This window comes from Kitasatospora sp. NPDC089913 (assembly GCF_044748625.1).
In the GTDB taxonomy this organism is placed as follows: Bacteria; Actinomycetota; Actinomycetes; order Streptomycetales; family Streptomycetaceae; genus Kitasatospora.
The window spans coordinates 13,717-70,234 of the sequence record NZ_JBIVGI010000029.1 but is presented as its reverse complement, the minus strand read 5'-3'; the positions used below and the strand labels follow the sequence as shown (position 1 = coordinate 70,234).

General features: G+C 74.3%; 47 protein-coding genes, 3 tRNA genes and 1 pseudogene. 27 read left to right on the top strand and 24 right to left on the bottom strand.

Annotated features, from left to right (window positions below):
• Positions 1-168: 168 nt before the first annotated feature.
• Positions 169-1,752 (bottom strand): Na+/H+ antiporter, encoded by a 1,584-nt coding sequence (locus ACIPYS_RS32745; RefSeq protein WP_400753052.1) that lies wholly within the window; start codon positions 1,750-1,752, stop codon positions 169-171.
• Between the two features lie 211 nt (positions 1,753-1,963).
• On the opposite strand from ACIPYS_RS32745, the gene ACIPYS_RS32740 reads away from it, so the two are divergent.
• A complete protein-coding gene (locus ACIPYS_RS32740; RefSeq protein WP_400753049.1) occupies positions 1,964-2,872 on the top strand; it encodes an NADP-dependent oxidoreductase in 909 nt (302 codons plus the stop codon).
• Between the two features lie 160 nt (positions 2,873-3,032).
• Positions 3,033-3,106 (top strand) — tRNA-Lys (locus ACIPYS_RS32735).
• A gap of 94 nt (positions 3,107-3,200) precedes the next feature.
• Here ACIPYS_RS32735 and hemC read toward each other — a convergent pair.
• Both hemC and ACIPYS_RS32725 read right to left on the bottom strand, forming a co-directional pair.
• Positions 3,201-4,136, bottom strand: a complete 936-nt coding sequence (gene hemC / locus ACIPYS_RS32730; protein ID WP_093862011.1) for a hydroxymethylbilane synthase — start codon at positions 4,134-4,136, stop codon at positions 3,201-3,203.
• A 42-nt stretch (positions 4,137-4,178) separates the two neighbouring features.
• Positions 4,179-4,967, bottom strand: a complete 789-nt coding sequence (locus ACIPYS_RS32725) for a DUF2306 domain-containing protein (protein ID WP_400753045.1) — start codon at positions 4,965-4,967, stop codon at positions 4,179-4,181.
• 238 nt (positions 4,968-5,205) lie between these two features.
• Between ACIPYS_RS32725 and ACIPYS_RS32720 the strand changes: the two genes are divergently transcribed.
• Together ACIPYS_RS32720 and ACIPYS_RS32715 are read left to right on the top strand one after the other, a co-directional pair.
• Positions 5,206-6,600 carry a histidine kinase gene (locus tag ACIPYS_RS32720; protein ID WP_400753042.1) on the top strand — a complete coding sequence of 465 codons (1,395 nt, stop codon included), beginning with the start codon at positions 5,206-5,208 and terminating at the stop codon, positions 6,598-6,600.
• The gene (locus tag ACIPYS_RS32715) at positions 6,597-7,325 is read left to right on the top strand and encodes a response regulator (RefSeq protein WP_400753039.1); all 729 of its coding nucleotides are present in this window, start codon (positions 6,597-6,599) and stop codon (positions 7,323-7,325) included. Before ACIPYS_RS32720 ends, ACIPYS_RS32715 begins: the two co-directional genes overlap by 4 nt.
• A 42-nt stretch (positions 7,326-7,367) precedes the next feature.
• Here ACIPYS_RS32715 and ACIPYS_RS32710 read toward each other — a convergent pair whose 3' ends face one another.
• Positions 7,368-8,615: an MFS transporter gene (locus tag ACIPYS_RS32710; protein WP_400753036.1), complete on the bottom strand. Its 1,248-nt coding sequence runs from the start codon at positions 8,613-8,615 to the stop codon at positions 7,368-7,370.
• 65 nt (positions 8,616-8,680) lie between these two features.
• Here ACIPYS_RS32710 and ACIPYS_RS32705 point away from each other — a divergent pair, with 65 nt between their 5' ends.
• Positions 8,681-9,043 (top strand): MerR family transcriptional regulator, encoded by a 363-nt coding sequence (locus ACIPYS_RS32705; RefSeq protein ID WP_400753033.1) that lies wholly within the window; start codon positions 8,681-8,683, stop codon positions 9,041-9,043.
• A 104-nt stretch (positions 9,044-9,147) separates the two neighbouring features.
• On the opposite strand, the gene ACIPYS_RS32700 is transcribed toward ACIPYS_RS32705, so the two are convergent.
• Entirely contained in the window at positions 9,148-10,833 is a 1,686-nt protein-coding gene (locus tag ACIPYS_RS32700) for a chitinase (RefSeq protein WP_093862006.1), read from the bottom strand.
• A 328-nt stretch (positions 10,834-11,161) separates the two neighbouring features.
• On the opposite strand from ACIPYS_RS32700, the gene ACIPYS_RS32695 reads away from it, so the two are divergent.
• Positions 11,162-14,401 (top strand): S41 family peptidase, encoded by a 3,240-nt coding sequence (locus tag ACIPYS_RS32695; protein WP_400753029.1) that lies wholly within the window; start codon positions 11,162-11,164, stop codon positions 14,399-14,401.
• A 24-nt stretch (positions 14,402-14,425) separates the two neighbouring features.
• On the opposite strand, the gene ACIPYS_RS32690 is transcribed toward ACIPYS_RS32695, so the two are convergent.
• Positions 14,426-14,692, bottom strand: coding sequence for a hypothetical protein (locus ACIPYS_RS32690; protein ID WP_093862004.1), 267 nt, complete (start codon positions 14,690-14,692; stop codon positions 14,426-14,428).
• Between the two features lie 180 nt (positions 14,693-14,872).
• On the opposite strand from ACIPYS_RS32690, the gene ACIPYS_RS32685 reads away from it, so the two are divergent.
• Positions 14,873-15,670: a phosphoribosyl-dephospho-CoA transferase MdcG domain-containing protein gene (locus ACIPYS_RS32685; protein ID WP_400753025.1), complete on the top strand. Its 798-nt coding sequence runs from the start codon at positions 14,873-14,875 to the stop codon at positions 15,668-15,670.
• Positions 15,671-15,859: 189 nt separating this feature from the next.
• Here the strand turns inward: ACIPYS_RS32685 and ACIPYS_RS32680 are convergent, their stop codons facing one another.
• Both ACIPYS_RS32680 and ACIPYS_RS32675 read right to left on the bottom strand, forming a co-directional pair.
• A complete protein-coding gene (locus tag ACIPYS_RS32680) occupies positions 15,860-16,039 on the bottom strand; it encodes a hypothetical protein (RefSeq protein ID WP_400753022.1) in 180 nt (59 codons plus the stop codon).
• Positions 16,036-16,296 (bottom strand): hypothetical protein, encoded by a 261-nt coding sequence (locus tag ACIPYS_RS32675; protein WP_400753019.1) that lies wholly within the window; start codon positions 16,294-16,296, stop codon positions 16,036-16,038. The genes ACIPYS_RS32680 and ACIPYS_RS32675 overlap by 4 nt, the downstream gene beginning before the upstream one ends.
• Before the next feature lie 109 nt (positions 16,297-16,405).
• Here ACIPYS_RS32675 and ACIPYS_RS32670 point away from each other — a divergent pair, with 109 nt between their 5' ends.
• Together ACIPYS_RS32670 and ACIPYS_RS32665 are read left to right on the top strand one after the other, a co-directional pair.
• Entirely contained in the window at positions 16,406-17,239 is an 834-nt protein-coding gene (locus ACIPYS_RS32670) for a Scr1 family TA system antitoxin-like transcriptional regulator (protein WP_400753016.1), read from the top strand.
• Positions 17,232-17,435, top strand: coding sequence for a DUF397 domain-containing protein (locus ACIPYS_RS32665; protein ID WP_400753013.1), 204 nt, complete (start codon positions 17,232-17,234; stop codon positions 17,433-17,435). Before ACIPYS_RS32670 ends, ACIPYS_RS32665 begins: the two co-directional genes overlap by 8 nt.
• Positions 17,436-17,485: 50 nt before the next feature.
• On the opposite strand, the gene ACIPYS_RS32660 is transcribed toward ACIPYS_RS32665, so the two are convergent.
• Positions 17,486-19,585 (bottom strand): phosphocholine-specific phospholipase C, encoded by a 2,100-nt coding sequence (locus ACIPYS_RS32660; protein ID WP_400753010.1) that lies wholly within the window; start codon positions 19,583-19,585, stop codon positions 17,486-17,488.
• 249 nt (positions 19,586-19,834) lie between these two features.
• Here ACIPYS_RS32660 and ACIPYS_RS32655 point away from each other — a divergent pair, with 249 nt between their 5' ends.
• Positions 19,835-20,602 carry a hypothetical protein gene (locus ACIPYS_RS32655; RefSeq protein WP_400753007.1) on the top strand — a complete coding sequence of 256 codons (768 nt, stop codon included), beginning with the start codon at positions 19,835-19,837 and terminating at the stop codon, positions 20,600-20,602.
• A 30-nt stretch (positions 20,603-20,632) separates the two neighbouring features.
• Here the strand turns inward: ACIPYS_RS32655 and ACIPYS_RS32650 are convergent, their stop codons facing one another.
• The 3 genes from ACIPYS_RS32650 to snpA (ACIPYS_RS32640) all read right to left on the bottom strand — a co-directional run bounded on the left by ACIPYS_RS32650 (position 20,633) and on the right by snpA (ACIPYS_RS32640) (position 23,102).
• Positions 20,633-21,304, bottom strand: coding sequence for a pentapeptide repeat-containing protein (locus tag ACIPYS_RS32650; RefSeq protein ID WP_400753004.1), 672 nt, complete (start codon positions 21,302-21,304; stop codon positions 20,633-20,635).
• A gap of 244 nt (positions 21,305-21,548) precedes the next feature.
• Positions 21,549-22,181 (bottom strand): snapalysin, encoded by a 633-nt coding sequence (snpA, locus tag ACIPYS_RS32645; RefSeq protein WP_093861998.1) that lies wholly within the window; start codon positions 22,179-22,181, stop codon positions 21,549-21,551.
• A gap of 273 nt (positions 22,182-22,454) precedes the next feature.
• Entirely contained in the window at positions 22,455-23,102 is a 648-nt protein-coding gene (gene snpA / locus ACIPYS_RS32640) for a snapalysin (protein WP_093861997.1), read from the bottom strand.
• A 353-nt stretch (positions 23,103-23,455) separates the two neighbouring features.
• Between snpA (ACIPYS_RS32640) and ACIPYS_RS32635 the strand changes: the two are divergent.
• Positions 23,456-24,394, top strand: a pseudogene (locus ACIPYS_RS32635) (LysR family transcriptional regulator); the annotation flags it as partial.
• A gap of 233 nt (positions 24,395-24,627) precedes the next feature.
• Here ACIPYS_RS32635 and ACIPYS_RS32630 read toward each other — a convergent pair.
• Both ACIPYS_RS32630 and ACIPYS_RS32625 read right to left on the bottom strand, forming a co-directional pair.
• On the bottom strand, positions 24,628-25,836 hold the full coding sequence (locus ACIPYS_RS32630; RefSeq protein ID WP_400752999.1) for a low temperature requirement protein A: 1,209 nt from the start codon (positions 25,834-25,836) through the stop codon (positions 24,628-24,630).
• Positions 25,837-26,330: 494 nt separating this feature from the next.
• Positions 26,331-28,022: an ABC transporter family substrate-binding protein gene (locus ACIPYS_RS32625; protein ID WP_231977772.1), complete on the bottom strand. Its 1,692-nt coding sequence runs from the start codon at positions 28,020-28,022 to the stop codon at positions 26,331-26,333.
• Between the two features lie 405 nt (positions 28,023-28,427).
• Between ACIPYS_RS32625 and ACIPYS_RS32620 the strand changes: the two genes are divergently transcribed.
• From ACIPYS_RS32620 to ACIPYS_RS32600, 5 genes are all read left to right on the top strand, one after another.
• Positions 28,428-29,411: an ABC transporter permease gene (locus ACIPYS_RS32620; protein WP_093861994.1), complete on the top strand. Its 984-nt coding sequence runs from the start codon at positions 28,428-28,430 to the stop codon at positions 29,409-29,411.
• A gap of 16 nt (positions 29,412-29,427) precedes the next feature.
• Entirely contained in the window at positions 29,428-30,426 is a 999-nt protein-coding gene (locus ACIPYS_RS32615) for an ABC transporter permease (protein WP_400752994.1), read from the top strand.
• Positions 30,423-32,588, top strand: a complete 2,166-nt coding sequence (locus ACIPYS_RS32610; protein ID WP_400752991.1) for a dipeptide ABC transporter ATP-binding protein — start codon at positions 30,423-30,425, stop codon at positions 32,586-32,588. The genes ACIPYS_RS32615 and ACIPYS_RS32610 overlap by 4 nt, the downstream gene beginning before the upstream one ends.
• A 225-nt stretch (positions 32,589-32,813) precedes the next feature.
• Positions 32,814-32,887 (top strand) — tRNA-Lys (locus ACIPYS_RS32605).
• Positions 32,888-33,042: 155 nt separating this feature from the next.
• Entirely contained in the window at positions 33,043-33,735 is a 693-nt protein-coding gene (locus ACIPYS_RS32600) for a GPP34 family phosphoprotein (protein ID WP_400752988.1), read from the top strand.
• A gap of 33 nt (positions 33,736-33,768) precedes the next feature.
• On the opposite strand, the gene ACIPYS_RS32595 is transcribed toward ACIPYS_RS32600, so the two are convergent.
• Both ACIPYS_RS32595 and ACIPYS_RS32590 read right to left on the bottom strand, forming a co-directional pair.
• On the bottom strand, positions 33,769-34,773 hold the full coding sequence (locus ACIPYS_RS32595) for an alpha/beta fold hydrolase (protein WP_400752986.1): 1,005 nt from the start codon (positions 34,771-34,773) through the stop codon (positions 33,769-33,771).
• Positions 34,770-35,519 (bottom strand): DUF998 domain-containing protein, encoded by a 750-nt coding sequence (locus ACIPYS_RS32590; protein WP_093865108.1) that lies wholly within the window; start codon positions 35,517-35,519, stop codon positions 34,770-34,772. Before ACIPYS_RS32590 ends, ACIPYS_RS32595 begins: the two co-directional genes overlap by 4 nt.
• Positions 35,520-35,764: 245 nt before the next feature.
• Here ACIPYS_RS32590 and ACIPYS_RS32585 point away from each other — a divergent pair.
• From ACIPYS_RS32585 to ACIPYS_RS32575, 3 genes are all read left to right on the top strand, one after another.
• Positions 35,765-35,838: transfer RNA gene (locus ACIPYS_RS32585), tRNA-Lys, on the top strand.
• A 261-nt stretch (positions 35,839-36,099) separates the two neighbouring features.
• Positions 36,100-38,535 carry a transglycosylase domain-containing protein gene (locus tag ACIPYS_RS32580; RefSeq protein WP_093861990.1) on the top strand — a complete coding sequence of 812 codons (2,436 nt, stop codon included), beginning with the start codon at positions 36,100-36,102 and terminating at the stop codon, positions 38,533-38,535.
• Positions 38,536-38,707: 172 nt separating this feature from the next.
• Positions 38,708-39,787 (top strand): DMT family transporter, encoded by a 1,080-nt coding sequence (locus ACIPYS_RS32575; protein ID WP_093861989.1) that lies wholly within the window; start codon positions 38,708-38,710, stop codon positions 39,785-39,787.
• Between the two features lie 55 nt (positions 39,788-39,842).
• Here ACIPYS_RS32575 and lepB read toward each other — a convergent pair whose 3' ends face one another.
• Complete coding sequence (gene lepB / locus ACIPYS_RS32570; protein ID WP_400752981.1) at positions 39,843-40,640, bottom strand: signal peptidase I; 798 nt, start codon at positions 40,638-40,640, stop codon at positions 39,843-39,845.
• A gap of 247 nt (positions 40,641-40,887) precedes the next feature.
• The gene (locus ACIPYS_RS32565; protein WP_093861987.1) at positions 40,888-41,250 is read right to left on the bottom strand and encodes a chorismate mutase; all 363 of its coding nucleotides are present in this window, start codon (positions 41,248-41,250) and stop codon (positions 40,888-40,890) included.
• Positions 41,251-41,586: 336 nt separating this feature from the next.
• On the opposite strand from ACIPYS_RS32565, the gene ACIPYS_RS32560 reads away from it, so the two are divergent.
• Together ACIPYS_RS32560 and ACIPYS_RS32555 are read left to right on the top strand one after the other, a co-directional pair.
• Complete coding sequence (locus ACIPYS_RS32560; RefSeq protein WP_093861986.1) at positions 41,587-42,015, top strand: OsmC family protein; 429 nt, start codon at positions 41,587-41,589, stop codon at positions 42,013-42,015.
• Between the two features lie 393 nt (positions 42,016-42,408).
• The gene (locus ACIPYS_RS32555) at positions 42,409-44,682 is read left to right on the top strand and encodes a putative bifunctional diguanylate cyclase/phosphodiesterase (RefSeq protein WP_400752976.1); all 2,274 of its coding nucleotides are present in this window, start codon (positions 42,409-42,411) and stop codon (positions 44,680-44,682) included.
• Between the two features lie 6 nt (positions 44,683-44,688).
• On the opposite strand, the gene ACIPYS_RS32550 is transcribed toward ACIPYS_RS32555, so the two are convergent.
• Positions 44,689-45,804 carry an LLM class flavin-dependent oxidoreductase gene (locus ACIPYS_RS32550; protein ID WP_400752973.1) on the bottom strand — a complete coding sequence of 372 codons (1,116 nt, stop codon included), beginning with the start codon at positions 45,802-45,804 and terminating at the stop codon, positions 44,689-44,691.
• 650 nt (positions 45,805-46,454) lie between these two features.
• Between ACIPYS_RS32550 and ACIPYS_RS32545 the strand changes: the two genes are divergently transcribed.
• On the top strand, positions 46,455-47,051 hold the full coding sequence (locus tag ACIPYS_RS32545; protein WP_400752970.1) for a DedA family protein: 597 nt from the start codon (positions 46,455-46,457) through the stop codon (positions 47,049-47,051).
• Between the two features lie 238 nt (positions 47,052-47,289).
• Positions 47,290-48,576, top strand: coding sequence for a hypothetical protein (locus ACIPYS_RS32540; RefSeq protein WP_400752967.1), 1,287 nt, complete (start codon positions 47,290-47,292; stop codon positions 48,574-48,576).
• Between the two features lie 43 nt (positions 48,577-48,619).
• Here ACIPYS_RS32540 and ACIPYS_RS32535 read toward each other — a convergent pair whose 3' ends face one another.
• The 3 genes from ACIPYS_RS32535 to ACIPYS_RS32525 form a co-directional block, all read right to left on the bottom strand.
• On the bottom strand, positions 48,620-49,573 hold the full coding sequence (locus tag ACIPYS_RS32535; protein WP_400752964.1) for a glycoside hydrolase family 6 protein: 954 nt from the start codon (positions 49,571-49,573) through the stop codon (positions 48,620-48,622).
• A 289-nt stretch (positions 49,574-49,862) separates the two neighbouring features.
• Entirely contained in the window at positions 49,863-50,591 is a 729-nt protein-coding gene (locus tag ACIPYS_RS32530) for a uracil-DNA glycosylase (protein WP_231977769.1), read from the bottom strand.
• Between the two features lie 102 nt (positions 50,592-50,693).
• Entirely contained in the window at positions 50,694-52,067 is a 1,374-nt protein-coding gene (locus ACIPYS_RS32525; RefSeq protein ID WP_400752960.1) for a low temperature requirement protein A, read from the bottom strand.
• Between the two features lie 254 nt (positions 52,068-52,321).
• Between ACIPYS_RS32525 and ACIPYS_RS32520 the strand changes: the two genes are divergently transcribed.
• The gene (locus ACIPYS_RS32520; RefSeq protein WP_030394186.1) at positions 52,322-53,101 is read left to right on the top strand and encodes an HAD-IIA family hydrolase; all 780 of its coding nucleotides are present in this window, start codon (positions 52,322-52,324) and stop codon (positions 53,099-53,101) included.
• 391 nt (positions 53,102-53,492) lie between these two features.
• Positions 53,493-54,608 carry a Gfo/Idh/MocA family oxidoreductase gene (locus tag ACIPYS_RS32515; protein WP_093861980.1) on the top strand — a complete coding sequence of 372 codons (1,116 nt, stop codon included), beginning with the start codon at positions 53,493-53,495 and terminating at the stop codon, positions 54,606-54,608.
• An 81-nt stretch (positions 54,609-54,689) separates the two neighbouring features.
• On the opposite strand, the gene ACIPYS_RS32510 is transcribed toward ACIPYS_RS32515, so the two are convergent.
• Together ACIPYS_RS32510 and ACIPYS_RS32505 are read right to left on the bottom strand one after the other, a co-directional pair.
• Entirely contained in the window at positions 54,690-55,112 is a 423-nt protein-coding gene (locus ACIPYS_RS32510; RefSeq protein ID WP_037779991.1) for a type II toxin-antitoxin system VapC family toxin, read from the bottom strand.
• The gene (locus tag ACIPYS_RS32505) at positions 55,105-55,389 is read right to left on the bottom strand and encodes a type II toxin-antitoxin system Phd/YefM family antitoxin (RefSeq protein WP_030394189.1); all 285 of its coding nucleotides are present in this window, start codon (positions 55,387-55,389) and stop codon (positions 55,105-55,107) included. The genes ACIPYS_RS32510 and ACIPYS_RS32505 overlap by 8 nt, the downstream gene beginning before the upstream one ends.
• A gap of 130 nt (positions 55,390-55,519) precedes the next feature.
• On the opposite strand from ACIPYS_RS32505, the gene ACIPYS_RS32500 reads away from it, so the two are divergent.
• Positions 55,520-55,939 carry a hypothetical protein gene (locus ACIPYS_RS32500; RefSeq protein ID WP_400752954.1) on the top strand — a complete coding sequence of 140 codons (420 nt, stop codon included), beginning with the start codon at positions 55,520-55,522 and terminating at the stop codon, positions 55,937-55,939.
• A gap of 10 nt (positions 55,940-55,949) precedes the next feature.
• Positions 55,950-56,518, top strand: a 569-nt coding sequence (locus tag ACIPYS_RS32495; RefSeq protein WP_400752951.1) for a hypothetical protein, incomplete at its 3' end; no start/stop codon positions are given.

Genomic DNA, 56,518 nt, shown 5'->3' with positions numbered 1-56,518 from the left:
GGGGTGTCCGTCCGGCCGTCACGGTCCGTCCGTCCGACCCGCCGTGGGGTCGCCCGGACGGACGGCTCGTGAGGACGCCCGGACGGACGGCTCGTGAGGCCACGCGGACGGACGGGCCGTGAAGACGCGCGGACAGATCCGCCGCGGGCCTCCCGTACGGACGGGTCGTCACTTCCGTTCGGACCGCAGGTCGAGGCCGCGCAGCACCCGGTCGACGAGTTCCGGGTCGGCGCCGGGCTCGGCGCGGGCGACCAGCATCTCGCGCCGGGAGGCGGCGATCATCTCCTGTTCGACGCTGTGCGCCGCGCGCCACTGGGCGAGCCGCAGCTTGGCCTCGCTGGCCTCCTCCTCGGCGTAGTTCTCGGGGCAGAGCCGGGCCAGCCGGTCGTGCTGACGGTCCCGCAGGCGGTCGGCGACCTCGGCGGGCAGCTTGTCGGCCTCCTCCAGTTCGCCGAGCCGGCGCAGTCCGGCCTTGGCCGCCCGCCACCACAGCAGCCGGACCTCCTGCTCGTGCCGGTCGTGGTCGATGTCGAGGTGCAGCCGTTTGGCCATCCAGGGCAGGGTGAGGCCCTGGACCAGCAGGGTGAAGAGCACCACGCTGAAGGCGATGAAGACCAGTCGGCCGCGTTCCGGGAAGGGCTCGCCGGTGTCGACGGTGAGCGGGATCGCGAGGGCCAGCGCGACGGTGGCGACCCCGCGCATCCCGGACCACCAGAGCACCACGCTCTCCTGCCAGCTGATCGGGGTGTCCTCCTCGGAGTCGGCCCGCAGCCGCCGGGAGAGCCAGCCGGCCGGGAGCAGCCAGAGCAGCCGGACCACCACCACGACGGCGATCACCACGGCGGCGTCGCCGAGCATGCCGGTCCAGCCGGATCCGGCCTCCTTGAGCACGGTGGCGAGTTCGAGGCCGATCAGGCCGAAGGCGAAGCCGGTGATGAGGATCTCGACGATCTCCCAGAAGGCGTTGCCGACCAGCCGGTAGGCGACGGCGTCGGCGTCGGCGGCCCGTTCGGCGAGGTAGAGGCCGCAGACGACGACGGCGAGCACGCCGGAGCCGTGAATCTCCTCGGCCAGGCTGTAGGCGGCGAAGGGCACCAGCAGGTTCAGCGCGACCTGCTGGGTGGGGTCCTCCAGGTAGGAGGCGAGCTTGGTGTTGGCCCAGCCGAGGGCGACACCGATGACGATCGCGAGCACGGCCGAGAGCACGAAGCGCAGCACGGCGTCCCCGCCGGAGAAGTCGCCGCCGACCACGGCGTCGATGGCGAGCGAGTAGACGACGATCGCGGTGACGTCGTTGAACAGGCCCTCGCTCTCCAGGATGGCGACCAGCCGGCGGGGCAGTCCGACGCTGCCGGCCACCGCGACGGCGGCGACCGGGTCGGGCGGGGAGACCAGGGCGCCGACCGCGATCGCGGCGGCGATCGGCAGGCCGGGCAGCAGCCAGTGCACGGTGCCGGCGACGACCACGGTGGTGACCACGACCAGGGCGACGGCGAGCAGCAGGATGGAGCGGATGTTGGCCTTGAAGTAGCGGACCGAGGAGCGCCGGGCGACGGCGAAGATCAGCGGCGGCAGGACCAGCGGCAGGATCAGCTCGGGTTCGATCGCGATGTCCGGGATCTGCGGGATCAGCGCCATGGCGATGCCGAGCAGGGTCATCAGGACCGGCTGCGGCACCCCGGTCCGGCGGGCCAGCGGCATGGTCACCACGGAGGCGAGCAGCACCAGGAAGAGCAGGGGCAGCTGGCCCACGGGGAGGTCCTCTCGACGGCGGGCGGGTGGTCGGACGCGGATGCGGACGGGGATGCGGGGGTGCGGGCCCGGGTATGGCCCGGGCCGCCGTCGAGGATAAATCTGACAATGATCTCAACTCGGACGACACGCCGGAGAGGGCTTGACCTCAAGCGCGCTTCAGATTCGAGGATCGGACCGCACCCGACAGCCCGTGACAGGAGCGCCCGGCATGAAGGCAGTGACCGTCCCCCGGTTCGGCGGCCCCGAGGAACTGCGGGTGACCGCCGTGCCCGACCCCACCCCCGGCCCGGGCCAGGTCCGGGTCCGGGTCTACGCCGCCGGGGTACAGCCGGTGGACCTCGCGATCCGGGAGGGCCGGGCGCCGTACGGCGTCGACCTCGTCCCCGGGCTGATCCCGGGCAACGAGTTCGCCGGGGTGGTCGACGCGCTCGGCCCGGACGTCGATGCCTGGACGGTCGGTGACGAGGTGCTGGGCTTCCGGATGCTCGGCTGCGCCGCCGAGCTGGTCCTCGCCGACGCGGAGCGGCTGGTGCGCAAGCCGGCCGGGATGCCGTGGGAGCACGCCGGGGCGCTGTCCGCCTCCGGGCAGACCGCGCACGTCGCCCTCGAGGTGCTGAAGGTCGGCGCGGGCGACACCCTGCTCGTCCACGCCGCCGCGGGTGGGGTCGGCACGGTCGCCGTCCAGCTGGCCGCGGCCCGGGGCGCCACCGTGGTCGGCACCGCGAGCGAGCGCAACCACGAGCATCTGCGGGCGCTCGGCGCGATCCCGGTCGGCTACGGCGAGGGGCTGGTCGAGCGGGTCAGGGCGGCGGCGCCGCAGGGGGTGGACGCGGCCTTCGACGCGGCCGGGCGCGGGGCGCTGGAGGCCTCGGTGGAGCTGGTCGGCGACCGGTCCAGGATCGGCACCGTGGTCGACTACCAGGCGGCCGCGCGGCTGGGCGCCGTCGGCATCAGGGGCGAGCGGACGGCGGCGCGGCTGGCCGAGCTGGTCGGACTCTGGGAGACGGGCGGGCTGCGGCTGGAGATCGCCGAGACCTTCCCGCTGGAGCGCGCGGCCGACGCCCACCGGCTGGTGGGCACCGGTCACGTCCGGGGGAAGGTCGTCCTCGTCCCCTGAGGGAGCACCGGGCCGGGGTCGGCCCCCGCGCCCCGGCCGGGCACCGGGCCGCCGCGGGGCCGCGGGCGCCCGGGGCACGACGGTCCGGACCGCGGAGGGGGCGGTCCGGGCCGATTGTGTGTTTCCGCCGCTGACCAGGTAATGTCTTCCGGGTCAGCAGGCGCCGCTAGCTCAGTTGGTTAGAGCAGCTGACTCTTAATCAGCGGGTCCGGGGTTCGAGTCCCTGGCGGCGCACCGACGGTCGAAGGCCCCCTCGCAGCAGCGAGGGGGCCTTCGGCGTTCCGCCCCCGGCCCCCGATCCGATCGGGGGCCGGGCTCCGGGATCCGGTCAGTGCGGGATCGCGGCGATCAGCTCGGAGGCGCCCTGCCGCTTGAGGGCCAGGGCGGTCGCGGTGCCGAGGTCCTCCGGGCTCAGCGAGCCCGCCCACTCGTGGGCGTCCAGGACCTGCTTGCCGTCCGGGGTGAAGACCCGCCCCCGCAGTGAGAGCCGCCCGTCCTCCTCGGCCTTGGCCCAGCCGGCGATCGGCGAGTTGCAGTGCCCCTGGAGCACGTGCAGGAACATCCGCTCGGCGCTCGCCTCGCGCCAGGTCGCGTGGTCGCCGAGGCCGGACACGGCGTCGATGGTGGCGGTGTCGTCGGCGCGGCACTGCAGGGCGAGGATCCCGGCGCCGATCGGCGGGCACATCACCTCGACCGGCAGCACCTCGCTGATCCGCGCCGTCTCGCCGATCCGCTCCAGCCCGGACAGCGCGAGCAGCAGGGCGTCCGCCTCCCCGGCCGCCAGCTTCGCCAGCCGGCTGTTGGCGTTGCCGCGGATCGGCACGTACTCCAGGTGCGGGTGGGAGGCCGAGAGCTGGGCCTGCCGGCGGACCGAGGAGGTGCCGATCCGGGTGCCGGGCGGCAGCTCGTCCAGGGTCAGTCCGCCGGGGTGGACCAGCGCGTCCCGGATGTCGTCGCGGCGCAGGTGGGCCGCGAACACGGTGCCGGCCGGCAGCGGGCGGTCGGCCGGCACGTCCTTGAGGCAGTGGACGGCGAGGTCGGCCTCACCGGCGAGCAGCGCCGCGTCCACCTCCTTGGTGAAGGCGCCCTTGCCGCCGAGCGCGGCCAGGTCGCCCGTCCAGCGGTCGCCGGAGGTGGTCACCGGGACCACCTCGGTGCGCACCCCCGGATGCAGGGCGGCGAGCTCGGCCCTGACCCGCTCGACCTGGGCGAGCGCCATCGGCGAGGAGCGGGAGACGATCCGGATCAACTCTGCGGTGGTCATTGCTGGATGATAGGTCGTCAGCGCGCCGTACCCGGAATCGGGTCACCCGGCCGGCGGTGCCGCCGGAACCCGGCCGGTGCGGGCGGGCGCGGGCAGTGCCGGCAGCCGGGCGATCAGGTGCTCGGCCACCACCAGGTTGATCAGCCAGCAGGTCCAGGCGGCGGTCGCGTACGCCTGCTCGAACGGGACGCCCGCGAGGTCCATCACCGGCAGCCAGACCCGCAGGGTCGCGGCGGCCATGATCAGCGCGAAGGAACGGATCGCCCAGGCGGCGTGCCGGCGGGTGTCGCGCCGCCGGGCGGCCCGCCAGGCCAGGGCCGAGGAGATCAGCAGCAGGAGGGCCAGCCCGGTGAAGCCGATCGGCGCGACCGGGCCGACCAGTCCTCTCGGCGCCATCAGCAGGCCGCCGACACCGGCGGCCAGGACGGCGAGCAGGTAGAGCCGGCCGGTCAGCCGGTGCAGCCCCGGGCGGCGGGTGCGCAGCCGGGGCAGGAACTGCCAGGGGCCCAGCAGGATCGCCACGACGCCGCCGCCCACGTGCAGCACGAGCGAGCCCCGGTGGGCCAGGTAGACGGCGCGCTGCTGGTCGAGGAAGACCTCCGGATCGAGGGTCAGGTAGCGGGCGGTGAACAGGGCGGTGAGGAAGGCGAAGAAGGTGACCGTCCACCAGCCCGCCCGGGCCCGGCCGGGGCGGGCCGCCCGGGGGGCGGCGGCGGAAGCGCCGGTCGTGCTGGGGTGCGGGGCGGTCGTGGTCGCCGTGGGGTGCGGGGCGGTCGTGGTCGCGGTGGAGTGCGGGGCGGCGGTCGGGACGCGGGGATCCGGAACGTTCATGGCCCGGACGCTACGGAGCGGGGCCGGTCGGCCGCGTCCGCCCGCCGGGGTCCGGCGGGCTGCTCCCGACGGACGGTCCGGCACCCCCGGAGGGGGCTGCGGGCCGGGGTTCACCCCCGGTCGGGCGGGGTCCGGAATACCCCACTGGAGCGATGCGCCGGGCGGGCGGCCGCCGCTACCGTACGGCCCGGCGCCCGCACCACCGCGCGGCGGCCACTCCCCCCGAACCGGAGCCGCCATGAGCCCGCCGCCGCACCCCCGGGCGATCCGGACCGCACCGGTCCCCCGGGCCGTCCCGGCCCCTTCCGCCACCGACGTCCCCGGCGCGCCCGGCATGTTCGACGTACCCGGTGCAGCCGCCGTCCCCGGCGTACCCGGCGTACCCGCCGTACCCCGGCCCCGGGCGGCCGGAGCCGCCGCGGCCCGGTTCCTCCGCGCGGTCCGGGCGGTGCCGGCCGGGCACTGGGACCTCGCGCTGGCCGGCGGGTTCCTGCTGCTGATGGCCGTCGAACGGACCGGCTCCGCGGACCGCCTGCACGGCGGCCTGCCGCTGGCACTGGCCCTGAGCACGGCGGTGGCCGCCCCGCTGGCGGTCCGGCGGACCAGGCCGCTGGCCGGCTACCTGGTCGGCGCGGCCGCGCTCTCGCTGGAGGCGCTGTTCGTGCTGCCCGGCACCGTCTCCCCGTACGCGGACCTGGTCGGCCTCTACTCGCTCGGCCTGTACGCGCCCCGGCGGCGGGCCTGGTTCGGGCCGTTCGCCGCCCTGCTCGGCATGGCCGCCTACTTCGCCGACCTCGGGCACGACTACCCGGTCATCCCGGCCGGGGTGCTCTTCCTCTGGCTGCTCGGCTGGGCGGTCGGCTACGGCACCGCGCGGCGGGCCGAGGAACGGGAGGCCGCCCGGTGGCGGCTGCGCCGGGAGGTGGTCGCCGAGGAGCGCGCCCGGCTGGCCCGCGAGCTGCACGACTCCGTCGGCCACACCCTGAACGTGGTGCTGGTCCAGGCCGGGGCCGCCCGCCGGCTGCTCGACCGCGATCCCGAACGCACCCGGGAACTGCTCTCCGGGATGGAGCACACCGGGCGGGACGCGCTCGACGACCTCGACCGGGTGCTCGGCCTGCTGCGGCGCGGCGGCGACGGCGAGTACGGCGACGACGGCGAGGGGGCGGCCCCGCAGCCGGGCCTCGCCGACCTGGAGCGGCTGGCCGGGCGGCTCGGCCAGGCCGGACCGAGGGTGCGGGTGCGGATCGACCCGGCGGCCCGGCGGGTGCCGCGCAGCCTGGACGTGTCGGCCTACCGGATCGTCCAGGAGGCGCTCACCAACACCGTCAAGCACGCCGGTGCCCGGACCGTCGAGGTCACCGTCCGCTGCGCCGGCGGGCGGCTCGCCGTCGAGGTGCGCGACGACGGCCGGGGCGCCCCGGCCGGGTACACGCCCGGCCGGGGGCTGCTGGGCGTGGCCGAGCGGGTGTCGATGCTCGGCGGCCGGGTCGAGCACGGGCCGATCGGCGCCGAGGGCCCGGGCGGACCCGCCGGATCCGACGGTCCCGACGGTCCCGACGGACCGGGCGGACCCGGGGGGCCCGGCGGCCCCGGCGGGTTCCGGCTGCGCGCCGAACTGCCGCTCCCGTGAGCGCCGCCGACGGGCCGGGCGGGCCCTGGGAGCCCGGCGGCCCCAAGGTGCGGGTCGTGGTCGCGGACGACGACGCGCTGCTGCGGGCCGGGGTCTCGCTGGTGCTGGAGACGGACGACCGGATCGAGGTGGTCGGCCAGGCCGCCGACGGGCTGGCCGCCGTCGCCCTCTGCCGGACGCTGCTGCCGGACGTGGTGCTGATGGACGTCCGGATGCCCGGGGTCGACGGGGTGGAGGCGACCCGCCGGATCGTCGCCGCCGGCCTCCCCACCCGGGTGCTGGTGCTGACCACCTTCCACCACGACGACTACGTGTGGGGCGCGCTGCGCGCCGGGGCGGCCGGCTTCCTGCTGAAGCGGGCCTCGGCCGAGCGGCTCGTCGACGCGGTGCACACACTGGCCGCGGGCGAGTCCGTGCTCGACCCGGCGGTCACCCGGGACCTGGTCGCCCAGGTGGTCGGCTCCGGTGGCGGCCGGCCGCCGCCGGAGCCGGAGGACACCCGGCTCGCCCAGCTGACGGCGCGGGAGCGGGAGGTCCTGCGGCTGGCCGCCGAGGGGCGTTCGAACCAGGAGATCGCGGCGCTGCTGGTGCTCGCCGAGTCGACGGTGAAGACCCATATGAAGCGGATCCTGGCGAAGATCGACGCCCGGGACCGCGCGCAGGCGGTGGCCATCTCCTACCGCGGCGGCCTGATGCCGCACCGGGGCCCGGCGGACGGCTTCTAGCGGCTGTCCGGCCGAAGGGCGACAGGGGCCGGGCGGCGCCGGTCAGGCCGCGGGCCCCGGACGGCGGGCCGGGAAGCCGTGGGTGCGGGCGGCGAGCACGATCGCGAGCACAGCCAGCAGCAGGAGCAGCACCGCCCACGGGAGGGAGCCCGCGCCGAGCCGGTCCAGCAGCAGGCCGCCGGCCACACCCCCGCCGGCCATCGCCGCGTTCCACAGGGTGACCAGCATCGTCTGCGCGGCGTCCGCCTGCTCGCCGCCCGCGTCGCCGACGGCGGTCTGCAGCAGGGTGGGCAGACCGCCCCAGCCGAGTCCCCACAGCGCGGCGGCCGCGTACACGGCGAAGGTGCTGCCGGCGGCCGGGCCGAGCACGGCGGCCGCGGCGGCGATCAGCAGCGCGCCGCCGACGGTGAGCGCGCGCAGCCGGCGCTGGATGTGCGCGCCGGTGAACCAGATGCTCAGCAGCGAGGCCGCGCCGAAGGCGAGCAGCACCGCGTCGGTGGCGCCGCCCATGCCGCGCCGGTCGAGGAAGGGCGCGATGTAGGTGTAGAGGACGGTGTGGGCGAGGACGAGGACGACGGTCACGGCGAGCACCGGGCCCACCCCGGGGACGGCGAGGGAGCGCAGCACCGGGGTCCGTTCGCCGCGGGCCCGGCCGGGCGCCTCGGGGACGGCCGCGGCGATCCAGCCGGTCACCCCGACCGCGACCGCGGTCATCAGCAGGAACGGCACCCACCAGCCGAGCGCGTCGCCGAGGAAGGTCCCGGCGGGCACACCCAGCGACAGGGCGACCGGCAGCCCGGCCATCGCGACGGCGATCGCCCGGCCCTGGAGCGCGGGCGGTGCGAGCAGGCGGGCGTACCCGGCGAGCAGGGCCCAGGCGAGACCGGCGGCGACCCCGGCGAGGAAGCGGGCGGCCATGGTGAGCGGGTAGCTGCCGGACAGCGCGGTGACGGTGTTGGCGGCGGCGAAGCCGACCATGGCGGTGAGCAGCAGGCGTCGGCGGCCCCAGCCGGCGGTGGCCGCGGTGAGCGGGACGGCGGTGAGGGCGGTGCCGACGGCGTAGACGGTGACGGCCTGGCCCATGGCGGACTCGCCGACGCCGAGGTCGGCGCTCATCGCGGGCAGCACGCCGGCCGGCAGGGTCTCGGTGAGGGCGGTGACGAAGACGGCGGTGGCGAGGGCCAGCAGGGCGGGCAGGGGCAGCGTCGCCGGGGCCGGGGCGGTGGGTGCGGTGGCGGGCGGGGTGGTGGCTGGGGCGGTCCGGACGGTCGTCCGTGGCGTGGTCGGCATGCCGGTTATGCTCGAACCCTCACATTGATGTGAGGGTCAACGCGACCGGCTGTGAGGTGGGGCACATGCGGATCGGCGAGCTGTCCGAGCGGACCGGGGCGTCCCGGCGGCTGCTGCGGTACTACGAGGAGCAGGGGCTGATCGTGGCCGGGCGCTGCGCCAACGGCTACCGCTCCTACGACGAGCCGACGGTGGACCGGGTGCTGCAGGTCCGGGGGCTGCTGGACGCGGGGCTGCCGACCCGGATCATCAAACAGATCCTGCCCTGTCTCGACAAGCCCCGCACCATCCACTTCGAGCACGCCACCCCGGAGATGATCGCCACCCTGGAGCGGGAGCTGGCCGGGATGAGCGAGCGGATCTCCTGCCTGACCCGCAACCGGGACGCGATCGCGGAGTACCTGGAGGCGGTCCGGGTGGACCGCTGAGCGGCGGGTGCGTCCGACCCACCGCCGCCCAGCGGTCGTTCCGGTGCGGCCCCGGCGGGCCGCGGTCGGTCAGCCGTCAGCTGACGGCCGTTGACTGTCGGCCGTCAGCGGCGGAAGTAGGAGTCGAAGTTCTTCGAGAACTCCCGGCCGCCGAACTGGTCCCAGTTGATGGACCAGGTCATCAGACCGCGCAGGCCGGGCTGGGCGCCCGCCCTGGGTACGTAGCTCCCGCAGTTGGCGAGCTTGGTGAGGCAGTCCAGCGCCTTGTTGACCTCGGCCGGGGCGACGTAGCCGTTGCCCGCGTTGGTGGTGGCCGGCATGCCGATGGCGACCTTGGAGGCGGGCAGCGGCGGGAACACGTTGTTGGTGTTGCCCGCCACCGGGAAGCCCTTGAGCAGCAGGTCGGTCATCGCGACGTGGAAGTCGGCGCCGCCCATCGAGTGGTACTGGTTGTCCAGGCCCATGATGGAGCCGGAGTTGTAGTCCTGGACGTGCAGCAGGGTCAGGTCGTCGCGCAGCGCGTGGATGACCGGCAGGTAGGCGCCGGCCCGCGGGTCCTGGCCGCCCCAGGGGCCGGAACCGTAGTACTGGTAGCCGAGTTGGACGAAGAAGGTCTCCGGCGCCATGGTCAGCACGAAGTTCGGGCCGTACTTGGCCTTGAGCGTGCGGATCGCCGAGATCAGGTTGACGATCACCGGGCTGGTCGGGTTCTTGAAGTCGGTGTCGCCGGTCTGGAGCGACAGCGAGTGGCCCTCGAAGTCGATGTCCAGGCCGTCCAGGCCCCACTTGTCGATGATCGCCGAGACCGAGCTGACGAACGCGTCGCGGGCGGCGGTGGTGGTGAGCTGCACCTGGCCGTTCTGGCCGCCGATCGAGATCAGCACCTTCTTGCCCTTGGCGCGCTTGGCCGCGATGGCGGCCTTGAAGTCGGCGTCGGACTCGACGGTCGGGCACTCGGTGGCCGGGCAGCGGTTGAACCTGATGTCGCCCGAGGTGACGGAGGTCGGCTCGCCGAAGGAGAGGTTGATGAAGTCCCACGAGTCCGGGACGTCGGCCACCCGGGTGTAACCGGCACCGTTGGCGAAGCTCGCGTGCAGGTAGCCGACCAGGGCCTTGGAGCCGGGCGGCGGGGAGGTCGGGGTGCCGGTGGGCGTGACGGTCGGGGTCACCGTGGGGGTGACCGTCGGCGTCACGGTCGGCGTCACCGTGGGGGTGACGGTCGGGGTGACGGTGGGCGTCGCGGTCGGGCTGGGGGCGCCGGGGCCGTCCAGCGAGACGTCGTCCGCGTAGTAGGTGCCCTGGCCGTACCAGCCGTGGGTGTAGACGGTGGCGCTGGTCTGGGTGGCGCCGGTGGTGAAGGCGACACTCAGCTTCTGGTACGCGCCGCCGGTGCCGGGCGTCCAGGTCGAGGTGCCGCCGTCCACGCCGAGGTAGACGTACGAGCCCTTGACGTAGGCGCTGAGCGTGTAGGCGGTGTTCGGCGCGACGGTGACGGTCTGCGCGCAGCGGGCGCTGTCGCCCGCCGAGGCGGCCCCGGCGAGGGCGTAACTCCCGCCGTGGGACTGGCCGGTGACGACGCTGCCGGTGCCACCGGAGCAGCTCCAGGGACCGAGGGCACCGCTCTCGAAGCCGCCGTTGACCAGGAACTCCCCGGCCGAGGCGCTGGGCGCGAGGCCCAGGGTGAGGCCGACCATGGTGGCGGCGGCGACGGCCGAGGCGGTGCCGGCGGCCAGCAGGGCGCGCGGCCGACGGCGGCCGGACGCGGGCAGGGTGACGGTTGATCTGCGCATGTGGGGGACTCCTCGCGGAGGCGCGGGTGTGGGGGTGTCCGGGGCATGCCCGAGCGCGCACCGGTGGTGGGGGAACGGTGCGGCCGGGCAGGAGAGTTGGACTAGACCACTGAAGTGGATCCGGCCGTACGGTGTCAATGGTCCAGACCGGTTCGGACCCCGGGAGCGGCAGGTCGGGGGCGGTCCCGGGGACGGTCCCGAGGTCGGCCCCCGGGGGCGGTCCCGGGGGCGGTCCCGGGGCGGGGAGCGGCAGGCCGGGAAGGGTTTCGAAAATCCGGAATACCTTGCTCCGGTTGCCGGGCGTGATCTCCGGCCGAAGCATGGAAGGGTGACGTCGCCCGGCTACCTCCGCCACCCCCACCTGCGCGGGGGCCTGCTGGCGTTCACCGCCGAGGACGACGTCTGGATCGCCCCGCTCGACCCCGGCGCCGACGGCACCGTCACCGGCACCGGCCGGGCCTGGCGGATCAGCTGCGACCGCACCCGGGTCAGCCACCCCAGGCTCTCCCCCGACGGCCGCACCCTCGCCTGGACCGGCTGGCTGAGCCTCGCCCCCGAGGTGTGGACCGCCCCCGTCGACGGCGGCGAGGCCCGCCGGCTCAGCCACTGGGGCAGCCAGGACACCCGGCTGCGCGGCTGGCTGCCCGACGGCGAACTGCTCGCCGTCACCTCCTACCACGAGCCCTTCGGCCACTACACCTGGGCGCACGCCCTTCCCCCCGACGGCGGCCCCGCCCGGCGGATGCCCTGGGGACCGGTCGGCGACGCCCAGGTCGGCCCCGCCCACACCGTCCTGCTCACCGGCGCCGCCCCGCACGAACCCGCCGCCTGGAAGCGCTACCGGGGCGGCGCCACCGGCCGGCTCTGGGTCGACGGCGAGCGGATCCTCGCCGACCTCCCCGGCCACCTCGCCTGCCCGATGCCGGTCACCGCCGCCGACGGCGACCGGATCGCCTTCCTCTCCGACCACGAGGGCATCGGCAACCTCTACTCCTGCCGCCCCGACGGCAGCGGACTGCGCCGGCACACCGACCACGCCTCCTACTACGCCCGCGAGGCCGCCACCGACGGCACCCGGATCGTCTACCAGCACGCCGGCGACCTCTGGCTGCTGGACGGCCTCGACGCTCCCGCCCCGCGCCGGCTGCGGATCCCGCTCGGCGGCGCCCGGGCCGGTCGCCGCCCCTACCGGGTCACCGCCGCCTCCCACGTCAAGGACCTCGCCTGCGACCGCACCGGCCGGGCCGGCGTGATCACCGTCCGCGGCAGCCAGTACTGGCTCACCCACCGTGAGGGACCGGCCCGGGCGCTCGCCGACACCCCCGGCGTCCGCACCCGGCTGCCGGTCGTGCTCGCCGGCACCGGCGAGGCCGCCTGGATCACCGACGCCGAGGGCGAGGACGCCGTCGAGATCGTGCCGCTGCCCGGCCACGAACAGGCGCCCTCCCAGCACGGCCACCGGGTGCTCGCCGCCGGGCGGCTCGGCCGCGTCCTGGAACTCACCGCCGCCCCCGACGGCGCCCTGCTCGCCGCCACCTCCTCCGACGGGCGGCTGCTGCTGGTCACCGCCCTGGACGGCACCGTCCGGGAACTCGCCGCCTCCGGCCACGGCCCGGTCACCAGCGCCCGCTTCTCCCCCGACTCGCGGTGGATCGCCTGGTCCCAGCCGGCCGCCGGCCGCTCACTGCGCCGGATCCGGCTCACCCGCACCGACACCCCGGCGCCGGTCGTCGACGTCACCGACGGCCGGTTCGAGGACGAGCAGCCGGCCTTCACCCGCGACGGCCGCTACCTGGCCTTCCTCTCCTGGCGCGGCTTCGACCCCGTGCACGACGTGCACACCGGCGACCTCTCCTTCCCGCTCGGCTGCCGCCCCTACCTCGTCCCGCTCGCCGCCGGCACCCCGTCCCCGTTCGCCGCGCCCGACGAGGACCCCGCCCCGCACGGCGACGGCGGGGGCGACGGCACCGTGCACGTCGACCCCGAGGGCATCGGCGGACGGCTGATCCAGTTCCCCGTCCTGGCCGGCAAGTACTCCGCCACCGACTCCGTCCGGGGCGGCCTGGTCTGGCTGCGCTGGCCGATCTCCGGCACCCTCGGCCAGACCTTCACCAACCCCGACGACACCTCCGGCCGCCCCTCCCTCGAGTACTACGACCTGGCCCGCGGCAGCCGCTCCACCCTCGCCGACCGGCTCGACGGCTTCGCCGTCTCCGGCGACGGCGGCTCGGTCGCCGTCTACTCGGCCGGAACCCTGCGGATCGTCCCGGTCGCCGCGCCCTCCGGAGCCACCACCGTCGACCTGCGGCGGATCACCCACACCGTGCACCCGGCCGAGGAGTGGCGGCAGTCCTACGCCGAGGCCGCGCGGATCGTCCGGGACCAATTCTGGGACGAGGGGATGTGCGGACTGGACTGGCCCGCCCTGGTCGCCCAGTACGAACCGCTGCTGGAACGGATCGCCGGCCCGGACGACTTCGCCGACCTGCTGCGCGAACTCCTCGGCGAGCTCGGCACCTCGCACGCCTACGTCACCCCGTCCCGGCGCGGCGAGGGCCCCTCCCTCGCCCAGCAGCCGGTGGGCCTGCTCGGCGCCAACGCCCGCCGCTCCCCCGACGGGCACTGGCTGGTCGACCGGATCCTGCCCGGCGAGTCCTCCGACCCCCGCGCCCGCGCCCCGCTCGCCACCCACGGGGTGCACGACGGCGACGAACTGCTCGCCGTCGCCGGGCGGCCCGTCGACCCGGTGCGCGGACCGCTGCCGCTGCTCGCCGGCACCGGCGGGACCAGCGTCGAACTCACCCTGCGCCGGGGCGGCCCCAACGGCACCCGGCGCCGGATCACCGTCACCCCGCTCACCGACGAACGGCCGATCCGCTACCAGGACTGGGTGGTCAAACGGCGCGCCCTGGTACGGGAGTTCAGCGACGGCCGGTGCGGCTACCTGCACATCCCGGACCTCGGCGGCTCCGGCTGGGCCCAGTTCAACCGGGACGTGCGGCGGGAGATGGACAAGCCCGCGCTCGTCCTGGACGTGCGCGGCAACGCCGGCGGCAACGTCTCCGAACTCGTCCTGGAGAAACTCACCCGCCGTGTGCTGGCCTGGGACTTCAGCCGCGGCCGGGAACCCGTCCGGTGGCCGCGCGACGCGCCGCGCGGGCCGGTGGTGGCACTCGCCGACGAGGCCACCAGCTCGGACGGGGACGTCGTCATCGCCGCGATCCGGCTGCTCGGACTCGGACCGGTGGTCGGCAACCGCACCTGGGGCGGCGTGGTCGGCATGACCGGACGCCACCTGCTCGGCGACGGGACGCAGATCTCGGTGCCGAAGAACGCCTCGTGGTTCACCGGCGGGCTCGGCTGGTCGATCGAGAACCGGGGCGTCGAACCGGACGTGCACGTGATCCGCGCGCCCAGGGACTGGGCCGCCGGGCGGTACCCGGAGCTCGTCACGGCGGTGCGGCTGGCACTGGAACTGCTGGAGGACGCCCCGGCCGCGGTGCCGCCGCCGGGAGACACACCGCGGCCGGACCTGCGGCGGCCGCCGCTGCCGCCCCGGGAGCGGTGAGCGGCGGCCGGGCGAACCCGAGTGTCAGCCCCAGGGGTCGCCCTCGGCGGTCATGTCCTGGCGGGCCCGCTCCTCCGCCTCCCGCTCGCCGATCGCGGCCGACTCCCGGGCCTCGCGCGCCTTCTCCGTCTCGGAGCCGAACGCGTCGGCCGCCTCGTCGTGCGCGAGCGCGGCCCGCTGGGCGGCGTCGTTCATCGCGGTGCCGTCCTGCTCGGCGCCCCCGCCGAGCGAGGACCTGGCCTCCTCGGCGGAGTGCTGCGCCTTGTGGCGGAACCTGTCGAAGATGCCCATGACTCCTCCTCCGGGCGAATTCCGGTTTGCCCCCACTCTCACACCGCAGTGCCGGGCCCGCACCCGCTGGCATTGAGCCCTTGGTCCCTGGTGGTGGGCGCCGAAAGGCCGTGGCCGGGGAGGCGCGGCGAGCGCAGGGTGGGAGGCGTCAGCCGGTCCCGCCCACCCCAGGAGCCCGCCGTGACCGTCGCCGCTCACCCCCGTGTCCCCCGTCCGAGTGAGGACCCGCACGGCGGGCCGCGCCGGCTGGTCGGTTCCCTGGCCGCGCTCGGCGGGCGGCATCCCGGCGCCCACGACCTGCTGCTGATGCAGTGCACCGGCTCGCTGCGGCCCATCGGCGGCGGCGAACTCCCCGCCTGGGCCCGCTGGGTCCTGCGCGCGCACCCCTGGGTGACGGTCGCCCGGGCCCCCTCCGCGGCGGGATCGCCCGCGGACACGCCTTATCCCGTGCGCTGCACCCGGGACGCCTCGGCCGGCGCCGAGACCTGGATCCCGGTCACGGTGCGCGGCCCGGACCGCGGGCAGCGGCTGGACGCCCTGGCCCCCTGGGCGGCGGTCGCCCGCACCCTGCGCCCGGAGCAGCTGCCGGAGCGGCTCGGTCTGCTGCCCCCGGAGCGGGTCCGCGCGATCCCGGCGCTGGCCGTACTGCCCGCCGCCGGCAAGCTGGTCGCGGACCACCGGCTGGTCTGGGGCCCGATCGGTGCGATCGGCTACGAGCTGGCCACCGGCGAACCGGTCGCCGGGCCGCTCAGCCCGCTGCGGCTGGTGCTGCGCGCCCCGCAGCCGGTCAGCCGCCGCGACGCCCTGCAGTTGCGCAGGGCGCTGAGCCGCCTGCGGGTCCCGCTCCAGGCCGAACTGGAGACCCGCCACGGCGCGGTGCAGCTGGCCGAGTACGCGGCCTCGCCGCTCACGGTGACCCTGCTCACCCCGCACGGCCCCCGGGAGGTCCACGACCCTTGGTTTCCCCGGGAGTTGTAGGACCCGGGCCCGGTCGCCGGACCCGGCGGCCGAGAACGACCAGCGGCTCCTCGAACGGCTGGTCGGCCAGATAGGCCTCCGACCAGGCGACACCCCACCGCGCGCACGCGGGGCAGTTCCACGTCCGCCCCGAGGCGTTGGCGTCGTCCAGCAGATCGACCGCGGTGCGGCAGTCCGGCGCTGGGCAGGTCACCGCGAGCCGACACGGCGCAGGAGGACGAAGGCGAGCGGCGCCAGGAACACCACGAGGGCGGCGAACCTGAACGGGTCGGGCAGAGGCCGCGTGACGGCGGCGACCAGCCAGCCGCCCAACAGCCCGACGGCTCCGGCCGGGGCGAGCGCCCGGACTCTCAAGGGTTCACGGTTCATGCGGCGCCCTCCCCGGCCCCGAGGCGGCCACGGGGCACGCCGGGAACGATGCGGACGGCGATGGTGGGTCCACCCGGGAGCGGTCCGATCGCGGCGGGGTCGAGCGCCCGCTCGACCCCGCCGCCCACCGGTCTGACATAGGCGAGTCCGCCCTGCCAGTCCATGAAGACGACGTCGTGGCCGGTGGTGAGGTCCTTCACCAGCTCGCCGACCCGGGGGCGACAGGGGGGATCGGTGGGGTTCTTCTTGCGCGTCACAGCAGCAACTCCACTCCGTAGCACGATGACTACCCAGGGCTGCCTACTGTGGTTTAAGGTCGGCAATGTCTTCAACCTTTCACGACGGAAGGAATAGGCACCAAGGACCATGAACCGCAAGGAGCTTGACCCCGGATCCTCGCCAGCCGCCAGATTCGGCGCACAGATTCGCGAGCTGAGGGAGCGGCGAGGCTGGACACAGGACCACCTGGCGACGCTCACCGGCTACTCGGCCGTCCATGTGTCTGCCGTCGAAACTGGCCGGAAACCTCCAACCGAGCGATTCGCAAGAAGACTTGATCTTGCATTCGAGACACCGGAACGCTTCGAACGGGAATGGCGCAGCGCGGGTCGACGGGTGTTGTTCGAAGGATTCGGCGACTACCTGCGCAGTGAAGCCGATGCAGTGGCGCTGCGGCTGTTCGAGATCAACATCGTTCCCAGCCTGCTCCAGACTCCGGCCTACGCAAGGGCCTACCAGGAAGCGCGAGTCCGCCGGGGCCGAGCGACCCAGCAGCAGGCCGAGGAGCGGCTGACGATGCTGTTCCATCGCCAGCAACGGATCCACCAGCACCCGGCACCCAGGGTCCACGCGGTCATAGACGAAGGCTGTCTGCATCGGACGATCGGGGGCCGCGATGTCCTGGTGGAGCAGCTCCTGCACCTGGAGGAACTGACCGTCCATCCGCAATTCGTCATCCAGGTCAGCCCGTTCTCCCTGGGCGAGGACCGGCCGTTCGCGCATCCCATCACCTTGCTGACCATGCCCAACCGCGCTCACTTGGGATATGGCGAGATTCAAGGACGGGGCTTTCTCCAGCGCGACCCGGAGCCCCTGTCCGAGTGGGCCGGCGAGTACGATCAACTACAGGTCGAGGCGCTGTCCCGGGCCGCGAGTCGAGAGTTCATCCGGCGAGTGCGGAGGAGTTTTGAGCATGATTGACCTGGCGCACGTCACGTGGCGCAAGAGCAGCTACAGCGCACAGGAGGGGCAGTGCCTGGAGGTGGCGGACGGGATCCCCGACCTGGTCCCGGTGCGTGACAGCAAGGACATCGAGGGGCCCGCATTGGAATTCCCGGCCGAGGCCTGGCAGTGCTTCGTCTCCGCCGTCCGGGCCGGGGAGTTCGGGACGGGCTGACGTTGGGGCCCGCCACCCGAAGCGTCGGGTGGCGGGCCTCCGTTCGCGCCTCAGCCGCTGACGCTGTTGGCGCCGGTCTCCAGGTGGCCGGTGAAGCGCTGGGACCAGGTGGAGTCCACGTTCACGGTCACGGTGAAGTCGTACCAGCCGTTCGTGTAGGCGACGGTGTTGAAGAAGTCCGTCACGCTGCCACCGGCCGGGACCTGGTACGTCCAGGGGCCGTCGGTGCGGTAGTTGGTCGAGGTGATGGTGAAGGTCATCGCCGTCGTACCCGTGTTGGCGAGCTTGAAGTACACCGCGGGCTTCCCCGTCCCCGGCTCGACCGCGTACGAGCACGTCACGGCAGCGTTCTTGCCCGCCTTGTTGGCATCGCCCTTGAAGCGGCGCAGGAAGCGGTTGGGGCCGACCACGCTCAGGTCGTAGGGGCCGCCGCCGAAGCCGGTGCCGCAGTTGAAGAAGTCGCTCTGGTTGCCGCCGGGGTCGACGGTGTACTGCCAGGGGCCGCCGCTGCGGTAGGCGTTGGCGTACGCGGAGAAGTGGGCGGACTTCGTCGCCACCGCGCCCTCGTTGACCATCTTCAGCCAGACCTTGATCGCACCCGCCGAGCCGTACTCCAGGCGGTCCAGGTTGGCGTTCGGCTGGACCGGCACCGCACGGGCCTGCCGGGTGCCGGACTCCTGGGTGGGGAGCTTGTTGTCGATCGGGGCCGGGTTGGGCAGCGGGCCGCAGCTGGACATGCCGACCACGGCGCCGGCCGTGTCGGGCAGCCCGGGCAGCCCGTAGACCGGGTTGGCGAAGTCGAACAGGCCGGTCAGGTCGCCGCAGACCCGGCGGCGCCAGTCGCTGATGTTGACGCAGTTGGCGGGCTTGCCGATGGCGGCGGTCCACTTCTCCAGGAAGCGCAGCACCGAGGTGTGGTCGAACACCTCGGAGGAGACCCAGCCGCCGCGGGTCCACGGGGAGATCGCGATCATCGGGACCCGGAAACCGAGGCCGATGTTGGTGCCGCCGTAGAACTCGCCCGGGGTGCCGGCCGGGGCGGCGGGCGGCGGGACGTGGTCGAAGAACCCGTCGTTCTCGTCGTAGTTGAGGAAGAGAACGCTGGAGTTGAAGACGTCCGCGTTGGCGTTGAGCGCGTCGATCACCCGGTGGACGAAGTGCGCGCCGTCGGCCGGGGTGGCGTAGGGGTGCTCGGAGACCTCCTGGTTGGGGACGATCCAGGAGACCTGCGGGAGGGTGCCGGCCTGCACGTCGGCCTTGATCGCGGCGACGATGTCGTCCGGGGTCTTCCCGGTGACCTTGGGGACGGAGCCCATGCCCTTGACGGCGAGCGGGCTGCCGGCCGGCGCGTTGGCGAACTGGGTGAAGTAGGCGAGGGCGTTGTCGCCGTAGTTGTCGGCGGCGTTCTGGTAGACCTTCCAGCTGACGCCGGCGTTCTCCAGCGCCTCGGCGTAGGTCTGCCAGCGCAGCCCCTTCTCGTCGCCGCCGTCGTAGGCCGGGCCGCCCGCCGCGCCGGTCGGGTCGATCTGGCCGGACCAGTGGTAGGTGCGGTTGGGGCCGGTGGCGCTCAGCGTCGAGCAGAAGTAGGCGTCGCAGACGGTCCAGTTCTCGGCGAGCGCGTAGTGGAACGGGATGTCCTGGCGGGTGAGGAAGCCGAGCGGGCGGTTGTTGCCCTTGGCCGCCACCCAGGAGTCCATCTTGCCGCCGTTCCAGGCCCGGTGCTGGTCGCCCCAGCCGTGGGCGAGGTCGCCGTTGCACTGGGCGAGGCGCTCCGGGTCGGCGCCGCCGGCCGGCTTGGTGAGGCTGAACTGCCACGGGTACTGGCGGCCCAGGCCGTTGGGCTGGTTGAAGACGGAGTAGCCGCCGGCGATCTGGATGGCGGAGCGGTCGGCGAAGCCGCGGACGCCGCGCAGCATGCCGAAGTAGTGGTCGAAGCTGCGGTTCTCCTGCATCAGGATCACGATGTGCTTCGCGTCGGCGAGGGTGCCGGTCTGCGACAGCGCGGCCGACGGGGCAGCGGCGGGCACCTCCCCCGGCGTCCCGGCGGCGGGGGCGGCCCCGGCGCCGGTAGTGCCGGCACCGGCCGCGGCGAGGCCCGCGGCGGCGGCACCGGACAGGGTTACGAACTTCCTACGACTCAACTCGGACATCAGTCCGGCCCGTCCCTTCACTGGCGAGGTTGTGCACACAACTCGGGCCCACTCGATCGCGCAGCATCTTCCACCCGCCCGGAACGGCCCGGCCAGAGGTCGGAAGCAGGTTTGTCGGACTGTTCCCCCGGCCGTCACCGAACGACCGGGAGCTGAACGCCGATGCGGACCCACCCACACCCCATCATCATTTGAACATGTTCAAATGGCGTGCCACACTGGCCCGACCATCAACCGTGGGGGGATTCCATGCAGATGACACGCCTGGCGGCCGGGGCCGCGTCCCTCGTGCTGGCCGTCGCCGCGCTGACCGCCTGCGCCGCCCGGCCCGGCGACGGCGCGGACCCGGCCGCCGCGCCGGAACCCGCCGCCACCGGCGCGGCCGGAGAACTCGCGGCAACGGCCGAGGTGATGGGCAGGGCCGGCAACAGCCGGATCCGGTTCCACGTGGCGGCCGAGGGCCTGTCGACCACCGGGACCGGGTACGCGCAGTGGAACGGGCGCCCCGCCCTCCAGTACTTCGACGGCAAGCAGGGAACCACCCGCATCGTCGGCGGCGACCTCTACTACTCGTTCACGGCCGACGCGGCCGGGCAGTGGAGCGTCCTGCCCCGGGAGGAGGGGAGCCCGCCCCCGATGCACCTCTCCACCCTCGCGATGGAGCACGTCGCCGATCCGGTGGCGGAGCTGCGTCGCGCCGCCCGCCGGGCAGACGTCACCGACCGCGGCACCGAGAGCGTGGCCGGCGCCCCCGCACAGCACTTCCGCAGTTCCTCGCCGCTCCTCCCCCGGAGCGGCGGGGCCGGACACGGCCTCTTCGACGGGTTCGCCGACTACCGGCCGCCGCTCGGCGCGACCTGCACGGCGGACTTCTGGATCAACGAGCGGCACGAACTCGTCCGGCTCACCCTCACCCTCTCCGCCGACGCGAAGAGGCAGGAGATCGAGGCCGACTACAGCGAGCCGGGCAGCGCCCCGGAGATCGCCGCGCCGGCCTCTGCCACCCCGATGCTCTGAGCGGCCGACCGGTCCGGCTCTGCCTGCGGCTCAGTCGTCCTTGACCGTGATGCCCAGGGCCTGGGCGAACTGCGGTGCCAGTTCGAGGAGCTGGGTGGAGCCGATCAGAGCGCCGCGCAGCCCCAGATGGCCGTCGGGGAGGTCGAGCGAGACCGCCCCGCGCAGGTCGACGCCGCTCAGGGTGGCGCCGCGCAGCCGGACCTCCTCCAGGGTGGAGCCGGGGAAGGACACCCCGGTGAGCTTGGCGTCGCCGAAGTCGACGTCGCGCAGCAGGCAGTCCTCGAACACGACGTCGCGCAGGACGGCGGCACGCAGGTTGACCGCCTCCAGCTTGCAGCCGCGCAGCACCACCCGGCGCAGCGCGGCCCCGTGGGCGGCGATGCCGGCCAGGACACCGCCGGTGACGGCGCTGTCCTGCCACTCGCTGTCGACGAGGTCGCACGCCACCCAGCGGCCGGCCTGCGACCAGACCTCGTTGAACCGGGCCTGGCGAAGCTTGACGCCGCTGAGCGCGACGCCGGTCAGGGCGCACTCCAGGAAGGTCGCGCCGGCGGCCGACTGGTCGGTGTACTCGCCGCCGTCGAAGTGGACGGTGTCGTAGCGGTCGTCGCCGCGCAGCGGCCCGCGGTGCGGGACCAGGTGGTCCGCGTACGGCAGGTCCTCCAGGCGGTCGGGGACGTGCTGGGGCTTGGACGGCGGCATGGCGGCGGCACCTCGTGGTCGGCGGCGGACTGGTCCTCGTCCGCATGCTCGCACGGGGCACCGACAGTGCCGGGGTGCACGGCCGTCCCGGGAGCGGGCGGCGCGAGCGGGCACGGCGGTGGCACGGTGGGGCGCCCACCGCCGGCCCTGCTCAGGTGCGCCTCGAGGGGCGGGAACGCACGTGGGGCGGCCCGGTCGCCGGGGTTCCGGCGACCGGGCCGTCCACTGCCGTGCGGGAGGAGGATCAGCCGGCCAGGCCGTTCCGCCACAGGGTGTTGACCCGGCTGCGCTCGGCGCTGTTCGGGTTCGGGTTGGTGCAGGAGGTGCCGGGGCCGCCACCGGACATCAGCTCGCTGCACGGGCCCGAGTAGTGGTCCGGCAGGCCGAGCACGTGGCCGGTCTCGTGCGCGACGACGCGCAGCGAGCTGTACTGGCGGTTCTGCGCGTAGTCGAGGAAGACGTAGCCGCGGCCGTGGCCGTCGGTGCTCGCGTAGGAGCCCCGCGAGTCGTTGCCCTCGTAGTAGCGGAAGTCGGCGGCCGAGCCGGAACGCAGCTGGACGTTGGTGACCGAGCTGTTCCAGATCTGCGCGCTCTGGGCTATCTGGTTGCGGAAGGTGGGCGCGCTGCTGGCGTCGTAGGTCACGGTGACGGCGAGCAGGAACGGGTTGGCGGCCTGCTTGGCCCGGGCGGACGCCATGACGGCCTCGAAGAACGCCTTGTTGTTGGCGTCCTCGGTGGGCGAGCCGGCGTAGGCGGAGCCGGAGGCGGTGTAGCCCTGGGTCGGCGCGGCGGCGGCGGTGGTGGTCGGCAGGACGGCCAGACCGGCGGCGAGCGCCAGTCCGACGGCGGCGGAAAACGTGCGCGTGACACGGTTCATGTGGGGGCTCCCGTTCAAGGACCGAGGGATTTGGGGGTACTGCGGGGTACTGCTGGTTACTTCGGGTGGGGGTACCGCGGTGGTGCGGGCGCGCCGGACCGGCCGGAGGGGCGGCCGGGCGGCGTGCGTCGGGGGGCCGCCCGCCGGACGGGCGGGCCGCGAGTGGTCGACCGGCGGGCCCGCGGCCGGCGGGCACCGGCAGGTCAGCGGGTCGGCAGGTCAGCAGGTCAGCAGGTCAGCGGGTCAGGAAGCCAGCGGGTCAGCAGACCGGCGTCAGCCCGCCAGGCCGTTGCGCCAGAGGGAGTTGACCCGGCTGCGCTCGGCGCTGTTCGGGTACGCGTTGGTGCAGGACGGGCCGGGGCCGCCGCCGGACATCAGCTCGCTGCACGGGCCCGAGTAGTGGTCCGGCAGGCCCAGCACGTGGCCGGTCTCGTGCGCGACCACCCGCACCGAGGAGTACTCCTCGTTCTGGGCGTAGTCGAGGAAGATGTAGCCCCGGCCGTGGCCGTCGGTGCTCGCGTACGAGCCGTTGTCCGGGTCGTCGCCCTCGTAGTAGGCGAAGTCGGCGCCGGAGCCCTGCTGGAGCCGGACGTTGGTGACCGAGCCGTTCCAGATCTGCGCGCTGCGGGCTATCTCCGACGCGAAGGAGGGCGCGCTGCTCGCGTCGTACGTCACCGTGACGGTCCGCAGGTACGGGGTGGCGGCCTGCTTGGCCCGCGCGGACTTCATGACGGCCTCGTAGAACGCCCGGTCGTCCGCCTTGCCGCTGCTCTTCGCGGCGGCGCCCGGGGTGTACCCGTGGGCGGCGGCCGGACCGGGAGCGGTCACCGGGGCGGCGGTGGCGGCGGCGGGCAGGGCGGCCGTTCCGAGGGCGAGGGCGATTCCGAGCGCGAGGGAGAGCGTTCGCGGCACGCGGTTCATGTGGGGGCTCCGATTCGCGAGTGCGCCGCGGACGGTGGGGGCCGGACCGCGGGCATCGGATGAATGCTTGCTGCCCACAGAGCTTCGGCCAGGCCGGCGGCCCGGCGGATGATGTCAACCGGCGATAGCCCGAACCAATCACCCGCGCCCGCCGGGCACCGCTTCGGGAGATCGCCGGAAGATCGCCCGGGAGATCGCCCGGGAGTCGGCCGGGTGTCGCCCGGGGGTCGTCCAGGAGTCGTCCGGGAACCGCCCGCGCGGTCCGGCGCCCGCGCCCCTGCCGACCCGACAGCCTGTCATGTCCCTGGCGTCATCCCGTTTTGGCCGTTACGCTCCCCTGTGTGGAGCTCGACGTGAGACATCTACGGGTGCTGTGCGCGATCGCCGACACCGGAAGCCTCCGCAAGGCCGCGCTGCAGCTCGGGATGACCCAGCCGTCGCTCACCACCCAGCTGCACCGCATCGAACGGGCTGTCGGCGGAACGCTGTTCACCCGGGAGCAGACCGGCAGCCGGCCGACCGCGCTCGGCCACTCCGTGCTGTCCAGAGCCAGACCGGTGATCGCCGAGATGGCCGCGCTGGTCGCCGCCGCACGCCAGGAGGCCAGGGAGGCCGCCGGCGGCGAGCGGGCCCGCCGGCTGCGCATCGGCAGCGTCGGCAGCCGGGCCGTGGCCGCGTGGCTGCGCCGGGTGCACGAGCGGCTGCCGGAGACCGACACCACGATCCAGATCGACATCTCCGCCAACGCCCTGCTCCGGATGATCGCCGCCGACCAGCTGGACGTGGCCTTCGTGCACGAGAGCGAGGGCTTCCCGGTGCGGCTGCCGCCGGACGCCGAGCACCGGGTGCTGCTCGCCCGCGAGCCGCAGTTCGTCGCGCTCACCTCCGGGCACCCGGCGGCCGCGCGGCAGGTGGTCCGGCTGGCCGAACTCGCCGATGACACCTGGATGGTGGACCCGACCGCCGACCACGAGTACGCCGCCATGCGCCGGGTCTTCCGCGCCGCCGGGCTCAATCCGCGCGTGGTCCAGGTCCGGGACAACGCCACCGCCGCCGAGCTGGTCGCCTCCGGCGAGGCGGTCCGCCCCTGCCAGCCGACCTCACTGCCCGGACCGGGCACCGTCGTCCGGCGGCTGCACGGCGACCCGCTGACCGTACGGCTGCTGCTGGTCTGGCGGCCGCGCGCGCTCGGCCGGCCGGCCCGCGAGGCGCTCTACGAGGAGTTGCGGGCGGCCTATCTGGACCTCGCCCAGGCCAGCCCCGCCTACCGGGCCTGGCTGTCCGGGCACGGCGAGATCCTGCACGGCCTGCTGGGACCGTCGACGGCCGACCCGCCGCACGCGGACGGCCCGGCCGCGGCGGGCGTCGGCGCCGGATCGGGCACCGCCGCCGGATCCGCCCTCGCCGCCGCGGCGGACGTCGTCACCGGCGCCGTCGTGGCCGGGCGGGGCAACGGGACCAGGCCCACCCCCGCGAACAGGTCGAACGGCGGCGCCACCGTCCCGGCCGGCCCGGCCGCGCTCGCTCAGCGCTCCCTGGCGTGCAGCACCACCCCGGTCGCCACCGTCAACGCCGTCACCAGGCCCGCCGCCAGGACCCCGGAGCCGCCCGCCGCCGTACAGGCGAGCACCGCCACCGAGGCCGCCGGCAGCAGCAACATCTGAGCCGCGCCGGTCTTGCTGTGCCGGGAGTGCAGCGCCCACACGGTGAGGAGGTAGAGCGCGGTCGGCACGGTCACCGTCGCGGTGGCCGCCGTCTCGGACACGTGCGCCTTGTGCACGGCCGATTCGACCGCCACCTCCAGCCCGGAGCCGATCGCCGCCGCCGCCCCGAAGACCAGGTAGTGGCCGTACCCCCACAGGAAGGCCTGCCGGTTGGAGCGGAGGTGGTCGTGGACCGGCCGGGCGAAGTAGATCCACCAGGCCGAGAAGCAGATCAGCAGACCGCCGCCCGCGACCGGCAGCAGTCGCCCCAGCCCCTCGTGCTCGTCCACCGCGGACTGCACCGCCACGGTCGCCGCCGCCACCGTCTCACCGAGCACGATCAGGGTGAACAGGCCGTACCGCTCGGCGATGTGGTGCGGGTGCCAGGTGGTCTGCATCCGCAGCTCGGCGACCACCGGCACGGACAGTTCGGCCAGGATCCCGATCGGGATCACCACCGCCCGGACGTCGTCCGGCAGCACCAGCACCACGGCCCAGCCGATCTGGCAGAGGGTGATCCCGGCGGCGTAGCGCAGCGCCACCCCCCGGGCCGGCCCCTCCTCGGAGGCGGCCGCGCGCAGCCACTGGGTGACCATGGCCAGCCGCATCACCACGTAGCCGACCACGGACAGCACGATGTCCTGGTCCGCGAAGAGCCGCGGCACCCCGGCGGCGAGGATCAGCACGCCGGCGATCTGGACCAGGGTGGTGACCCGGTACGGCACGTCGTCGCAGTCGTAGGCGGAGGCGAACCAGGTGAAGTTCATCCAGGCCCACCAGATGGCGAAGAACGCGAAGAAGTACCCGCTCAGTCCGTCGCCCCAGTGGCCCTCGGCGAGGTCGTGGGCCAGCTCCCGGCCGGCCTGGCCGACGGCGACCACGAAGCAGAGGTCGAAGAAGAGCTCCAGCGGGGTGGCGACCCGGTGCGGCTCGTCCCGGCTGCGCGGGACCATCCGGCGCACCGGGCGCGGGTCGCCGTGGTGCGGGCCGGCGTGGTGCGGTGGGGGGACTGCGGCGGACTCGCTGCTCATCGACGGTTCTCCGGGCTCCGGACGGGCGGGCTGACCCGCCGCATCCTGGCAGCGCGCAGCGTCCCGCGCACGCACCGCCGCCCGCTCCGGCGCGGTCGGCGGAGCACTCCGATTGCCCCGCAACAGCCCGATTTGCCCTGTCGTCAGCGAGAGTTGACGCCTCGGTGCGCGAACCGGGTGACAGCACGGCGGGTTTCCGGGCGCGCCCCGCGCGGTAGGGCGCGAGGGCCGGGACGGCCCCGCTAGATTCGTCCCGGTTCGAAGCGAACGGGGTCCGGGGACGGACCCCACGACACGGGCGGCCTGCGGGCATCGCGGAAGGTCAAGGCGGGTGGCAGGACAGTGGGGGCGGCAGTGCCGGTCCCTCCGTGTCCGTACCACCGGCCTCGTGATCACCGCGCTGCTCGCCAGCGCCTGCCGTGCGCTCGCCGGCCTCCGCCGCGCGCCCGCCCCTGCTGCGGCCGCGCCCCCGACGACCGCCCCGCCCCCGGCGGCTACTTCTCCCAGCCGACCTTGGTGTAGTCCGTGCTCGCCAGACCGAAGGCGCCGTAGTTGGCGAGCCCCTTGCGGGCCGCCACCACGGTCGGCCGCTGGTACAGCTCGAAGGTGTGGCCGAGCTCCCAGATCTTGGCGTCGGCCTGGTTGTAGAGCTTCGCGGCCTCCACCGGGTCGATCGTGCCGGCCGCCTTCTTCAGCAGTCCGTCGATCTCCTCGGTGCCGAGCTTGGAGTAGTTGCCGAACACGTTGTCGCCCTGCGGCAGCCGGAAGTTGGTCAGGCTGCTGGAGAGCGGGAACGAGTCGGTGTTGCGCCAGCTGGCGATGTCCCACTTGCCGGGGTTGACGTACTTGGTGAAGAAGTCGTTGGCCGCGACCTTGTCGACCTCCACCTTGACCCCGGCCTGCAGCCACATCGCCTGGGCGGCGGTGGCGAGGTCGACCTGGGCCTGCGGGGTGGACTCGTTGAGCACCCAGTGCAGGGTCAGCGACTGGCCGTCCTTGGTGCGCGGCTGCCCGCTGCCGGCCTCCTTCCAGCCCGCCTCGTCCAGCAGCTTCTTCGCCGCCGGGACGTCGAACTTCGCCCACTCGCCGGAGTTGTCCTGGTAGCCCGCCTGATTGGGCATGAAGATGTGGTTGCCGAGCGGCTTGAACTCCACCGGCACACCGTTGTTGGCGATCTTGATGAGCGCGTTGCGGTCCAGCGCCTTGCCGAGCGCCTGACGCACCTTCTGATCCGCCAGCGCGCCGCCGCCGCCGAAGGAGATGTGCACCTCGTCCCAGGGGCTGGCCGAGCGGATCACCGCGTCCTTGGCGTCCTTGAGCTGCCCGTACGCGGTGGCGGTGCCGGCCGTGGCGTAGTCGATCTCGTTGTTGAGGAAGGCCTGGGTGGTCGCGGACTGCGACATCACCCGGAAGACGATCCGCTCGGCCTTGGGCTTGGCGCCCCACCAGTTCGGGTCCGGGACGAGGGTGAGGGTCTGCGCGGTCTTGTCGGCCGAGCCGATCTTCAGCGCGCCGGCGGTGATCGGGACCTTCTCCACCCAGCCCTTGTTGAAGTCGTCGGCGGTGGCGATCCCGGCGGCCGGGATCAGCGGGCGGAAGAGGTTCTGCCAGTCCGCGTACGTCTCCGAGAAGGTCACCTTGACCTCGGCCGGGTCGGCGCCCTGCTCGACGCCGGAGATCAGCTCGTAGCCGGCCGAGTCGGCGATGTTGTAGCCGTCCTTCTTGCCGTTGCTGGCCTCCCAGTCGGCCTTGAAGTCGAGGTAGCTCAGCGGCTTGCCGTCCGACCACTTGGCCTTCGGGTTCAGCTTGTAGGTGACCACCTGCGGCGAGGTCGAGGTGACCTTGGCCTCCACCAGGTAGTCGGCGTTCGCCTTGAAGGTGCCGGTCTCGTCGGTGCTGAAGAGGTCCGGCTCGACGGTGCGCATGATCTCGACCGCGTCGCCGTACCGCCCGTCCACCTGGAACGGGTTCCACTGGGTGATCCATTGGTAGAGCGGGAAGCGGACCTCGCCGCCGTCGCGGATCTGGTCCACCGTCTTGGCGTTGATGTCGATGGACCCCTGCCCCGGCGCCGCGCTCTTCACCGCCGTGTCCGCCGAGCCGCCTCCGCCGGAGCTGCACGCGGTGGCCGCGAGGGCGACGGCGAGAGCGAGGACGGCGGCGCGGCCGAGTCGGCGTCCAGGCATGGCGGAAGCGTGCATGAGGGTTCCCCCCGTGAGGTCCGGCGAGCGGTGAGAGATGAGCGTCGCGAGGTGTGGCGAGGCTTGAGCGTGGGCAGCCAAGTCGGTGCCGGGGACCGAACGTAACAGCCGATCAGGACGAGTACCAGGGGGCGTGGTGGACACCTGATCCAAACGAAACGGGGCGCAACACGACCGCAATACCGCGGCCGCGCGCCGGTGCCAGACTCTGACCTGCGAGCTTTCCTGAGCACGGTCAAGAGCCCCGCCCGGGGGGCCCCGCACACCCACCGCCCACCCGCCGAGCGCCCACCACCCCCGGGCACCCCCGCTCCCCCACTCCCGACCCGAAGGCCACCCTCCGATGCCCACCAGACGCGTCGGCCCCGCCCCCACCCCGGGCGGCCGTTGATGCTCCGTTACCTGACCAAGCGGTTCGCCTACTACGCCGTCCTGCTGGTCGCCGCCGTCTTCCTGGCGTACGCGCTGGCCGGCGCCGCGCTGCAGCCGCGCGTCTACTTCGAGGCGAAGGTGCCGCGCCCGGCCGCCGCCTCGGTCGAGCGCCAGCTCACCGACCTCAACCTCAACGACCGCACCCCGGTCGTCGAACGGTTCGGGCACTGGGCGGGCGACCTGCTGCTGCACGGCGACCTCGGCCGCACCATCCACGACACCCCGGTGATGGACGACTTCCGCCGCCGGGTCTGGGTCTCGCTGCGGCTGCTGCTGATCGGCAGCCTGCTCGGCATGGTGCTCGGCGTCGCCGCCGGGGCGTGGAGCGCCGTGCGCCAGTACCGGATCTCCGACCGGCTGCTCACCGTGTTCTCCTTCGTCCTGCTCTCCACCCCGGTGTTCCTGGTCGCCCTCTTCCTCAAGAACGGCGCCATCGCCGCCAAGGACGCCGTCGGCCACGAGGTCGTCCCCTTCACCGGGTACGAGACCCCCGGCCTCGGCGGCGGACTCGGCGCCCACCTCGCCGACTGGGCGCTGCACCTGCTGCTGCCGACCCTCTCGCTGGCGCTCGGCGGCCTCGCCACCTACAGCCGCTACCAGCGCGGCACCATGCTCGACGTGCTCGGCTCCGACTACCTGCGCACGGCCGAGGCCAAGGGCCTCACCCGGGGCCGCGCCCTGATCAAGCACGGACTGCGGACGGCGGTGATCCCGATGTCGACGATGTTCGCGTACAGCTTCCTCGGCATCTTCACCGGCGCGGCGTTCACCGAGACCATCTTCGGCTGGCACGGCATGGGCGAATGGTTCATCCAGTCCGTCAACGAGCAGGACGTCAACGCGGTCGTCGCGGTCAACCTGTTCGCCGCGGTCGTGGTGCTCGCCTCCGGCTTCCTCGCCGACACCCTGCACGCCGCCCTCGACCCGCGCGTGCGGTCCTGAACCGAGGAGAGCCTTCTTGACCGCCGTCATCGCGGAGTCCGCCGGCCCCGCCGAACCCTCCGGACCCGGCTCCCCCGCCGCTCCCCCCGCTCCCGCGCCGACCGGCCGGGGGCGGATCGTGCTCGCCCGGCTGCTCGCCGCCCGCTGGGCGGTGGCCGGTGCGGTCGTCGTCCTGCTGCTCTTCCTGCTCGCCTTCGGCGGCGAGTTGGCCACCCCCTGGGACTACGCCACCCCCGACTACGGCGCACTGCGCCAACCGCCCTCGGGCACCCACTGGTTCGGCACCAACGGGGTCGGCCAGGACGTCTTCGCGCAGACGGTCCGCGGACTGCAGAAGTCGCTGGTCATCGGCCTGCTGGTGGCGCTCTTCTCGACCGTGCTGGCCTCCCTGGTCGGCGCCTGCGCCGGCTACTTCGGCGGCTGGACCGACCGGCTGCTGATGTTCCTGGTCGACCTCATGCTGGTCTTTCCCGCGTTCCTGGTCATCACGATCGTCTCGCCCCGGCTGAAGGGCGCCGGCTGGCTCGCCTTCGTGCTGCTGCTCGCCCTGTTCAACTGGATGATCACCGCCCGGGTGGTCCGCTCGATGACCATCTCGCTGCGGGAGCGGGAGTTCGTGCGCGCCGCGCAGTTCATGGGCGTCCGTCCGCTGCGGATCATCCTCCGGCACATCCTGCCGAACGTCGCCTCCTTCCTCATCATCGATGCCACGATCGCGGTCGGCGGCGCCGTGATGAGCGAGACCGCGCTGTCCTACTTCGGCTTCGGCGTCAAGGCACCGGACGTCTCGCTCGGGACCCTGCTCGCCGCCGGTACCAGCGAGGCCCCGGTCTTCCCCTGGCTGTTCTACTTCGCGGCCGGGCTGCTGGTGCTCTTCGTCCTGGCCGTCAACCTGATCGGCGACGGCCTGCGGGACGCGCTCGACCCCACCTCCGACGCCGCCCGGCGGCCCCGCCGCTCCCGGACCGGCGCCCGTGCCCGCGCCCGCGCCGAGAAGAAGAGGACCAGCGCGTGACCGCCCCCGCCACGACCACCGCCACGACCACCGGGGCCCCGCTGCTGCGCGTCCGCGACCTGCGGGTCGACTTCACCGGCCCGCGCGGCTCCGCCCCCGTCCCCGCCGTGCGCGGTGTAGACCTCACCCTGCACCGGGGCGAGACCCTCGGCATCGTCGGCGAGTCCGGCTCCGGAAAGTCCGTCACCGCGCTGGCCGTACTGGGCCTGCTGCCCGGCACCGCCCGGGTCCGGGGCTCGGTCCGGCTGGACGACCGCGAGCTGATCGGCCTGCCCGGACGCGAACTGGCCGCCGTCCGCGGCCGACGGATCGCCATGGTCTTCCAGGACCCGCTCTCCGCCTTCACCCCCGTCTACCGGATCGGCGACCAGCTCGTCGAGGCACTGCGGATCCACCGGCCCGGCCTCGACCGCTCCGCCGCCCGCAAGCGGGCCGCCGAACTGCTCGACCTGGTCGGCATCCCGGCCCCCGGCCACGCCCTCGACAGCTTCCCGCACGAGTTCTCCGGCGGCATGCGGCAGCGCGCCATGATCGCCATGGCCGTCGCCAACGACCCCGACGTGCTGCTCGCCGACGAACCCACCACCGCCCTGGACGTCACCATCCAGGCGCAGGTGCTCGACGTGCTGCGCACCGCCCGCCGGGAGACCGGCGCCGCGCTCGTCCTGGTCAGCCACGACCTCGGGGTGATCGCCGGGATGGCCGACCGGGTCGCGGTGATGTACGCGGGCCGGGTGGTCGAAACGGCGGGCGTGGACGAGCTGTTCGCCGCGCCGCGCCACCCCTACACGCTGGGCCTGGTCGGGGCCGTGCCCCGGCTGGACGGGAAGCGCGGACCGCTGGTGCCGATACCCGGCACGCCCGCGCCGATGGCCGAACTGCCGCCGGGCTGCCCGTTCGCCGCCCGCTGCCCCCTGGTCGAGGACCGCTGCCGCACGGCCGAACCGCCCCTGACCGGCGACGCGGCGTCAGGCTCGGCCACGGGCACGGGCACGGTCACCGGCAACCCGGCCGGCCACCTGGCGGCCTGCGTCCGGGCCGGTGAGCTGGCCGAACGGCGGCCCTCGCCCACCGAGGTCTACCCCGTGCCCGCGCTCCCCGCCGCGTCGGCCGCCGCACCGGTCCCCCGGGAGCAGCGCCCGCCGGTGCTGGAGGTCGAGGGGCTCACCAAGACCTTCCCGCTGCTCAAGGGCACCGTGTTCAAGCGCCGGATCGGCTCGGTGCACGCGGTGGACGGCGTCGAGCTGTCGATCAGGGAGGGCGAGACCCTCGGCCTGGTCGGCGAGTCCGGTTCCGGCAAGTCCACCACCCTGTTCGAGCTGCTGCGCCTCGCCGCCCCCGAGTCCGGACGGATCGAGCTGCTCGGCCGGGACACCGCCGCGCTCTCCCGCGCCGAGGCCCACCGGATGCGGTCCGATCTGCAGATCGTCTTCCAGGACCCGATGGCCAGCCTGGACCCCCGGATGCCGGTCGGCGACATCGTCGCCGAACCCCTGCGCGCCCAGCGGGCCGCCAAGGACGAGATCACCCGCCGGGTGCCCGAACTGCTCCGTCAGGTCGGCCTCGACCCGGCCCACGCCGTCCGCTACCCGCACCAGTTCTCCGGCGGGCAGCGGCAGCGGATCTCGATCGCCCGCGCGCTGGCCGTCCGCCCCCGGCTGCTGGTCCTGGACGAGCCGGTCTCCGCGCTGGACGTCTCGATCCAGGCCGGGGTGCTCAACCTGCTCCAGTCCCTCAAGGCGGAGCTCGGCCTCTCCTATCTCTTCGTCTCGCACGACCTCTCGGTGATCCGGCACCTCGCCGACCGGGTGAGCGTGATGTACCTGGGGCGGACGGTCGAGCAGGGAGAGGTGTCCGCCGTCTTCGACCGCCCGCTGCACCCCTACACCCGGGCACTGCTCTCGGCCGTCCCGCTGCCGGACCCGGCCGCCGAGCGGACCAGGACCCGGATCCTGCTGGCCGGCGACCCGCCCTCCCCCACCGTCCGGCACACCGGCTGCCCCTTCCGCGCCCGCTGCCCGGTGTACGCGGGACTCGACGCGGGGGCGCGCGGCCGCTGCGAGACCGAGGCGCCACCGCTCACCGGCGCCGGCCCGCTGCCGGGGGCAACGGGCGGACCGGCCCCCGACCACCGGGCCGCCTGCCACTTCCCGGAGCGGTGACAGGGCGTCCGCCGTTCGGAGGCGAACGGCGGACGCCCGCCTCGCGGCCCCCCGGGAGCCGTGCGACAACTGCTGCTATGACCTGGTCCAACCTGACGATCATGTTCGGCACCCTCGCCCGGCTGCCGGCCACCCACTGACGGCGACCGCCGCCACGGTGAGTGACCACCCTGTCGCGATTCGGCGGATCGGCCCGATTGCGTGTAATGTCTTCCAGGTCAGCAGGCGCCGCTAGCTCAGTTGGTTAGAGCAGCTGACTCTTAATCAGCGGGTCCGGGGTTCGAGTCCCTGGCGGCGCACAGACGGCCGAAGGCCCCCTCGCAGCAGCGAGGGGGCCTTCGGCGTTCCCGGCCGCCCCCGGACCGTTCCGCCCCGTTCCCCGGAAGGCCCGGAAACGGCGGTGCGCCGACGGATAGCGTGGGTACCCGTCCTCGCACCGGAGGTGCCGCCCGCCGTGACTCCGCTCGGTCCGCCCGACCCGCCCGCCGCTTCCGGCCGGCGCCCGCTCGTACTCGCGGAGGAACTGGTCCTGCTCTGCACCGACCCGGACAGCGGCACCCTGCGGGTCTCCCGGGCCGGCTTCCAGCGGGCGGTCGCGGCCGCCGTGCTGGCCGAGCTGCTGCTGACCGGCGGCCTCGCGGTCGACGACCGCCGGATCACCGCGTTCCGCCCGGTCGGAGCGGGCGACGAGGTCACCGCCGGGGTGCTCGCCCGGCTGGAGCGGACCGGCAAGGGGCGTCGGCCCGGGCTGGACCGGGCCATCCGCCAGGTGCCCCGGGTGCCCGCGGTGCAGTCCTTCCGGGAGCGGCTGGTCGCGAGCGGGCACCTGACCCTCGAACACCGCCGGATCCTCCTGGTGCTGCCGTACCGCGCCTGGCCGCCGGTGCGCCCCACCGTCGGCGCCGAGATCGCCGAACGGATCACCGCCGCCCTGCGGGCTCCTTCCGGTCCGGGGGCCGGCTCCCCAGGAACCGTGCGGGACCAGCACCTGGCCGGACTGCTCTGGGCCGCGCAGCTGGACCGCCGGCTCTTCCCCGGCCGCGAGCACTCCGAGCTGCGGAAGTCCTTCCGGACGGTCGCCCGGGAGCAGCCGATCGCCCAGGCCCTGCGCCGGGTGGTCGGGTCGGACAACGCCGGCGGCGGCTGAGCGGCGGGAGGCGGACGCGGGGCCCGGTCGGCTTCAGCCCGGCCCGCGCGAGGTGTCCAGGACCGCCGAGGCCACCGCGTCCGGCCGGTCGAACATCAGCAGGTGCCCGGCCGGGGCGGTGCGCCGGTACTCCGCGCCCAGGAGTTCGGCGAGCCCCCGCTGGGCAGTCAGCCACTCCTCGGTCCGGGCGCCGCTCAGTCCGTCGTCGGCGGCGAGCACGGTCACCGGCAGGCCGGCCGGCAGTGGCGCGGTACGGCGCAGCGCGGCCAGTTCGGCGGCCATGTCCAGGTAGTGGGTGTTCTCCCGGAGCAGCGCCCGCAGCGACCGTCCGGTGCGGTAGCAGCGCCGGACCAGCGGCGCCGGGGCGAGGTCCTCGCGCCGCACCGTGGTGGCCCGGGCGACCGTGCGGCGCACGGTGGGCCCGAGCAGGTAGGGCACGGCGACGGCGGTGGCGGCCGCCGCGGTGGCGCGCGCCGCGAGGTCCCGCAGACCGGGGGCCGGGCGCGGCCGGGGATCGGGTTCGACACTGCCGTCCAGCAGGACCAGTCCGGCCGTCCGCCCGGGGTGCAGCCGGGCGAACGCCTCGGCGTGGAAGCCGGCCAGTGAGTGCCCGGCCACCGTGCAGCGCCCGGTCAGGCCCAGCGCGTCGAGGACGGCCCGGATCCGGTGCGCCTCCCCGGCGGCGGTCGGGACGGGCCGACCGGCCGGTTCCGGGGCGCTCAGACCGTAGCCGGGCCGGTCGAAGCGGACGACGGTGCGGTACGGGGTGAGGAAGGGGACCACGAGGTCCCAGTCGAACCAGCTGCTGCCGAGCCCGCCGGTGAGCACGCACACCGGCCCCAGGCCCTCGACCCGGACGTGCAGCGGGATGCCGTCGATCCGGACGAAGGCGGCCGGCGCCGGAGCGGACCGGGAGGCCGGCGGGCCCGCACCGCCGTCGGGACCCTCACGACCGCCCGGGTCGCCCGGGCCGTCCGGGCCGTTCGGGTCCCCGGGGCCGCCGGCTCCGTTCGCGGTCGGGCCGCGAGCGCCGGTCATACCGGATCCCGTCGTTCGGTCCGGGAGGGTGCGGCCGCCGAGGCCCCGCCGGCGGCACCGGCAGCGCCGGTGCGGTCCGGCAGGCCGACGGCCGCCGCGAGCAGCGCGAGCCAGAGGGCGACCAGCAGCACCTGGAGCCGCTGGCCGGCGCCCAGCGCCCAGGTGCCGTGACCCGCCTCGAAGGCGGCGATCGCGCCCAGGCTCCAGCCGGTGGCGAGCACCTCGGCGCCCAGCAGCCACGGCCCGTACCGGCGCACCGGCGGCCAGCAGCCGTAGCGCCGGGCGGCGACGGTGAGCGCGGCCAGCCCGCCGAGCGCGCCGAGCATGGCCAGGCTGCTGGTCACGGCGTGCGCGGTGTGGGTGGCGGGGACGAGGCCCGCGGTCTCGCGGGCGGCGCACATCTCGTCGCTGGTGGGCGCGCAGCTCAGCGGCAGCCGGGAGTCGGCGGCAGTGGCCGCGCCGAACAGGGCGAGCGCGGCCCAGCCGCCCGCCGCCCAGGGCCGACGGCCGGGGCTCCCCCCGGCGGCCGGGGGTGCCGGGCGGCGGAGCCCGCGGACGGCGAGCGCGAGCAGGGCCGCCGCCAGCACCGCGAGTCCGGCCACCAGGTCGGTGGCCCGGAAGAGGCCGCCCAGCGGTTGGTCCTCGGCGGCGAGCTCGCTGATGTACGCCTGGACCGGGTCGAGCCCGGTACTGAGCACCACCTCCAGGACCCAGGCGGTGTACGCCACCGCGCTGAGCAGCAGCAGCGCGGCGACGGCCCGGACGGCGGCCTCCGGCCGGGCCGCGGCGGCGGTCGGAACGGACGTCGGGTTCGGCGTCGGGGCAGGAGTGCGCCGAGCGTTCCGGCGACCGGGGTGGGAGCTGGGCACAAATCCACCCTAGCCGTCGGCAAACTCCACCCCAACCGGGCGGAAACGGACAGACTGCGCCCGGTGACGTCCGGGTGGTTCGAGGCACCTTCGGAAGCGTGTATTGTTTTCCACGTCAGCAGGCGCCGCTAGCTCAGTTGGTTAGAGCAGCTGACTCTTAATCAGCGGGTCCGGGGTTCGAGTCCCTGGCGGCGCACCGACACCGGGGAGCCTCTCGTACACACGAGGGGCTCTCCGGCTTTTCGCTGCCCATTGACGTCCGATTTGTGTGTGATGTCGGTCTCGCTTCCCGTCGCGGTGGAGCCAACCGGTACCTTCGGCGCGTTCTGGGCTGTACACCGGAAAAGGGGCAAAGGCCCCCGACCGTCGACGGACCCGTCCGCGCGGGCCGGCCCTACGTGCCGCCGCCCCGCCCGTGCACCCTCCCCGTCGCCCGCCCGCAGGAAAGGCCGCCGCTTTGTCCCGTAACGCCCCGAGCGGCGCGCCGCGCATCCGGAAGACCAAGGTCCGACGGCCCAGGCGCACCGGCTGGCGCCGGCTGATACCGACCTGGCGCCTGACCCTGGTGGGCCTGGTGGCCTCGGTCCTGCTCGGGGTCGGCCTGTTCGCCCTCGGCATCGCGCTGGTGAAGGTCCCGGACGCGCACGCGGCCGCGACCACCCAGAGCAACACCTGGCTCTACCAGGACGGCTCGGTGCTCGCCCGGACCGGCCAGACCAACCGGCAGAACGTCCCGCTGGACAAGGTCTCCCCCGCCGCGCAGCACGCGACCCTGGCCGCCGAGGACCGCAACTTCTACCACGAGGGCGCCGTCAACGTGCCCGGCATGGTCCGCGCCGCCGTCAACACCGCCAAGGGCGAGGGCACCCAGGGCGGCTCCACGATCACCCAGCAGTACGTGAAGAACACGTACCTGAACCAGCAGCAGTCGGTCACCCGCAAGGTGAAGGAACTCTTCATAGCGATCAAGGTGGACGCCACCGAGACCAAGGACGAGATCCTCTCCAGCTACCTCAACACCTCGTACTACGGGCGCGGTGCCTACGGCGTCCAGGCCGCCGCCCAGCAGTACTTCGGCGTCGACGCCGCGCAGCTCGACGCCGCCCAGGGCGCCTACCTGGCCACCCTGCTGAACGCCCCCAGCGCGTACGACGTCGCCACCGCCACCCCGGCGGGCAAGCAGAACGCGGTCAACCGCTGGAACTACGTGCTCGACGGCATGGTGAAGGAGGGCTGGCTGTCCGCCGAGGAGCGGGCCGCCACCGCCTTCCCCGAGGTCAAGGACCCGCAGGCGCAGCTCGGGCTGTCCGGCCAGGCCGGCTACCTGGTCAACGCCGCGACCGAGTACCTCACCACCAACCAGATCATCGGGGAGTCGGAGCTGGCCAAGGGCGGCTACACGATCAGGCTGACCGTCGACCCGACCCGCCAGCAGGCACTCCAGGACTCGGTGCAGGCCCAGCTGCACGACACCCTCAACCCGGACAAGCGGAAGAAGGACGCCGCCGTCCAGGCCGGCGCGGCCTCGGTGGACCCGAAGACCGGGGCCGTGGTGGCCCTGTACGGCGGGGTCGACTACACCAAGCACTACATCGACAACGCGACCAGGCGGGACTACCAGTCGGGCTCGACCTTCAAGGCGATCGCCCTGGCGGCGGCGCTGGAGAACAACGCCAAGACCCAGTCCGGCCAGACCGTCACCCCGCGCACCGTCTACGACGGCACCAGCGAGCGCAAGGTCCGCGGCGGCAAGGGCCCCGCGTACGCGCCGCCGAACGAGGGCGACAAGAGCTACGGCCAGATCACCCTCCAGCAGGCCACCGACTGGTCGGTGAACTCCGCCTTCGCCCAGCTCGCCCAGGACACCGGGCTGGCGAAGGTGCGGGACACCGCGATCGCGCTCGGCCTGCCCAGCAACACCCCGTCCCTGGACGCGGTGGGCTCCATCCCGCTGGGCACCTCGACCCCCAGCGTGCTCGACATGGCCGGCGTGTACGCCACGCTGGACAACGGCGGCAAGCAGATCACCCCGTGGCTGGTGCAGTCGGTGGACCGCGAGGGCGAGCCGGTCGCACTGCCCGCCCACAAGACCACCCAGGCGGTCGGCGAGCAGACCGCGCGCCAGGTCACCTCGATGCTCCAGGGCGTGATCGCCGACCAGGGCGGCACCGGCTGGCGGGCGAAGGCGCTGGGCCGTCCGGCGGCGGGCAAGACCGGCACCACCGACGAGCACAAGGCGGTCTGGTTCGTCGGGTACACCCCGGAGCTGGTCACCTCGGTCGCGCTGTTCGGCCAGGACCCGGGCACCGGCGCCCAGGTCAGCCTGAGCGGCACCGGCGGGCTCGACGGCGCGGCGGGCGGCCAGTACCCCGCGCAGATCTGGACCGCCTACATGAAGGCGGCGCTCAAGGGCCAGCCGGTCGCCGACTTCCCCGCGCCCGCGGGTGCCGACGACTCGGGGCGCGGCGGCTGGGGCTCCTCCGGGGCCGGCGCCTCGCCCAGCCCCTCGGGCGGCGCGAGCTCCGCGCCGGCCGCCCCGGACGCGTCGGCGACGCCCTCCGGCGAGCCCTCGCCGCAGGCCGGCCAGGGCGGAACCGGCGGCTCCGGCGGAACGGGCGGGTCCGGCGGGTCGGGCGCCGGGTCGGAGCCCACCACCGCGCCGTCCGGCGGACCGACCACGGCTCCGCAGCCGAGCGGCGGCACCGGCGGCACGACCACCGTTCCGACCCAGCCGACGACGCCGCAGCCGACCGGCAGGCCGACCAGGACCCCGGCGCCGACCACCGCGCCCACCACGGCACCGACCACCGGCCCGACCACGGCACCGCAGCCGACCGGCGGCACCGGGGCGGACGTGGTCGCCGGGGCCGGCGCCGGCAGCTCCGGCCAGTAGCTCCGGCGAGTGGCTCCGGACGGTGTCACCGGCCGGCGACCCGGGGGCGACTCCGCGGGCACTCCGGCCGGTGACTCCGTTCCGCAGCGGAAGCTCACCCCGGGTGACGTGCAGGACCGAATAACGAAATGACCCCTTACCGAGATTGCGGTCCTACTGTCACAATTCGTCGGTGCACAGCTCGAAGCCCCCGCTCGGCCGCTCCTCCGGCCGGACCCTCGGTCTCACCCTCGCCCTCGTCTCCGCGATCGCCTTCGGCGGCTCCGGCACCGCGGCCAAGCCTCTGATCGAGGCCGGGCTGTCGCCGCTGCACGTGGTCTGGCTCCGGGTGACCGGCGCCGCCGTGGTCCTGCTGCCGCTGGCCTACCGCCACCGCGACGCCGTGCTGCGGCGGCCCGGCCTGCTGATCGGCTTCGGCCTGCTGGCCGTCGCGGGCGTACAGGCCTGCTACTTCGCGGCCATCTCGCGGATCCCGGTCGGCGTCGCCCTCCTGATCGAGTACCTCGGCCCGCCGCTGCTCATCGGCTACGTCCGGTTCGTCCAGCGCCGGCCGATCAGCCGGGGCGCGGCGATCGGCGCCGGCGTCGCGGTCGCCGGACTCGCCTGCGTGGTCGAGGTGTGGAACGGGCTGAGCTTCGACCTGCTCGGCGTGCTGTTCGCCCTCGGCGCCGCCTGCTGCCAGGTCGGCTACTTCGTGCTCGCCGACGCCGGCAGCCGGGGCGACCGCCCCGTCGACCCGATCGCCGTCAGCGCGTACGGCCTGCTGATCGGCTCGGTCGTGCTCACCGCCTTCACCCGCCCCTGGCAGGCGGACTGGAGCAAGCTCGGCGGGGACGTGGTGATGAACGGGCACACCCTGCCCGCGCTGCTCCCGGCCGCCTGGATGGTCCTGGTCGCGACCGTGCTCGCCTATCTGACCGGCGTCGTCGCCGTCCGCCACCTGTCGCCGCCGGTCGCCGGTGTGGTGGCCAACCTCGAGGCGGTGGTGGCGACCGTGCTGGCCTGGGTCCTGCTCGGCGAGCACCTCGGCCTGCCGCAGGTGACCGGCGGCCTGCTGGTGCTGGCCGGCGCCTTCGCGGCCCAGGCGAGCAAGCCCGCCGCCGTGGAGATCGCGGGAACGGCGGAGACGTCCGGCAAGGGCGGCGAGGACGTGGACCGCGCTGCGGTCCCGGCGGGCGCGACCGCGCTCGGCGAGCGGCTCGCGCGGGCCGCCGGGGCCGGGACGGGCAAGGCCCTGGAGAAGGAGCGGTAGCCAGGGGAGCCTTGGGCACCCGTACAGGGCCGGGGCCCGGGCACTCCCGGTCGGATCAGCGGCCGACCCAGCCGAACCAGTCGAGGTGACCGAGCGGCCACACCACGGCCGACACCGGACCGACCACGTTGTCCACCGGCACCGCGCCCCCGCCCGGGCCCCGCTGGTGGTACCGGGAGTCGGCGGAGTCGCTGCGGTGGTCGCCCTCGACCCAGACGTGGCCCTGCGGCACCGTCACCGGACCGAAGTCCAGACCGGCGCAGGAGTCGTCCCCGGGGTGGAGGTACGGCTCGTCGACCTGGGCACCGTCGACCGTCAGCGTGGTGCCCGAGCACTGCACGGTCTGCCCGCCCGTCGCGATCACCCGCTTGACCAGGTAGTTGTCGTCCTTCGGCGGCACCAGGCCGACGAAGGAGAGCGCCGAGCCCAGCGCGTCGGTCAGCGGATTCCCGTCGCTCGCCTGCGGCGGCAGCCAGCCCCCCGGGTCCTTGAACACCACGGGCTGGCCCGGCTCGGGCTTCCAGCCGGTCAGCGGGGCGAGCTTGTTGACGCCGACCCGGTCACCGATCCGCAGGGTGTTCTCCATCGAACCGGAGGGGATGGTGAACACCTGGAACAGACAGGTCTTGATCAGCAGCGCGACCACCAGGCCCACCGCCGCCATGGCCGGGATCTCGATCCACCACGGGCGCGGCCGGCGCCCCCGCCGGCCGTTCGTCGGCGACCTGCTCCGGCGCCCCTCCGCCGCCCGGCGGGCCCGCCGGGCCTCGGCCCGGCCCCCGACCGGGGCACCCGGGGCGGCGGCCCCGGCCCCGGCATCGCCGCCGTGCGTGTCCGGCAGGTTCACCGCCATCGTCGCTGCTCCACTCTCCGGCTGCGGGGGAACCCGCACGCTACGCCAATCGGGGATCCAGGCGAAATCGGGCTTTTACCCGTGCCCGACATCCCCGTGCCCGACATCCCCGGGCCGGCGGCGACGGCGACTCCGCCCCACGGCTGCGGCGGCTCCGGCCCGCAGCGCCGACGGCCCCGGCGCACGGCTCCGCCCCACGGCTGCGGCGGCTCCGGCTCCCGGTCGGCGGAGCGGGCCGCGAGGGCCGTCAGACCGCGTCGTTCCCGCCGGTCACGGCGTCGCTCGCGATGGCCTCGTGGTGGCGGATGACCTCGGCGATGATGAAGTTGAGAAACTTCTCGGCGAACACCGGGTCCAGGTGCGCGCCGGCGGCCAGCTCGCGCAGGCGCTTGATCTGGGCGCGCTCGCGGGCCGGATCGGCCGGGGGGAGCTTGTGCTCGGCCTTGAGCCGGCCGACCCGTTGGGTCGCCTTGAAGCGCTCGGCCAGCATGTGGACCACCGCGGCGTCGATGTTGTCGATGCTCTCGCGCAGGCTGGTCAGCTCGGCCCGCACGGCGTCGTCGACCCCCTCGGGCAGTCCGGCGTCGGGGGTCGTGGGGTGGTCCGTCATCGGGCAGGCTCCGCGGCTCTCTCGGTCTTGCGCCCGGCCGTCCGGCGGCCGGGCCCGGGCCCGGGCAAATCTAACAGGGCGCCCGACGTCGGCCCGCACCATTTGGCCGATCGGTCCACGATATGGACGGCACACGGACCGACCGCCGGACGCCGCCCCGAGCTGCCCCGGCCCGCCCGCCCGGGGCCGGGCCCGGCCGGACGGGCGAGGGATTTTCGGACTCGACGGGCCGGGGCGCTACTTGTGGCAGGCCCCGGACCTGCACGTAGGCTGGGGCGCGGCAGGACCGGACGTGACGAACCAGCAGTTCCTCATTTTTCGACGGAGGTACCGATCGTGGCAACCACTCGCACCGCCCGCACCGCTTGGGAAGGCAACCTGCTCGACGGCAAGGGCCAGGTGGCGTTCGCGTCGTCCGGCATCGGCGAGTTCCCGGTGTCCTGGCCGGCCCGCGCCGAGGCCCCGAACGGCCTGACCAGCCCGGAGGAGCTCATCGCCGCCGCGCACTCCGCCTGCTACTCGATGGCGCTGTCGCACGGCCTGGCGGGCGCGGGCACCCCGCCCACCAAGCTCGACACCCAGGCCGACGTGACCTTCCAGCCGGGCACCGGCATCACCGGCATCCACCTCACCGTGGTCGGCGAGGTGCCCGGGCTGGACGAGGCCGGCTTCCTGGCCGCGGCCGAGGACGCCAAGGCGAACTGCCCGGTGAGCCAGGCCCTGACCGGCACCACCATCACGCTGTCGGCCTCGCTGGCCGGCTGACCGTCCGGTTCTCCCGCTCCTCCCGCTCCTCGGCCCCGGTGGGGCGCGCGTTCGGCGCTCCGCCGGGGCCCGGGGGCGCATTGCTGGAGCACGCGCCCTCGGTGCACATCATGTGATGTGTACCGGGGGCGTCCGCATGTATCGCCGCACTTGCCCCCAAAGCCGACGAATCACCCTGGCGGCGGTCACCGCGCGTTGCCGCCGCGTCCTATGATCGGCCGCAGCACCCTGTTCTCACGGTTCCTCAGGCGGGCTTCGGCCCGGCCCGCTCCGTCCCGAGCGTTCCGCCGCGCCGCCCGCCCCCAGGAGCCCCGGCAGGGTGCGGAGCCGGCCGCCGCAGTCGGGTGACCGGCCGGACCAGCGTCAAGCGTCAGCAGCGGACGGGAGCATGCCGTGCCGGGCCAGAACGAGGGGGCCGACGCTCACCACCCCGGCGTGCGGCACGGGGAGCCACGGGCGCAGCACCGCCTCGCACCGCCCGCCGCCCGCCCCGTCGGCGGCGGCGTCACCAACGGCACCAACGGCACCAACGGCACCGTCGCGGGCGCCACCGCCGGCACCACCCAGGCCGTCCTGGACGCCGTGACCGGCGACGCCCCGCTCTGCCCGACCTGCTCGCGGCCGCTCTCCGACGACATCCACCGGACGGCGGACGGCGACCCCGGCGCCGGGACCCCGGAGCCGGGAGCAGCCGCCGCCGAGGACGGGAACCCGCTGCCGGCCGACCTGCGGGTGAGCGAGGCCCGGCTGCGGGCCGCCTTCTGGGACGCCGGCATCGGCATGGCCCTGATCGACCCCGAGGACCGGATCATCGAGGTCAATCCCGCCTTCGCCGCGCTCACCGGCCGCACCGTCGGCGAACTGGCGCAGACCCACATCCACGAGATCGTCGACCCCGAGGGTATGCCGCACCGGCTCTTCCCGGCCCTCGTCCACGGCGAGCGCGACCGGCTCCGGGTCGAGAAGCAGCTCAAGCACCGCGAGGGCCGGACGGTCTGGAGCAAGGTGACCGTCTCGCTGATCCGGGACGCCGCGGGCGGGCCGCTCTACACGCTCGCCCTGGTCGAGGACATCACCGAGCAGCGCCGGCTCGGCGACCGGCTGGAGTACCAGGCCCTGCACGATCCGCTGACCCGCCTGCCCAACCGGACGTACTTCTTCGAACGCCTCGACGCCGCCTGCCTCACCGCCGACCGGTCGACGGGGCCGCTGCCGGCTCCCCCGCCCCCGGCCGCCGCGGAGGGGGACGAGGACGGGGACGGGACGGACGGCCCCCGGGTCGGTGTCTGCTACCTGGACCTCGACGGGTTCGCCGCGATCAACGAGACGCTCGGCCACCACATCGGCGACCAACTGCTGATCGCCGTGGCCACCCGGCTGCGGCGCGGCTTCTCCGCGCACGGCACCCGGATGGTGGCGCGGATGGGCGGCGACGAGTTCGCCGTCCTGGTGACCGACAGCCGCGGCAGCGACCAGCTGACCGACCTGGCCGCCCGGATCCTCGAAGCCCTGGAACGGCCCTTCGACGTGGCCGGCCACCGCCTGGTGGTCACCGCCAGTGTCGGCGTCGTCGAGCGCTCCGTGCAGGAGACCACCCCCACCGACCTGGTCAAGGACGCCGACGCCACCCTGTACTGGTCCAAGGCCGACGGCCGGGCCCGGTGGACCCTCTACGACCCCGACCGGGGCGCCCACCAGCTGACCCGCCAGCTGCTCGCGACCGCACTGCGCCCGGCGCTGGAGCGCGGCGAGTTCACCATCGAGTACCAGCCGCTGGTCGGCCTCGCCGACGGTGCCGTGCACGGCGCCGAGGCCCTGGTCAGATGGCGCCACCCCCGCTACGGCACGCTCTCGCCGGACCGCTTCATCCCGCTCGCCGAGGAGTCCGGGGCGATCGTGCCGCTCGGCAAGTGGGTGCTGGAGGAGTCCTGCCGCCAGGCCCGGCGCTGGCTCACCGAGTTCCCGGAGACCGAGACTTTCGTGAGCGTCAATCTGGCCGCCCGCCAGATCTGGGACTCCGACGTGGTCGCCGACGTCGCCCAGGCCCTCGAACGCACCGGGCTGCCGGCCCGGCTGCTGCAGCTGGAGATCACCGAGAGCGCGCTGCTCGGCCCCGGCGGCCGCCCGCTCCAGGCGCTCCAGGCGCTCGCCGACATGGGCGTCCGGATCGCGATCGACGACTTCGGGACGGGCTACTCGAACCTCGCCTACCTCTCCCGGCTCCCGGTGCACGTACTGAAGCTGGACGGCACCTTCATCGAGGGCTTCCGCGACCCCTCCCCGACCGGCTCCCGGGCGGAACTCCCCGGTTCCGGCGCGCGGCGGAGCGACGCGGACGAGCAGATCGTCGGCGCGATGGTGCAGCTCGCCCACACCCTCGGCCTGACCGTGACGGCCGAGGGCATCGAGAGTGCCGCCCAGGCCGAACGGCTGCGGCTCACCGGCTGTGACACCGCCCAGGGCTGGTACTTCGCCCGCCCCGGCGAGGCGGAACTCGTCGCGGCCATACTCCGCGACAACCGCGACAACCGGGACGGACGGGCCGCCCGGGCCCGGCGCGACGACCGCGAGAACCGGGGCGGGCGGGACGGCGGGGGCGCCCACCGGTCGGCCGGGGCAGGCCCGGACGGCCGGGAGGCGCCGGCGGCCCGGGTGGCCCGGGGCTGACTCCGGTCAGCTGGCCGAGGCCCGGGCGCCGGTCAGGCCGTAGGCCTCGGCGATCAGCCCGTAGGAGCGCAGCCGCGCCTCGTGACCGTGGATGTGCGAGGTCACCATCAGCTCCTCCACCCCGGTCCGCTTGCGCAGCGCCTCGAGCCCGTCGGCCACCTCGCCCGGCGAGCCCAGCACGACATTGCCGAGCCACTCGTCGACGAAGTCCGCCTCCGCCGGGCTGTACGGGTAGGACTCGGCCTCCTCCGGGGTGGGGATGGGGCCCGGGTTGCCGCGGCGCAGCCGGAGCATGCCGAGGGCCGCCGAGCGGGCGAGGCGGCGGGCGGTGTCCCGGTCGTCGGCCGCGACCGCGCCCACCCCGATCAGCGCGTACGGCTCGTCGAGCACGGCGGAGGGGCGGAACTCCGAGCGGTAGAGGTCGAGGGCCGGGAGGGTGTTGACGCTGCTGAAGTGGTGCGCGAAGGCGAACGGCAGCCCCAGCCGGCCAGCCAGCTGGGCGCTGAAGCCGGAGGAACCGAGCAGCCAGATCGGCGGCCGCCCCTCGCCCTTCGGGACGGCGGTCAGCCGGGAGTAGGCGTGCTCGGCCGGGAAGCTGCCGTCGAGGAAGTGGGTCAGCTCCGCGAGCTGGCGGGGGAAGTCGTCGGCACCCTCGCCGAGGCCCCGGCGCAGCGCCCGGGCGGTGGCGGCGTCGGTGCCGGGGGCGCGGCCGAGGCCGAGGTCGATCCGGCCCGGGTGGAGGGCTTCGAGCAGGCCGAACTGCTCGGCGATCGCCAGCGGGGCGTGGTTGGGCAGCATCACGCCGCCCGAACCGAGCCGCAGGGTGGTGGTGTGGGCGCCGAGGTGGGCCAGCAGGACGGCCGGGGTGGAGCTGGCGACACCGGGCATGCCGTGGTGCTCGGCCACCCAGAAGCGGTGGTAGCCCCACTCCTCGGCGCTGCGGGCCAGGGTGGTGGTCGCGGCGAGTGCCTGCGCCGGTGTGTGGCCGACCCCGACGGTGGCCAGGTCGAGAATCGACAGCGGGGCGGGCGCCGTTCCCCGGGCCGTGCCGCGGACCGCGTCCGGGACGGGCGCCGCGCTCCCGTCCTCCCGCTGCTCCGCCCGCCTGTCCTCGGTCGTCATACCGTCCGTCCTCCTGGCCGTGGTCGTTCCGTCCGCCGGTGCGGTGCACCGGTGCCGGCCACCGGGTCGGCCGGTGCCGCCGCCGGTGCCGACAGTGGTCAACCCCGGCGGCGGTCCCCCTTGTTCCCCGCCCCGGATCCGGCCGGGCCCCGGCGACCCGTTCGCGAACGCCCGTCCCGTCCGCCGCAGGAGGTCCCCGGGGACCCGGCCCCGGTTGACGCAGAGCCAGCGGACGAACACCCGTGGCGACTTCACGCCAGCGCGGGAAGTCGCCAGCCCGAGGGCTCGCGGGCGGTGTCCGGCGTCCGGCAGGCTTGGTTCCCGGCGGATCACCCAACCGGATCCGCACTCACCAGCAAGATCGTCGGGCTGGACCAGCGCCGACCGATCCCCGCGAGCCCCTGGAGCGGCACCCCGCCCCGGGGGCTCGTGCCATTGCGGAACCGCGCCGCCCCGGACCCTCGTCGCTCAGGACCCTCGTCACCCCGGACCCTCGTCGCCCCGGACCGGCCCGGGCGGGCCCGGGCCTGTGAGGCCCGACACCTGTGAGCCGCCGCACAACCGGGGTGCTTCATGGCATGAAAAGTCGAGACGCTAGCGTTGTCCCTTGCAACCACTGCTCCCCCGGGCAGCCTGGCGGGAGGAAGCTCATGGACATCGCGACACTGGCCGGATCCTCGTGGATCTGCGCCCTGGCGCTCTGCGCCGTGCTCGGCGACGCCTTCCTCCCCTTCATCCCGAGCGGGACGCTCGTCATACTCGCCGTGCTCAAGACGGCGCAGATAGAGGGCGCGCCCGTACTGCTCGGGCTGGGCGTGGCCACCGCCTCCTTCCTCGGCGATCTGCTGCTGCTCCAGCTGGCCCGGCGCGGCGCGCCCATGGTCAACCGGCGGCTCGAGCACCGGCCGAAACTCGCGGCGAGCGTGACCCGGGTCCAGCAGGCGCTGGACGGGCGCACCACCCGGGCGGCGGCCGTCATGGTCGTGGTCGCCCGGTTCGTTCCCGCCGGGCGGACCGTCCTCGATCTGGCCATCGGCCACTCCCCCGCGCACCCCCATCGCTTCCTGCGCTGGTCGGCGCTGGCGGCGATGATCTGGGCGGCCTACATCGTGACCCTGGGCTGGCTCAACAGCCACTGGTTCGACACCGCCTGGCTGAGCCTCGCGGTCTCCTGCACCGCGGCCACCGCGGTGAGCACCGCCATCGCCCGCATCGTGCGCCGCAACCGCCGGCTCTCGCTGGGCTGACGCCGCGACGGCACGCCCCTCGAATCGGGCGAAGCGTCACAGGACGGCAACAGAAGACATTTCTTCGCATCCCGTACGGGCGTACCGAGCGTGTTCATGTTCGGCGACCCCCCGGGTTCCTTGGTGACCCGTGTGTTCGCATGCAATCCTAACGACGGATAATCACTCAATTGTCCTAATTGACTGATACGGGCGAGGCCACGGCCACCACCCGGTCCGGACGAACCCAGGGGAGACGATGGGCAGCATCTCGCGCAGGACCGTGCTCACAGCCACCGCCGCGACCGCGGCCCTAGGAGCGGTGACGGCCTGCTCCGGGGGCGGCTCGGGTTCGGCCTCCGCCTCCGGCTCCGGTCCGGGCCCCGCCCCGGCGCCCACCACCGGCGGCGCGAGCACCGGAACCGGCGCCACCCCGAGCGGCACCCCGACCAAGGGCAAGCCGATCGGCGACGGCTCGACCTCCGACACCGGCCCCCAGCCGAACCAGCCCAAGCCGGAGAAGCTCAAGCCCGGCGAGCGCCCGCCGCAGTTCGTGGTGTTCTCCTGGGACGGCGCCGGAGCGACCGAGGACGGCCAGTTCCCCCGGTTCCTCAAGCTCGCCGAGGAGCACAAGGCCGCGATGACCTTCTTCCTCTCCGGCATATACACCCTGCCCAAGGGCAGGTCCGAGCTGTACCACCCGCCGCTGCACTCGGTCGGCGCCTCCGACATCCCCTACCTGTCGGACGGCGCGGTCAAGAACACGATCAAGCTCGTCAGCCAGGCCTGGCTGGCCGGCCACGAGATAGGCACCCACTTCAACGGCCACTTCTGCTCGACCCGGCCGGACGGCAACGGCGTCAACAAGTGGTCCCCCGACGACTGGAAGAGCGAGATAGACCAGGCCGTCGGCTTCGTCACCCAGTGGCGGACCAACACCGGCTTCACCGACGTCGACCCGCTGCCCTTCGACTACAAGAAGGAACTGATCGGCGGCCGCACCCCGTGCCTGGAGGGGCAGAAGGCCCTGCTGCCGACGGCCGCCGCCCTCGGCTGGAAGTACGACGCCAGCTCCTCGGGCGGCCAGCAGATCTGGCCCCAGAAGGTGCAGGACGGGAAGGTCTGGGACCTCCCGCTGCAGAGCATCCCGTTCCCCGGGCACACCTTCCAGGTGCTCTCGATGGACTACAACATCCTGGCCAACCAGTCGAAGGTCACCAACGGGGACCCGGCCAAGTTCAACGACTGGCGCACCCAGGCCAGGGACTCCTACCTGGCCGGCTTCGACCGCGCCTACAACGGCAACCGCGCGCCGTTCTTCATCGGCAACCACTTCGAGCAGTGGAACGGCGGCATCTACATGGACGCCGTCGAGGAGACCCTCAAGACGATCGCGGGCAAGCCCGAGGTCCGGCTGGTGTCGTTCAAGCAGCTCGTGGAGTGGCTGGAGGTCCAGGACCAGTCCACCCTGCGCAAGCTGCGCACCCTCAACGTGGGGCAGGCGCCGGCCGGCGGCTGGGAGTCCTTCCTCGGCACGGCCGGCTAGGGGTTGTCTGACAATTCCCGCCGCGCGGACGTCCGGCCGCCGCCTACCCCGTGGCGGCGGCCGTCGCCAGGCCGAGCGCGTACGGGAGCCAGAACTCGCCCGCCCGGGGCTCGCCCCGGGCGCACTCGCCGTCCGACTCGCCCGGGTTCTTGATCCAGAGGAAGGCGTCGACCCCGGGCTGCCCGGTCTCCGTGGTGGGCGGCGTGCCGAGCGCGCGGCCGGGCGGGTTGCACCACGCCTCCGCACTCAGCGGGCCGTTGCCGTTGCGGCTGGTGTCGACGACGAAGTGCTTGCCGTCCAGCAGGGCAGACAGCTGGGCCCCGTACGCGATGGCGCGGTCGGTGGCGTAGAAGTTGGAGACGTTCAGCGCGAAGCCGTCGGCCGCCGCGACCCCGGACTTGCGCAGGGCCCCGGCCAGGGCGGCCTGGTCCTGCACCCAGCCGGGGTTGCCCGCGTCCAGATAGACCCGCACCTGCGGACGCTTCTTCAACTCCTGGACGGCGAAGGCCAGCAGGCCGTAGCGCTCGGCGGCGGCATCGCCCTTGACCCCGCAGGCGTCCAGGGTGTGCGCGACCGCGTCGGGCTCCAGCACCACCCAGGCCCGGCGGTCACCGAGCGCCTCCGCGATCCCGGTGACCCAGTCCCGGTACGCGGCCGCGTCGGTGGCTCCGCCGGCCGAGTAGAGACCGCAGTCCCGGTGCGGGATGTCGTACGCGACGAAGACCGGTGTCCGGTCGGCCTCGGCCGCGCGCCGGCTCACCTGCTCGGCGGTGCCCCGGGCGGCCCCGTCGGTCAGCCACTGCGAGGAGGGCCGGGCGGCGATCCGCAGCAGGGTGTCCGCCTCCGTCGTCCGGCCCTGGCCGCGCAGCGCGGTCACCTGCTGGGCGGCGGCGGTCCGGTCGGAGACGTAGAAGGTCTGGCCGGGGAGCTGCGGCGGGGCGCCGGGTGCCGGCCCCCCGGGCGCGACCGGCGCGGGCGCCGCAGGTGTCGCGGGCACCGTGGCCGGCGCTCCCGCTCCTGTCGGACTCCCCCCGGCGCCGCAGCCCACGGCCCCCGCCACGAGCCCCAGCAGGACCGCCCCCACTTCCGCCCGGAATCCAGCCCCTCGCCCGACTCGGCGCACGTACCGCCCCTCCCAGCCCCGGTCCGGTGACCAGGTCGTCCGGCCCCAGCTTCGCACACCGGGCACCGCCCGCCGTCCACCGGAAGGTGAACGGCGGGCGGCCGGAGGCGAGGAGACGACCCATCAGCAGCGGGCCGGCCGGAACGCCTCCGCGGGGCCCTGCTCAGGCCTGCTTGAGGTCCGGGATCCGCCAGTCGATCGGGTCGACCCCGAAGCCCTCCAGCGCGGTGTTGATCTGCGAGAACGGGCGGCTGCCGAAGAACAGCTTGGCGGACAGCGGCGACGGGTGCGCGCCCTGGACCACCACGTGCTTCCCGGTGTCGATCAGCGGGAGCTTCTTCTTGGCGTAGTTGCCCCAGAGCACGAAGACCACCGGCTCCTCGCGCTCGCTGACCGCCTTGATCACCGCGTCGGTGAACTTCTCCCAACCCTTGGCCTTGTGCGAATTGGCCTCGTGCGCCCGGACCGTGAGCACCGCGTTGAGCAGCAGCACGCCCTGCTCGGCCCAGTGCATCAGGTAGCCGTTGTCCGGCGCCGGAACGCCGAGGTCGGCGTCCAGCTCCTTGAAGATGTTGCGCAGCGAGGGCGGCGTCCTGGTGCCGGGCAGCACCGAGAAGCTCATCCCGTGGGCCTGGCCGTCGTCGTGGTACGGGTCCTGGCCGAGCACGAGCACCCGGACCTTCTCGTACGGCGTGGCCTCCAGTGCGGAGAACTCCTGCCCGCTCGGCGGGAAGACCTGGTGCTCCGCGCGCTGGGCCGCCACGAAGGCCGCCAGCTCGGCGAAGTACGGCTTCTCCGTCTCGGCGCCCAGCACCTCCCGCCAGGACTCCGGCAGCTCCAGACCGGCTCCCGATTCCGCCCCGCCCACGTTCGCCTCGACCGTGTCCGTCACGACGACATCTACCTCCCACCGGACGGCCGCTCACCGCGGCACCGCCCCGACCTGCGGGCATATCGCGCCCCTCGCGCCGTACGCCCTCTTTCACCCCGAACGCTACACAGGCCCACCGACAACCGGGTCCCCGACCGCTTCGCCGGAGGGCTTCCGGGCCCTTTCCGCGGCACCTTCCGCGGCCGGTTCCGCGCCCGGTTCAGCGCCCCGTTCGCCGACCGCCTCCGCCGCCGCGGCCCGGGCCACCAGGACGTGCTCGACCACGTTCAGCGTCACCAGCACCACCGCGAGCGCCACCAGCGCGGCGAGCGCGGGCCAGCGCACCATGGCCGGGGCGAGCGCCAGCACCACGGCCGCCGCCACGATCCGGGTGGTCGCCACCGAGCGGAACATCATCCACCGGGTGTAGCCGAAGGTCAGCAGGTAGAGCCCGCAGCCCCCGTACAGCAGGCCCACCGACCCCGCCCCGAGCGCCCGGCGGGGATCCGCGACCGTCTCGCCGATGCCCACCGCCACCGCGATCACCGCGGCCGCCAGCGCCAGGTGCCCGTACTGGAAGACCCGGCGGACCATGTCCCGCCGCGAGTCGGCGACGGTGACGGCGTGCCGCATGGCGTCGGCCGCGAACACGAAGTACTGCCACCAGAGCCCGGCCGAGATGGTGAACGCGGCCGTGACGGCGACGAGTTCGGCCGCGTCCAGACGCACCGCCGCCGCGCTCGCGCCGATCCCGACGATCGATTCGCCGAGCGCGACCAGCAGGAACAGGGCGAACCGCTCCGGCATGTGCGAGGGGTGGTAGGCGACCTTCGCCAGCTTGTTGCGGAACACCACCGGCCCGGCCAGGTCGCAGAGCGCCGCCAGCCCCCAGAGCAGGACCCGCGGCCCCTCCGGCAGCAGCCCGCCCGCCACCAGCAGCGGCCCACTGACCAGCACGCCCACCCCGTACGGCCCGCGCCAGACCCCCGGGATCCGGGCCAGCAGGAGCAGCAGCACCACCCGGGCCGCCCAGTACCCGGCACCGAGCAGCACGCCCCGGTTCCCGTACGCGCCGGGCACCGCGAGCGCCATGACCAGGCCGGTGAACCCGACCGCCAGGATGCCCAGCCGGTCGCGCGGGGTGTCCACGTCGCGGATGTTGGCCTGCACGGTGGTGCCGACCCAGCACCAGTAGACCGGGACGAACACCACCAGCGCCTGCACGATCCCGAGCAGGTCGTGGTGGTGGTGCAGCAGTCCGGAGACCTGGGTGATCGCGAAGACGAAGATCAGGTCGAAGTACAGCTCGGCCCAGGTGACCCGCTTCTCCGGCAGTTCCCCGGCCCGCTGTTCGTCCGCCCGTTCCCCCTCCGGCCGTTCCCCCTCCACCCGGCTCTCCTCCGGCTCCTTCGCGCCCGGCCGTCTCCCCTCCGACCGCTCCCCCGTCCGGACCGCCGATTCCTCGGCCCCCGCCGAAAGCTCCCCCGTGGTGCTCATCCGCCCCTCCTCGGTGCACACAGCGAGCGGGCCCGCCCAGGACATCGACCGATGCGGGGCCCGCGACAGCAGTGCAGAGGCTAGACCAGCCCGCGCCGGCCCACCGCCCCGGTCCACCGGTCGTCGGGCCCTAGGGGCAGCGGCCCGGGACGACTAGGCTGATCGTCGTTGGGGCAGCCATTGGCGCCCGGCCGGCCGCTGGTGTCCGGTCCGGTGCGATTTTCGAACCATCGCAAGACCTAGGAGACACCACCGTGGCAGACCGCAAGCCCATCGACACCTGGCTGACCGACATGGACGGGGTCCTCATCCACGAGGGCGTGCCGATCCCCGGCGCCGATGCCTTCATCAAGCGGCTGCGTGAGTCCGGCAAGCCGTTCCTGGTGCTCACCAACAACTCCATCTACACCCAGCGCGACCTGCACGCCCGGCTCTCCCGGATGGGTCTGGACGTCCCCGCCGAGCACATCTGGACCTCCGCGCTGGCCACCGCGAAGTTCCTCTCCGACCAGCGCCCGAACGGCACCGCGTACGTGATCGGCGAGGCCGGACTGACCACCGCGCTGCACGACGTCGGCTACGTGCTCACCGACACCGACCCCGACTTCGTCGTCCTCGGCGAGACCCGGACGTACTCCTTCGAGGCCATGACCAAGGCCGTCCGCCTGATCAACGACGGCGCCCGGTTCATCGCCACCAACCCGGACGAGACCGGCCCGTCGGCCGAGGGCGCGCTCCCCGCCACCGGCTCGGTCGCCGCCCTCATCACCAAGGCCACCGGTGTGGAGCCCTACTTCGTCGGGAAGCCCAACCCGCTGATGATGCGCGCCGGCCTGAACGCCATCGGCGCCCACTCCGAGCGGAGCGCGATGATCGGCGACCGGATGGACACCGACATCGTCTCGGGCATGGAGGCCGGCATGTCGACCTTCCTGGTGCTCACCGGCCTCACCCTGGCCAGTGAGGTGGAGCGCTTCCCGTACCGGCCGACCCAGGTGGTCGACTCGATCGCGGACCTGGTCGACCTGATCTGACGGCCGGTCAACGGCCTTCGCCACCAGGGAACCCCGAGGGCCCTCCCGCGCCGAGCGCGGGAGGGCCCTCGCCGCGGCGGCCGCCGGCCGGACCGGGCCGGCCGCCCCTCAAGGGCTCCTTAAGCCGCCCCTAACCGCACCGATGCCCCCTCGACGGCGTGGCCCACCCGGTTAACGTGAGCGCCACGCCGGGTCCCCCGCACCGGCCCCGGCGGCCACCACCGTCGGTCTCCACAAGGGTCTGCCGCCGCCGCGCCCCCCACCGCGGCGGCGGCAACACCCCCGCCCGTCGGCCCACCGTTCGCCCGTCGGTCTCCCGCGCCGGACCGGACGCTCCGGGTCCGGCGCCGAAACCGGGGCCGACCGGGCACACCGTGGTTGAGTAGGGCGCATGACCACCTCCGCGCGCCCCGCCGCCCCCGGAGCTCCCGGCTCCCGCCCGCCCTTCCGCGTCGGTCTGATCGGCTACGGCCTGGCCGGCTCCGCCTTCCACGCGCCCCTGATCGCCACCACCCCCGGACTCCGGCTCGCCGCGGTGGTCACCGCCAACCCCGACCGCCGCGCCCAGCTCCGGCAGGAGCACCCGGACGCCCACGCCGTCGACACCCCCGAGCAGTTGCTCGCCGACCCCGACGCGCTCGACCTGGTCGTCATCGCCTCCCCCAACCGCACCCACGCCCCGCTCGCCCGCGCCGCGCTGCGGGCCGGGCTCGCCACCGTCGTCGACAAGCCGCTCGCCGCCACGGCCGCCGAGGCGCGCGAGCTCTGCGAACTCGCCGGATCGACCGGCACCCTGCTCACCGTCTTCCAGAACCGCCGCTGGGACGGCGACTTCCTCACCGCCGCCCGCCTCGTCCGCGAGGGCGCGCTCGGCCGGGTGCACCGCTTCGAGTCCCGCTTCGAGCGGTTCCGGCCCAAGCCCAAGCCCGGCTGGCGCGAACTCGCCGACCCGGCCGAGGTCGGCGGCACCCTCTACGACCTCGGCAGCCACCTCGTCGACCAGGCGCTCACCCTCTTCGGGCCGGTCGACACGGTGTACGCGGAGATCGACGTGCGGCGCGACGGCGCGGTGGTAGACGACGACGCCTTCCTCGCCCTCACCCACGCCAACGGCACCCGCTCCCACCTGTGGACCAGCGCGATCACCCCGCTCGTCGGCCCCCGACTGCGGGTCCTCGGCGACGCCGCCGGATACGTCAAGCCCGGCATGGACCCCCAGGAGGCGGCCCTCCGGACCGGCCTGCGCCCGGACGGCACCCTGCCCTGGGGCGCCGACGACCCCGCCCAGTACGGCACCCTCGGCACCGACGGGTCCACCACCCCGCTGCCCACCGACCCCGGCGACTACCCCGCCTTCTACGCGGGCGTCGCCGCCGCCCTGGACGACCCCGGCACCCCGCCCCCGGTCGACCCGCGCGACGCCGTCGCCACCCTGACCGTCCTGGAGGCCGCCCGCGCCTCGGCCGCCACCGGGACCACCGTGCGGCTCGAAAACGTTCCCGCCTGAGCCCGCTCGGCCGCCCGCGCCCCCGCATCGGGTGCGGGCAGCCGGTCGCGGCCGGCCGATGGGGCGGGCCGACGGGGCGGCTCAGATCCCGATGACCTCGACCGCCGAGCCCAGCCCCTTGAAGTCCGAGATGTTGCGCGTGTACAGCGGCAGCCCGTGCGCGGAGGCGATCGCGGCGATCATCAGATCGATCCGCCGCGGGCGCGGCTGCCGGCCGGCCGCGATCGTCAGCGTCACCAGGGTCCCGTAGCGGGCGGCGGCGGCCCCGTCGAAGGGCAGCGGCTCGAAGTCCGCCATCGCCGCACCCAGCACCTCCAGCCGGGCCGCCCGGCTCACCGGGTCACGGGCCATCGACACGCCCTGCTGCAGCTCCGCGAAGGTGATCGCGGTCAGCTCCGGCACCGCCGGCAGGTCCGCCGGACTCAGCAGTGCCAGGTCGATGTAGACACACGTGTCCAGCACCCCGGCGGGCCGCCGCCGGGGCGCCCGCCGCCGCTCAGCCACGCGGCCGCTCGAACGGGTCGCCGTCCTCGTCCCCGACCAGTTCCTCCGGCCCGAAGTACTCCTCGGACTCCTTGCGCATCTGCTGGTAGTCCACCCGCGGCAGCTTCACGTGCCGCGCCACCAGTTCCTCGGCCGTGAGCCGCCGGCGCCCCGCCACCGGCCGCAGCTCCGCGACCTCGACCCCGTTCCTGGTGATGTGGAAGATCTCCCCCGCCTCCACCGCGTCCATCACCGCGGCGGAGTTGTTACGGAACTCCCGCTGGGTAATCGTCTTCATGCTCTCCAAGGTAGCCCCGCGTAGCACCCGCGGCTACACCTCGCGCACGGATCCGCCGGAAAACCGCCGGCCCGGACCGGCCACCGCGTTACCGTACGGAGACGACCAATCACGCCGGGGGGCAACGACCATGGCCGACAGCACCGAGGCGCGGCGGAATCCGTGGCTGTACGGCCAGGACGGCCCGCCACCCGGCCCGCCCCGGCCGGCCGCCGGACCGGGCCCCTGGGCCGCCGGCCCCTCCGCCGGCGCCCCCGTCCACGTCGAACCCGCCGCGCTCCACCGGGCCGCCGAGGTCTCCCGGCGCCTCCAGGGCGAACTGCGGCAGGCCGTCGGCCACGCCGCACCGGACACCGGCGCCGCCGCCCAGGCCCTCGGCGCGCACGGCTTCGGCTCGGGCGCGGCGCTCGGCCAGGTCCTCACCTGGTGGACGGCCCGCTGGAACAGCCTCGACACCCGGCTCGGCCTGACCGCCGACCGTCTGGAGGCCACCGGCACCGCCTACCGGTCGACGGAGACCTCCGCCGCCATCGCGTTCAAGGCCCCGTGAGCCGGCCGTGGTGACCTTCGCGCAGCTGCGGGACGCCTCCTTCGACACCCTGTCCAAGGCCGGGGACACCTGGAACGGGATCGCCGGGCACTCCGAACAGCTCGCCGGCCAGGTGCGGTCCGGCGTCCTGCAACCGCTCACCGGGGCTGCCCCGGGCCCGCTGGCGGCCGCAGGTGCCCGGGCCTGGAGCGGCGTCGCCGCCGACGAGGCCACCCGGGAGATCGGCCTGGTCGCCGACGAGCTGACCGCCTTCCACTACGAGGCCCTGGCCGTCACCGCCGCCCTGCGCCGCGCCGGGTCCGCGTTCACCCGGGCCCAGCAGGACCTGCGGCGCGCCGTCGGCGACGCCGAGGCCCTCGGCGCCACCGTGACCGCCGACGGCACCGTCACCCTGCCCCCGCTGCCGCCCGAGGACCGCAACGACCCGGACGCGATCGCGTACCGGCGGCGCAGGTGGGACGAGGTGCAGCAGCACGTCGAGACGATGCGGAGGGGGGGGGGGGGCGCCCCCCCCCCCCCCCCCCCCGCCCCCCCCCCCCCCCCCCCCCCCCCCCCCCGGCCCCCCCCCCCCAAGACAAC

Coding starts and splice junctions, on each gene's coding strand:
- ACIPYS_RS32740 (WP_400753049.1), top strand. CDS start 1,964: ATGAAGGCAGTGACCGTCCCCCGGTTCGGCGGCCCCGAGGAACTGCGG.
- hemC (WP_093862011.1), bottom strand. CDS start 4,136: ATGACCACCGCAGAGTTGATCCGGATCGTCTCCCGCTCCTCGCCGATG.
- ACIPYS_RS32725 (WP_400753045.1), bottom strand. CDS start 4,967: ATGAACGTTCCGGATCCCCGCGTCCCGACCGCCGCCCCGCACTCCACC.
- ACIPYS_RS32720 (WP_400753042.1), top strand. CDS start 5,206: ATGAGCCCGCCGCCGCACCCCCGGGCGATCCGGACCGCACCGGTCCCC.
- ACIPYS_RS32710 (WP_400753036.1), bottom strand. CDS start 8,615: ATGCCGACCACGCCACGGACGACCGTCCGGACCGCCCCAGCCACCACC.
- ACIPYS_RS32705 (WP_400753033.1), top strand. CDS start 8,681: ATGCGGATCGGCGAGCTGTCCGAGCGGACCGGGGCGTCCCGGCGGCTG.
- ACIPYS_RS32700 (WP_093862006.1), bottom strand. CDS start 10,833: ATGCGCAGATCAACCGTCACCCTGCCCGCGTCCGGCCGCCGTCGGCCG.
- ACIPYS_RS32690 (WP_093862004.1), bottom strand. CDS start 14,692: ATGGGCATCTTCGACAGGTTCCGCCACAAGGCGCAGCACTCCGCCGAG.
- ACIPYS_RS32680 (WP_400753022.1), bottom strand. CDS start 16,039: ATGAACCGTGAACCCTTGAGAGTCCGGGCGCTCGCCCCGGCCGGAGCC.
- ACIPYS_RS32670 (WP_400753016.1), top strand. CDS start 16,406: ATGAACCGCAAGGAGCTTGACCCCGGATCCTCGCCAGCCGCCAGATTC.
- ACIPYS_RS32665 (WP_400753013.1), top strand. CDS start 17,232: ATGATTGACCTGGCGCACGTCACGTGGCGCAAGAGCAGCTACAGCGCA.
- ACIPYS_RS32660 (WP_400753010.1), bottom strand. CDS start 19,585: ATGTCCGAGTTGAGTCGTAGGAAGTTCGTAACCCTGTCCGGTGCCGCC.
- ACIPYS_RS32655 (WP_400753007.1), top strand. CDS start 19,835: ATGCAGATGACACGCCTGGCGGCCGGGGCCGCGTCCCTCGTGCTGGCC.
- ACIPYS_RS32650 (WP_400753004.1), bottom strand. CDS start 21,304: ATGCCGCCGTCCAAGCCCCAGCACGTCCCCGACCGCCTGGAGGACCTG.
- snpA (WP_093861998.1), bottom strand. CDS start 22,181: ATGAACCGTGTCACGCGCACGTTTTCCGCCGCCGTCGGACTGGCGCTC.
- snpA (WP_093861997.1), bottom strand. CDS start 23,102: ATGAACCGCGTGCCGCGAACGCTCTCCCTCGCGCTCGGAATCGCCCTC.
- ACIPYS_RS32630 (WP_400752999.1), bottom strand. CDS start 25,836: ATGAGCAGCGAGTCCGCCGCAGTCCCCCCACCGCACCACGCCGGCCCG.
- ACIPYS_RS32625 (WP_231977772.1), bottom strand. CDS start 28,022: ATGCCTGGACGCCGACTCGGCCGCGCCGCCGTCCTCGCTCTCGCCGTC.
- ACIPYS_RS32620 (WP_093861994.1), top strand. CDS start 28,428: ATGCTCCGTTACCTGACCAAGCGGTTCGCCTACTACGCCGTCCTGCTG.
- ACIPYS_RS32595 (WP_400752986.1), bottom strand. CDS start 34,773: ATGACCGGCGCTCGCGGCCCGACCGCGAACGGAGCCGGCGGCCCCGGG.
- lepB (WP_400752981.1), bottom strand. CDS start 40,640: ATGGCGGTGAACCTGCCGGACACGCACGGCGGCGATGCCGGGGCCGGG.
- ACIPYS_RS32565 (WP_093861987.1), bottom strand. CDS start 41,250: ATGACGGACCACCCCACGACCCCCGACGCCGGACTGCCCGAGGGGGTC.
- ACIPYS_RS32550 (WP_400752973.1), bottom strand. CDS start 45,804: ATGACGACCGAGGACAGGCGGGCGGAGCAGCGGGAGGACGGGAGCGCG.
- ACIPYS_RS32545 (WP_400752970.1), top strand. CDS start 46,455: ATGGACATCGCGACACTGGCCGGATCCTCGTGGATCTGCGCCCTGGCG.
- ACIPYS_RS32540 (WP_400752967.1), top strand. CDS start 47,290: ATGGGCAGCATCTCGCGCAGGACCGTGCTCACAGCCACCGCCGCGACC.
- ACIPYS_RS32525 (WP_400752960.1), bottom strand. CDS start 52,067: ATGAGCACCACGGGGGAGCTTTCGGCGGGGGCCGAGGAATCGGCGGTC.
- ACIPYS_RS32515 (WP_093861980.1), top strand. CDS start 53,493: ATGACCACCTCCGCGCGCCCCGCCGCCCCCGGAGCTCCCGGCTCCCGC.
- ACIPYS_RS32505 (WP_030394189.1), bottom strand. CDS start 55,389: ATGAAGACGATTACCCAGCGGGAGTTCCGTAACAACTCCGCCGCGGTG.
- ACIPYS_RS32500 (WP_400752954.1), top strand. CDS start 55,520: ATGGCCGACAGCACCGAGGCGCGGCGGAATCCGTGGCTGTACGGCCAG.